Origin of the sequence: Photorhabdus aballayi, from assembly GCF_026153155.1 — a bacterium.
Taxonomy (GTDB): Bacteria; Pseudomonadota; Gammaproteobacteria; order Enterobacterales; family Enterobacteriaceae; genus Photorhabdus; species Photorhabdus luminescens.
In genome coordinates this window covers 1-57,671 of the sequence record NZ_JAPFCD010000002.1, presented here as the reverse complement: position 1 = coordinate 57,671, position 57,671 = coordinate 1, and the positions used below count along the sequence as shown (strand labels likewise).

The window sequence follows — 57,671 nt, the reverse complement described above, 5'->3', positions numbered from 1 at the left end:
GTGGCGGAAATACCCGGTAAAAGATCATTAATAGTATAAAGGCGTGTCTGGTCTTCATAACGCAGAGGGAAATGCAGCAGCAGATCCTGCAAATTAACCAGCCCTATTTTTGCTAATTTAGCGGCTTGACTTGCCCCGACGCCATGCAGGGAAGTTAGAGGGATGGCATCAAGCAGTTGGCCTCTCATAAGGTTTCTTTTATCTCCATAATTGCATGGCAGTCCATCAGGTTTCACAGGTCACGGCCTGATCCTGTTTACCATCCATAATAATACAGACGAGTTTAACGTAATCAATGGAATATTTTCCTCTGTAACTGATTGAAAATCATATCAATACCTTGAGAGTAAGCCGCTATAACAGAAAGGACGATTTGTAACAACAGGCTCTTTCACCCTGTTTTGCATAATCTGCCCTGTCAGCCAAATGTAAAATAACGTTGTTGTGAGGTGAAAAAATAATCAAAAAAGGTGTTTAAATTTTACCCCATATCTGTATAACCTCTTGTAGCCTCGGTGAACAATATGCCATCGTTTTGGGTAGCGGTGTCTATTTTATCCTAGCTTATGTCTGTTCTACGCGGGATATCGCCGGGTTGTACTATCAATATATTTTGGAGAAATAATCATGGGCCAAAGAAAATATCTGACTCAATCAGAAGTAGAAAGCATGTTGGAAATGGCAAAAGTCGGGCCTAATCCAGAACGAAATTATTGTCTGGTGTATATGAGCTATATTCACGGCTTTCGTGTTAGCGAAGCCAGGCATTTACGATTATCTGACATGGAATTAAAAGAAAAATGTTTATATATCAGGCGATTAAAAGGTGGGTTTTGTACTAACCACCCTCTTTTGCAGCGTGAGGTTAAGGCGATTAAGGCATGGCTTAAAGTGCGTAAAACTTTTCAGGGGGCTGATAGTGACTGGTTGTTTTTGTCGCGTTGCGGCAAACCGCTGACTCGCCAGCGTATCTATCAGATTATTAGCCAGCTAGGGCAATTGGCTAATATCTCGGTAGATCCGCATCCGCATATGTTGCGCCATGCCTGCGGTTTTGCTCTTGCAGATCGAGGGATAGATACCCGGCTGATACAGGATTATCTTGGACATAAAAACATTCGCCATACGGTACGTTATACCGCTAGTAATGTTGAACGTTTTCAAGGGGTTTGGGGTATAAAAGGCAGACGTTAGTGTATTACAATTAGGACCATTTTGACAATTGAGAAACAATTGCCTAGAAATTATACTAAAAGTTTTTTAATAAAAAAAGAGATAGATTTGTATACATTTGTAAACCTCAAAGATAATACCACAGAAATATTTCAATAATCCACTCTTTTTATCCCAATATGCAAAAACATTACACTTCTTTCGTTACTTTAACGAAATTTCTGTTCTTAATTTTAGGATTAAGAAAGAAAATATCCTTAAAATTTGCTAAATATCTATATATTATCTCTGTATCGTTCTGTTTTTGCACGGAAAATTTTTTGTTTCTCAATTGTCAAAATGGTCCTAATTGGCAAATATTTGTACAGCTAGATATCTCTGTTTATCAAAACGTGATGCACGAGTTTGAAGCAGACTTTAGTTAAGTAGTTAAAAAGAGATTAATGAAATGAAAAAGATATTAAAGATAAGCGTCGTGGCGGCGTTGGTTATGGGGGCAGCTTCGGCTGCTTTGGCAGCAGGTGAGGCGACTGAGGAGGGACATGTGGGGAAGAATACCATGGTAACGATTACAGGTAACGTTGTGGCTGCGACGTGTGATGTAACCAGTCCTAATGCAAACGGGAAAGTGGATTTGGGGAATGCTTCGGAAAACGCATTTTTAGCTAGCACCTTTACGGATCAAAAAGGCATCGTATCTTATGCTAAGGAGGCTTCTAGACCAATTACTATCGCTCTTAGTAACTGTGATGACAAGAATACCGTGGCAGACAAAGTTCAATTGCATGTGACAGGACCAGTGTTGAATGGATCGAATAACCTCATCTTTAATAACAGTGAAGATGGTAAGAATGTAGGCGCAATACTAACTTATAAGGATAAAGAAGCTAAAGAAACAGTCGTCTCAAACAATAGCAATGTCCTTCTGGGAGCTAAGGGGTCTACGGGCGCAGAGTTTAATGGTCAGTCCATAACATTTACTGCGTATATGGCATCAATAGTCCCTAAGCCGGGATCAAATCAGCACGTTAATGCCCCTATCACCTTCTCCTATGCATATAACTAACGTTTATGTGGTTTTAGCCTGAGGAGCACCTCCTCGGGCTTCTTTGGCGAAAAATTCTAGATGATTGATGATGCCTTTTATTAGGCAGTTACTGGCGGGCAGAGCCAAAATAGTGAGAAACAAAAGATGATCAATAAACTCCGACTTCCCAACATCATAGTAAAAAGCCTTATATTGGGCGCGTTTTTGTTCGCGTCGCAGAGTCAGGCCGAAGGCGGATTTGGCATCGATGTTACGCGCATTATTTTCTTACAGGATAAAGCCGAAGCGACGACGGTATCGGTGCGCAATACAACAACTAATATCCCTTACCTAGTGACGACTAAAATTACTCGCACTGTTGATGGCAACGGTAAAACGCCATTTTACGTCTCTCCTCCTTTGTTCCGTTTGGAGCCTAAAGGAACCAATGTTCTGCGCATCTTAGGTGATACCAGTAAGTTGCCGACTGATCGGGAGAGTGTCTTTTATTTTAATGCTTCTGCTATTCCTGGTAGTAGCTCTCCGTCTCCGAGTCGGCGTTTTGAAAGCGCCAAAATTGGCGGTGGGATAGCTTATGCCATCGGCAATACCATCAAACTATTTTATCGGCCAACGGGATTGGTGGGAACGCCGGAGCAGGCATACAAAGCCCTGCGCTTTACCCATGCTCCCGATGGCATTCAAGTTAGCAACAATTCGCCTTATCACATCAGCTTTACCCAGATCAAAGTTGATGGCGTACCGGTGAAATTTTCTGAAAGCCATCCACAAATGCTGGCGCCTTTCAGTAGCCATGTTTATCCCGCTCAAAATAATCAGAATAAAAAGAAAGTGGAATGGGAGGTGATTAGCGATCTCGGCGGTGGAGAGAACTTCAATGGTGAAATTCAGTAAAGCCGATATCTCAAGGATTCAGCGTCTACGCGGGTACCTGAATTACATCGGTATGGGAGGAATCCTGTGGCTCTCTTCGGGTCCCTTGTGGGCAGCGAATTCTGCCATCGCCACATTTAAGGCCGACATTGCCTACGGAACGTGTGATGTCACGGTGGATAACAATAATATCGATTTGGGCAAAGTGCAATTTGCCAGCTTGGTATCAGGGAACGCCTACGGGGAAACCAATCTCACTCTGAGAAATTGCTCAGATGTGATCGATGCAGACAGGGTTGCTCCTGCGATTACCATTACCGGAGAGCATTTTGGTACAAATGATAACACGCTGTTTCGTAGTCAAAAAAGCGAAGATTCGGTTTCAAAGGCCGTGGGCGTCACAGTGCGCTTGAAGAAGCTTAATGGAACGGAGTGGTCCTCAAATATAGCGGATAGTGAACCATTTTATCTGGCGGATAAAGGCACAGTCATAAACGATCAAACTCCTTCTGTGCCGGTGAGATTTTCACTGGTATGCGCCCCGGCAGCCGGGGAGACGGTAATGGTCTGTAAAAAGCCAGGAAAAATCTATGCCAACGTGAATTTTACATTTGATTATCGTTGAGTTTGCAGCGCGATTCATTAACAGCAGAGTTGTAAACGAGTGAGTTTAAGGTGAACACAAAGTGACAAAGCAAGAAAAAAACAGAGTGGGCGACCAACCAGCTTTTCTGAGTAATGGCGGCTGCTCGACGTTGCGTATCGTGGTACTCCGGTTTTGTTGGGGGGTTATGTTAGCTGCGCTGTTCTTGGCAGGCAGCGTTATGGCTGAATCTGAAGATTCTAAACCCCCTCCAATCCCATCGACGCAATCGAGTGGGATAAACGTAAATCTGTCTATAACTGTCGTGCCTGAACCTTGTGACGTAGGGATCAGTGGTAGTGATATCAATGGCTCGGAGCTGAATTTTGGTTCGCTGCCAGCGGCGGAGTTCAGTCAGGCAGGGCATATATCAAACCCCAGGAGATTTAATCTGGAATTAACCAATTGTGGTGATCCGGATGTTTCACCGAGTAGACCTGTTATCACTGTGTCAGGAAACACCATCGACGCTGAACAAGGTTCAATATTCCGTGGTTCTGTCTCTGGTTCCGATGATAACGCCTCTGAGGGGTTGGGGTTTATTGTTCATTTAGGAGGTGAAGGGAAAATAGATTGGGGTAACTTGGTAATAAATAATCATGAGAATCGCCTTGATTCGCTATTTTTTGATGATGGTCGTGCACAGCTTCCGGTAACAGTAGCGGTTGCGCGTGGAAAAGATAGTAAGGTTATTCGACCTGGCTCATTAATTGCGCGAGTCGCGTTTACCTATTCTTATCCCTGAGATGCGGTTGATCACAGATGATAAAAATGGGGACCAATGAGGGGAAGAGAGTTAGATGAAAGCGAAAAATAACACTCTTATAAACCGTGAGTTAATAACATGTCACAGCAGAGCGAAATATTCGTTACTCATCATGATACTGATTGGATGGAGTATCGGTTGCGTGGCTTTGTCGGTTCAGGCGGATGGTAAGAATATTGAGATCACAATTAAAGGCAATCTGTTGCGTCCGACTTGTGCGCTGAGTGTAAACGGCAAGTATGGCGGAGCTACTGGTACTGATAGTTATAACGATACTATGCCTCAGGTCTATGCGAATCAACTTAGAAATAGCAAATATGTGGAAAGTTCAGCCTTAGATTTGGAAGTTCAGCTCAGTCACTGTAGTCCAGGTAGTCCAGGCCAATCGCCAGCGTTGTACATATGGGGTAATAATTTTGTCACACAAGATCCGGAACTGTTCATGCCTATAAATGATAGTGGTACTACCAAGGGTGTGGGGATTAGGTTACAGGACCTTGGCAACCAGACGTTTGTAAAGGCGAAGCCTATCAATGATCCGTTTCAGGTGCCGTTACCGTCCGCAAAAGATGGAGTAACGAGGACGTTCCGGGCTTATGTGGGTGGTTTAGGTGACAAAAATAATCCAGCAACGTGTAAAACTGAGGGTAACGAGACCAATGTGTTATGCGGAGGAGAGACGCGAGTGACCATACATTTTGAGTTTTCCTATGAGCGTTTGAAGTAGATAACGTTATCAGTCGGGTGTAGTTGAGGAAGAGTATCTGAGATGAAGTGGGATATATGAAAAAGCTGATAGTTATGGGGATGCTGGGGATATGGGCGGTTATGGCGTCGTCATCAGCACACGCAGGTCTTATGTTGAGGAAGACGCGTATTATTTATCAGCAGGGCGACAAGGTGCAAAGCATCTCACTGCAAAATTCAGGCGAAGAGGTCTATCTGGTACAAGCTGCGGTGACGCCGTGGGATAACCCAAATACTCGTTCATCGGAGTTTACTGTGCTGCCCCCGTTGTTCCGTATGGAGGGCAATAGCTTGAATGTGATGCGGGTTATGCGTACCGGTGGTGATTTTCCTGATGATCGTGAGTCTCTGTTTCGTTTTCGGATTAATGCGATCCCGGCGAAGAAAACAACTGATGACAGCAAGGGAAATAGCAACGGGAAGCAAGATGAGATTGGCGCATCTCTATCTATCTCGTTGGGGATGAACATTAAACTTATCTACCGGCCGGATAAGCTGCCGATGACGCCGGAACAGGCCCGTAGTCGGCTGACGTTTACACGAGCAGGCGATAGTGTCGTAGTGACCAACCCAACACCGTATTACCAGACTTTTGCCCAACTGAAACTCGACGGCAAGGCGGTGAATTTTGACAAGGCTCCGTCAATATTGGTCCCTTTCGGCCAGACCACTTTTCCCCAGGCGGGCAAAGCTGGCAGTAAGGTGGAATGGTCGATGATCACCGATATCGGCGGGGTGAGTAAGTTACAGAGCGGTACGTTACAGGCTGGTTGAGTATATTTTGAGATTGGAAGAGCATCACATGGCGGAGCGTAAAGTTTCAATAAAGCAGAGAGTGACGTCTGTGTTATGCGCTCTGGCAATGATATCACCGGTTTTACCACTGAGGGCGGAAGAGAGTCTGATGGGGGCGTTATATATCAATGATGCCCGTGTGCTTTACCTTGAATCATTCAACAATGGCGTTCCTTCAACATTCATCAATAACAGCGACGGTAATTATCTGATTCAGTCAACGGTACGGGAATTGGACCCTGCGACCGGTTTACCGCTGGATATTAAGGCGCCATTTATCGTGATTCCGCCTATTGCCAAGGTGGATGCGCATGAACGGCAGGTGCTGAAAATCCTGCGTACCGGTGGGGATTTTCCTAAGGATCGGGAATCTCTGTTCTTTCTGAATGTGCGTATGTTGCCTTCTGAGAAACCATCATCGGTATCTAAGGGTTTCTCAGGCAAGGTGAAAATGACGACGGCTTTAGCGGTGAAGGTGTTCTATCGTCCTGAAGGATTGCCAAAAGAGGGCGTTGCCGGCGCAGTGAAACAATTAAGCGCGTCAGTAAAAGAGAGCGTTGTAACGCTGACTAATCCGTCACCGTTTTGGATCACATTGCAGGCTTTACATGTGAATTCGTTTGTCGTACCGGAGCAGGATTTATTTAGGATGGTGCCGCCATTTGGTCAGCAGAGCTGGTCACTGCCGGTGGGCAAAATGTCTCCTGGTAATAATGTCACGATATCGTGGCGTGCTATTGATGAATTCGGCTTAGGCACCGATGAAGAGAGTCGATCTATTACTGTATCTGGCAGTGGTTAATAACTGGTTAATAGCAAATATGGTTAATAACAAATGTGGCTAATAGCAATATTACAGATACCGACAGAGTAGATATGAGTTAAATATATTTAAATAAGAGATGGCGATTTTAATAATGAAAATGTTAATTCCGGTGATAAATTGCTGTTTAGAACGGCCGCCTATTTATCATCGTGTAAATCAAAATATTTCTATTTCTCTGGTTCTATTAAAGTGTCCGGTGAAATTGCGCCTTGCTCTGGTTTTCTGTCGGATGGTGCTGGCGTTTCTGACTGGGTGGAGTGTTCAGGCGATAGGGCGTGATTATTTCGACCCGGCTTTATTGGACTTTGGTTCGAATTCAGGGCAATCGGTGGATTTATCGCAGTTTGAAACTGCTGGAGGTCAAGCGCCTGGGACTTATCGGGTAGACATTTACGTGAATGGGACTTTTTTTGATTCACGGGATATTACGTTCCAGCGTAATGGCGACAGCGAGCTGGTTCCGGTACTTACCCCAGATTTGTTAGAGACCGCCGGTGTCAATATCAGCGGCACGCCGGCATTAAAAACTTTGCCGGCGGATAAGCCGATAGATAGCCCGTTAGATAAATTTATTCCCCAGGCTACGGCCCGCCTCAACTTTTCCCAGATGCGGTTAAATTTGAGTATCCCCCAAATAGCGATGAAGCCTTCAGCCAATGGTCAGGTTGATCCGAAGTTATGGCAAGAGGGCATCCCGGCTTTTATATTGAATTACAGTATTAATGGCAGTCAGAATCGACGTTCACAGTTTGGTAATAAACAGGCTAATCAGAGCTTATTCGGTAGCTTCAATTCTGGATTGAATCTGGGGGCTTGGCGTCTTCGTAACACGGCGACCTATTCTTATAGTACTCAAACTTATAACCGGTATGACTCACTTAATGACGCAATGAAAAAAACCACTCAATCCCAGCAAAGATGGAACTTCCTACAAACCTATTTGCAGCGGGATGTGGTGGCGTTACGCAGTGATCTGACGATAGGGGATACTTCGACCGGCAGTGTGGCGGGTCAGGTATTTGATGGTTTCCCCTATCGTGGGATTGGGTTGGCCACCAGTGATTCGATGATACCGGGTAGGCAGAGTGGTTTTGCTCCGATTATCAGCGGGATAGCTAAATCTAATGCTCAGGTGACGGTGACGCAAAATGGCAGTGTGGTTTATCAAACCAATGTCGCGCCAGGTCCATTTCGTATCACAGATTTGGTGGGTAGCAGTACCGGTGGGGATTTGCAGGTAACGATAACCGAGGCTGATGGTACCCATCATGGGTTCAGTCAGGCTTATTCTAGCCTGCCGATGATGTTGCGGCAGGGTCAATTCAAGTACGAAGCGGCAGCGGGGCGTTATCACAGTAGTGGGTATAGTAGTGGCGGGCATAAGCCAGTATTCGGCATGGTCTCAATGATTTATGGTCTGCCCGGCAATGTCACGGTATACGGTGGTGGTTTGGTCTCGCAATCGTACCAGTCCGCAGCGCTGGGGACCGGGCTTTCCCTTGGTATGATGGGGGCGTTATCTGCGGATATCACCACTTCTCGGGCCAGATTGAAAAATATGGCTGACATCCAGCGCGGAGAATCTTACCGCGCTAAATATTCGAAAAGTATGCTGACCTCTGGCACGACGGTGGATTTAACCGCGTACCGCTATTCCACACGTAATTACCTTAGTTTTTCCGATGTTAATACCCAAGGTTACACGGTTTGGGGGGAACTCCCTTCCTGGATGTCTCAACGACGTCGTAGCAGTTGGCAAATGAGATTGAGCCAGTCATTGCCGGGTAACTATTCCCTATGGCTCAGTGGCCAGCGGGATAACTACTGGGGCAGTTCTAAAACTAACACCACTCTGTCGATGGGATTGAATGGTTCTTTCTACCGTGTGGGCTGGGGGCTCAATTACAGCATTGATCGCATACGTGGCGACGGCGACTGGCCTGAGAACCGGCAAGTTTCGTTGAACGTCAACATTCCTCTCAGTCTGTTCGGCTCCTATGCGGCGCTGAACAATGCCTACGCCAATTATAGCTTGTTCCATGATAGTACCGGGCGCAGCAGTAACCAGTTAGGTTTGGGCGGATCGGTGCTGGATGACAATAGTCTGTCTTGGAGCGTATCGCAAAGTCAGGCGAATAAAGGGCAGGGAAACAGCGGGTCAGTGTCAATGGGATACCGTGGCTCCATTGGGCAGGCCAGCTTGGGATACAACTATGATTCATCGGGAGGACGAGGTGTGAACTACGGGGTTAGTGGCGGATTGATCGCCCATCAGCATGGCGTCACGTTGGCATCGCGGATTGGTGATGCTGCGGTATTGGTGCGGACCTCGGGGGTTGGCGGTATTCGTGTGATGAACTCCGACTCGATTTCGACTAATCGCTGGGGATATGCGGTGGTGCCTTATGCTCAGACGTACAGCCGTAATAGTATCAGTTTAGATCCGTCATCGTTGCCGGAGGGGGCCGATATGGCACAGGGTAGCAAGAACGTATTCCCGACTAAAGGGGCGGTTGTGATGGTGGATTACCCCGTGCGTATCGGGCAGCAATTGCTGATGAATTTGCTCTATCACGGTAAGCCGGTACCGTTTGGAGCAATGGCGAGGCTTAAAGGGGATACAGAAACAAACCTGGCGGCGATCGTTGGGGAGGGTGGACAAGTGTACCTGAGCGGCATGCCTCCCAACGGGGTACTCAAAGTGAAGTGGGGCAGCGCGTCGGATAGTCAATGTGAGGTGGTGTTTAACCTGGGGCCTCCTCCGGTAAATGCGAAAAAAGATAAGAGCTGGAGTCCCATGAGGCAATTGAACGAAACCTGCCGTTAAGATGAGGCGGAATGTTGTGGGTCTGCGCTGATAACCTGATGCAGAAAACCATAGTTATTAGAGGCATAGTTATTAGAGGGGAACCTCTGAAAGGTGAGTGTAATCTGGCCGGGATGGAGTGATATCAACGAATGAAAATTTCTAATATAGCAACCGGGAAGTTACTCCCGGTTGGGCAGCCGATGAATACGAAGAGTAAGACGTTTATTAACAAGTTAAAACAGGATATTGGTTGGATGGCGGTTTGTTGTCGTAAGTGGCCGATATGGGTGGCAATGATATGTTTATCCGTGGTGGCTATCTTCTCTTCTCCCTCAGTGTTTGCCGAGTCACTAAATTGGAACGCTGATACAACCTTGAAAGTCTTGGGGCCTGAGCGGATGGTAAAGCGCAGTGATGGAGTAATCACTTACCCGGCAGCGGGTAAAGCGACATTAGATGTGTTTCCGTTTTATAGGAAGAGGATAGCGAGTAAAACCACCTCGTATGATCAGAAATTTCTGGAGGATGTCCGGTTCCAGCTCAGAGCAGGGCGCGGTGAAATTTTTAAAGTCCCTAGAGTGGTGTCAGGCAGTTACGAATGTACAATTATAGCTAAATCTCATTATTACCATACTAAGCATCCTATTGAAGGAACAGCCATTCAACACTTTACGGTGAGTCTTGATAAGCCATACCCCAATGAAAATCTTTCTCAACCATTATATTTCCAGCCGGAAAATCCTAATAATCAGGATGATAAGAATATAGCAGAGGGAAGGATAAGTGACCTCGATTTTGATGTGTCCTGTCGTGGGGTAAATTTTTCATGGCAGCGGAATCCTGATGAAAAAGTCGCATTTGATAGTGACGATAACGCACCAATTTTAAGTATTTTGGCTGATGGAGAGGAGTTCATGTCGTGGTCCAAACCACGCTTTCCGCCTATCAAAGACCCGGTAACAGTACTGGACCCGCCGGTTTGCGGTTTAGATGCAGGTACCTCTGCCTCTCATGCGGGGCTAGTAGTGATGGGAGAGGTTCTCCGGTCGCCCGGGCCATATCCGGCACAGCTCCCAACAGGTGAATTCAGCAGGTCTGATGGATATTTTCCTATGAACATTACATGCACGGTGAGCGATAAGAACAAGGCCGGAGGAGTAGCCACTTTGCAGTTTTCCGCCCCACAGCTAGCTGATAATAATGAAAGTATCGTGGTGCCTGACTTCGATGATGCGCTGAGGATTAAAGTGGTGCCGAATGTGATAGGCGGGAATACTCAGTTGGCGGCGCCAAACGTGAAAGACAAGCCAGTAAAATTTGGTCCTCCAACTAACCCGGCGGATGTTCTGTATTTTACTGTGGGTAATACGCCAAACACCTATGTCTCTCAAAACCGATTTAATGTGCAACTTTGGCAAGTAAAGGCGTTAAACCCGGGTACTTATGGTGAATTTCAGACCACTATGAACGCAACGTTAGTCGTGCGATAACGCCTACGATGGCAGGGTATTTAAATATGGCATGGCGGCTTAGTCGCCCGAGTGTTTCATCTCAATAAATCACACTATTTCATTTCTCATGTGGTAACAGATTGACCAGTTAGTCACCAGGGGAGAGTAAAATGACAATCAATGTTAATGATTCAGTGCTGCTTCAGATGAGCGGCAACCAGACCGATTTGCCTGGAAGTCAGACGATTACCGGCAAGCAGAGTAATCATGGGGATTTTCGTCTGCCTGTCTGCTTGTCTCATTTGAATGATACACCGTTGTACCTGGCGGTCGCGTATTGGGGATTATTGAAGGGGCGCGGATTTACCAAAAATGAAATTAGTCAGGTGTTTCGGGTGTCAGAACGCCGGGCAAGGGATGTGATGAATTATATCTACAATGAGCGGAGTGATGTGATTTCCTGTGAAAAAGTCTTTTTTCGTGAAAAACACGGGAGTCGGCGTCTGATGTTGATTGTTACGGCAGTCGCTGAACCTATGCCCCAGAGGAACCCGATACTGGTGACAAAAACGGTGAAGTCGGCGAGCTCCCTGACATCAGCACGGATTCATCATATGCGCGCTTGGTTTTTGCAACGTGCTTGCGGTCCGTTTATTTCCTAAAGTGTATGACACATGTGGCTGTCTGGCGGGGCATGATGGAGGATGCGTTTTTATCGATTCTGTGGGTGAAGTCTTGTGGGATGCTGATAAGCCGAGTGGTACTGGTTATCGGCATCTTACTGCTCACTGTCTGTGGGGTGTTGTTAGGCAACAAAGTTCGCTACTCTCGGTATCCCCGTATGTTATTAGTGTATTGGTGCCGAGCGTGGATTTTACCGCTATTGTTTATTGCTATTGGGCTGGCGTTAATGTTTGGTGTGGGTGGAGACGGTTGGTTGGACCGCATATTGGGTGAGGTTGATTCAATATTGATTGGTTTATTCTTTGATAACCGAGGTGATGCGCCGCCAGCCCCGTATCCGGCGACGCCATCGCCGATGGTGCCTTATGGGGCTGCTGCGGATAGCGCTTTGGTTGTTCACCCCGCTGATTTGCACGGCTAGTCGGTGCAGTAAATAATAATCAGAAGCAGATTCCCTGAACAATAGGAGAATTTAGCGGGTTTAGTTTCTGTTACGGCTGACTCGCATCACATCCGGCATAATTCGGATTTTACGCATAATATTCGCTAACTGGATGCGGTCTTTGGTGGTCAGCCGAATAAAAGCGCAGTAAACCCGGCCATCTTTCTCTTCTGTATTCATGCTCTGAATATTGGAATTTACTGCGTTAATGGCGGCAGTCAGATTTGCCAGCGCCCCTTGATGGTTAAACATATCGACCTTGATTTCAGCAATAAAATCGCTGTTGATATCTTTATCCCACTCTACCGCCATAAATTTCTCAGGCTCTTTCTGATAGCCACGAATATTACGACAGGATTCATGGTGGATAACCAACCCTTTACCGGGGCTGATATGGGCGATAATCGGGTCGCCGGGGATGGGCCGACAGCATTTGGCAAAAGTAATGAGCACGCCGTCAGCGCCTTTGATGGGTAATTTACGTGCTCCTGTGTTATTACTACTATTGTTATTGCTACTACTGGTGTTGCTTTCTTGTGCGCCTAGCAGGTTGCGGGCGACGACGATGCTCATGGTATTGCCGAGTCCGATTTCAGCCAGCAGATCATCTATTGTCGCGAGTTTCATTCTCGTCAACTCTTTATTGACATTTTCCGGTGGAATATCAACCAGCTTTTTCCCATTACCTAACGCGTGATTTAGCAGACGGCGACCTAGCCCAATCGAATCTTCCCGCTTAAGGTTTTTTAGCAATTGGCGAATTTTGGCGCGCGCTTTTGAACTGACGACAAAGTTCAGCCAGGCGGCGTTTGGCCGAGCGCCCGGCGCGGTAATAATTTCCACTGTCTGGCCGTTGGTCAGCGATTGAGATAAGGGATAGGGTTGGCGGTCAACTCGCGAGCCGACACAGGCATGACCAATATCGGTGTGTACGGCGTAAGCAAAGTCAACCGGGGTAGCGCCCGCGGGTAATTCCACAATCCGCCCTTTCGGGGTGAAAACGTAAATCTCATCAGGAAACAGATCAGATTTAACGCTTTCGATAAATTCAAAAGAGTTGCCGGCGCTTTGCTGTAATTCCAGCAGACTCTGCATCCAGCGTTGTGCGCGAACTTGAGCGGCGGTACTCGATTCCTTCTGTTCTTTGTAAGCCCAGTGTGCCGCGACGCCCATTTCAGCCATTTGATCCATATCTTCGGTGCGAATCTGGACTTCAACGGGTACGCCGTGAGGGCCAATCAGGGAAGTATGCAAGGATTGATAACCGTTGGCCTTAGGAATAGCGATATAATCTTTTATTCTGCCGGGGCGGGGTTTATACAGGCTGTGCATCTGCCCCAAAACTCGATAGCAGATATCAACATTGTTAACGATGACCCGAAAGGCATAAATATCCATAATGGAATGGAAACGTTGCTCTTTGAGGTGCATTTTCCGGTAGATAGAATAGAGATGTTTTTCCCTGCCGCTGACTTTGCACTCAATATTGGCTTCGGCCAGCCTGCCGGCAATTTCCGACAGAATTTTCTGGATCATCTCTTTACGGTTGCCGCGGGCCGCTTTTACCACCTCTTTGATAACCCGATAGCGGTTAGGGTGGAGAGCTTCAAACCCTAGCTCTTCTAGCTCGGTTTTCAGGTGGTGAATACCCAGACGATGCGCTAAAGGGCTGTAAATCTCTAACGTTTCCCGGGCGATGCGACGGCGTTTATCTGGACGTAATGCCCCGAGAGTACGCATATTATGGGTACGGTCTGCCAGTTTGATCAAAATGACGCGGATATCCTGTACCATCGCCATGATCATTTTGCGGAAGTTTTCCGCCTGAGCCTCTTTTTTATCGCGGAAATTCAGCTTATCAAGCTTGGAAACCCCTTCAACTAACCCGGCGACCACCGGCCCGAAAGGCTGGGCGATATCTTGAAAGGTGGCGGGCGTATCTTCAATAACATCATGCAACAAAGCGGCCATCAGTGTTTCATGGTCGAGACGCATTTCGGCCAGAATACAGGCCACCGCGACCGGGTGCGTAATGTAGGGTTCGCCGCTGGTGCGGGTTTGCCCTTCATGGGCATCCCGCGCAACAGTGTAAGCCTGCTTGAGGAGTTCAATTTGACTCCCAGGCAGATATTTTTGGATAAGCAGATTCAGGCTTTCGAACAGATACAAGGCAGACCTACCGTAGATTAACGACGACTTTCCGCGATAGCTGAAACTGCCTGCATTTCTGCGGCTTCCTGCTCTTGTTGTTCCTGGCGCTCACGGACATCCAGGATCTTACCGTTAATCAGCCCCTCTTCCACTTCACGTAGAGCGATAACGGTCACTTTATCGTTCTCTTCCGCAACCAGCGGGTCTTTACCGCCTGTTTGCAGTTGACGTGCTCGACGAGCGGCGACCAATACCAGGTCAAAACGGTTACCAATTTTTTCTACAGCGTCTTGAACAGTTACGCGTGCCATATGTGTGCGACTCCACAGGTAAAGAAATGACTCGGCATGATACTGAAACTTGGTTCAGTCTGCCAATAATTTGCTGATTAAAGCATCATGCCGTTGTGCCTGGCGCTCCCGATGCAGGCGTTCTGAACGGATGATGGTATGCAGATCGGCCAGTGCCGTATTGAAATCATCATTAACGATTAAATAATCATACTCGTTATAGTGAACCATTTCTGCAACGGCCTGCGCCATACGTTTTTCAATAACGTCTTCACTGTCCTGCCCTCGGCCGCGCAAACGGCGACAAAGCTCCTCTTTTGACGGCGGCAGGATAAAAATGCTGCGGGCAGATGGCATTTGTTTGCGGATCTGCTGTGCTCCTTGCCAATCGATATCAAGAAAGACATCAACCCCACTAGCAAGAGTTTCTTCAATCACTTTCCGGGATGTACCGTAATAATTACCGAAAACACGGGCGTGTTCCAAAAATTCATTATTATCGATCATCTGGCGAAAGGCTTGTTCCGTGATAAAAAAATAGTGCTCACCATGATTCTCACCGGGGCGCATTGCACGCGTGGTATGAGAAACAGAAACCTGAGTATCATACAAAGGTTGAGTTTTTAACAAAGCCTGAATCAGACTTGATTTACCCGCTCCGCTTGGCGCAGAGACAATATATAACGTACCTTGGATCATGGTGGTATCTTGGTTGATTGGATAACAATTAAATAAAGCAGAATAAAATTCTTATAACAGTATACACATACCTGCTTATATGTGTCGCGTTGCCGATGCATTTCCGCCAAAATTTTGTTGGCGAAGGGCTGCTAATGGGTATTTTGTATCGTTAGGGGGAGTTCTTTGCTTAGAATTTTGCTCTATGAGTTATCACAACTGTTGTTAAATGAAACAAAAATGTTGTATTTGCTGTTTTATGTGTCATGATTGCTTGGTCGAAAAGGAGGTGTGGATGAAATACAGTGAGTTTCGCCGATGGCTAATTTCTCAAGGAGTTCTAATAGAGAAGGCTAGGGGGGGAGGAAGCCACCGAAAGGTATCCATAAACGGTAAATCGTCGGTTTTCCCCGATCATGGTTCCAAAGAGATTCCTGAACCATTGAGGAAGAAAATAATGAAGGATCTGGGGCTTTAAATTCCGGTTATCTATCTTAAAGAGAGGTACTATGTTTAATTATCCTATAAAACTAGAATATGACGAAGAGACAGGAAGTTATGTGGCAAGTTGTCGTGATCTTCCCTTATTCAACTCAGTAGGTGACTCAGTTGACGAAGCTCTTCTAGAATCTATTGATGGGTTGGTTACGGCTATTTCTATAGAAATTGACAAACGTCGGCCTATACCTGAAGCATCCATGTTGGAGGCAGGTGAATACATCGTCACTCTTCCTATTCTCGTCGTAATGAAAGCGGCATTGCATAATGCAATGGTAGAAACAGGAACACGCAAAGCCGATCTTGCTCGACGGCTGGGACAAAAGGGGCCGCAGATTGATCGGCTTCTTGATGTTGAACATTCATCAAAGGTTGAAGTTGTTGAATTGGCTTTGCATCAGTTAAATAGAAAGCTAGATATAATCGTTAATACTACATTACATCATTAAATAAAATATCACATAAGTTGAGATATTTTGCGAATGAAAGTAATTGAAAGAGTAACGTGAACAAGTAAGCGGATAATATGATTAAGTGTGAACGATATTGGTGTTGATTTCTCATTTGAAGTTTTGAGTTATCGTTTTTAATTTTTATTAGCAAATCAGTATAATAACTGGAATTAAATATTCTGATATTTCAGATTAATAGCAAATAAGATGAATGATAACTCGGTCTATTATCTGTATTGCTTGGATATTCAACCGGGGATTGCTCCCCGGCTGTGCTATTAATGATCTTTATTGATTATTGCTATCCGCTTTTCTCTTCCAGGGGTGATTATCTGGGTTATCATGGGGGACTGGCTTCTTCGAGTTAGCATTTTCCTCACTCGTCGGCCTCAGGACAGCCGGGTCTTTAAACTTATCATTTGGATTATCGTCTGGCGGCGTCCAGAAAGCGACATTATGAATCCAATGGCAGTTGTCTTGCATCTCAATTGACGGCACTCCGTTTTCCCACTTACTTTCCCATTCAAATTTCTCGTCGGGTTTACGTTCCCATGAAAATCCAGCCCCTTTGCAGGTTGCTGTGTAAACCAGGTCTGTCACGCTAGATTCCATGACGTTTTGGTCTCCCTTGAACCAGTAGATATCACGATTCGGAACGATAGCATCCGTATAAAGGTTTGCTGTGGCTTCGCCAGGCGCTCCATCTTTACGCTTGGCAACCATCTTACAGTGATACATACCTGTTACCACATGTGGAACCCTGAAGATTCTGTTTTGTGCTCTAACCCAAAACATGGCGTCTTTTAACATCAAATCGCCGGTCGGCGTTGGAAAATCATGATCGACTACTTGTGGAAAGGCAATTGTTAAGTTAGTGGACCCCCTTGCTGGGTAATGAACCGGCTTACCTTGGTTGTCTTTCCCATTGATGACTGGTTGCCCGAGAGTTTTGAATATGTATCTTGCATCCCAGGAGGGAGTAGCAGGGTACCCTAGGTCTGGTGTTGGTTTCTTGGGGCATTCAGTAGCGGCCAATACTGAGGTGGAAAACAGCGCCCCGATAGACGCGCACATCACCCATGCCGACCACCGGCGATTTCGACCAACATTCTGCTTCACTCTATTGATGAACGTTTTTTCAGTATTCATCGGATACTCTGACGGGGAGTGTTCCCCGATTGGCATATTAAAAATTTTCATTCTCTGTGATAACCCTGTCCCGGCCAGATTGCATTGGCCTTTTAAGGGTCCTCCTTCTTTAAATGATTATTTTCTGCATCGGATTACCCGTGCAGGCCGTTATTACAGATTGCATTCATATAAGGGTATTGCTGGCACTTATGTTTGAGGAGAAATCGTCTTGATTCATATTACCCTCCTAAATTTAAGGTGGTATTGGATTGACCTTTTTTACCCACAGAGGAGCTTATACCGTAGAACTGAATCCCTTGCGGATTACGCTGATTTTCTATTGCGACTAATTAAGACATAAATAAGTTTAGCAACTCTTTAAGAAAAAGATAATAGAAATATAAAAATATTAAAAAAATGTGATAACGAAAAGTTATCAGCCGATAACTATAGGTTAACGCTAAAGTTGATTGTTTTAAGAACATTTCCCATAGGTAGATGATAAGAGTGACAATAATGAGATTTAGGCGGGAGAATTTAGAGGGGATATACATATTTTTGGCTATTATTACTTGAATGAGTAACTTAATTAACTAACAATTAATTGTAAGAAAAGAAATAGGGGGTTGTTAAGTTGTTTTCGTAATATCCGCTCTATGTGGCTTATAAAAACTTAGTTATTTTGAGATTTTTAATATTTATTTTTCAAACTATTTCGTAAAGTTATTGTCTTTTGAGATTTATTTGGCAGTTGATTTTAGTAATAACAGCGGGCGGGTGAGTTGATATTTAAAACGGAATAAGCGATGGGTTGAACCGGGTATTATGGTTTAGCCTTGATTTTCGTGTTTTTTAGTCACTCCTAATAACAACTATTGCGCACTCAACCGGGGATTGTTCCCCGGCTGTTCTGTTAACGATTTTTATTTATTGCCGCTATCCGCTCTTTTCGTCCCGGATAGATTATCTGGGGTAGCATTGGCATCTGACTTCTTCAAGTCAGCACTTTCCGCACTCATCGGCCTCAGGACCGCCGGGTCTTTAAACCGATCATTTGGATTGTCGTCTGGTGGCGTCCAGAAAGCAACATCATGAACCCAATTGCAAAGGTCTTGCATTTTAATTGACAGTGCTGGGTTGTCCCACACACTTTCCCATTCAAATTTCTCTTCGGTTTTACGCTCCCATGAAAATCTGGTCCCTTTGCAGGTTGCTATGTAAACCAGATCTGTCACGCTAGATTCCAGAACATTTTTGTCTCCTTGAAACCTGTGGATTAGATGATTTGCAACGACAGCATCTGTCTCGAGGGTGGTTGTGGCTTTCCCTGCCGTTCCATTTTTAAGCTTGGCAGTCATCTTACAGGTATACTTACCTGTGACCACATGTGGAACCTTGAAGATTCCGTTTGGGGCGCTAACCCAAAACAGGCCGTCTTTTAACTTTAAATCGCCTGTCGGCGTTGGAAACTCATGATCGACTACTTGTAGAAAGGCAATTGTTAAGTTAGTGTACCCCCTTGCAGGGTAATGAACTGGCTTACCTTGGTTGTCTTTCCCATTGATTATTGGCTGCCCGAGAGATTTGAATATGGATACTGGGCTCCAGGGCGGGGAAGCAGGGTACCCTAGGTCTTGTATTGGTACTTTAGGGCATTTAGTAGCGGCCAATACCGAGGTGGAAAAGAACGCCCCGATAGACGCGCACATTACCCATGCCGGCCACCGGCGATAGCGAGCCGCTATTTGGGTAACATTCTGCTTTACTCTATTGATGAACTTTTTTGCAGTATTCATCGAATATTCTGACGGGGAGTGTTCCCCGGTTGGCAGGTTAGAAATTTTCATTCTTTGTGATAACCCTATTCCGGCCAGATTGCTTTGGCCTTTTAAGGGCGCTCCTTAATTTAGATGATTATTTTCTGCATCGGGTTACCCGTGCAGGCTGTTATTACAGGTTGCATTCATATAAGAGTATTGCTGGCACTTATGTTTGAGGAGAAATCGTCTGGATTCATATTATGCTCCTAAATTTAAGGTGGTATTGGATTGACCTTTTTTACCCACAAGGGAGCTTATACCGTAAAGCTTAATCCCTTGCGGATTACGCTGATTTTCTATTGCGGCTAATAAGACATAAATAAGTTTAGCAATTCTTTAAAAAAAAGATAATAGAAAAAGCAAAAAATTAACAGAATGTGATAATAAAAGATTATCAGTCGATAACTATTGGTTAACGCTAAAGTTGATTGTTGATGGTGGTTTTTAAGGTCATTTTTACAGATAAATGATAAGAGTAATAATAATGAGATTTAGGCAGAGGAATTTAGAGGAGATATACATCTTTATGGCTATTATTGCTTGAATGAGTAACTTGATTAACTAACAATTAATTGTCAGGCAGGAAATAAAAGATTGTTAAGTTGTTGTCGTAATTTTCGCTCTATATGGTTTATAAAGAATTAGTTATTTTGAGATTTTTAATATTTATTTTTCAAACTATTTCATAAAGTTATTGTCTTTTGAACGTGATTTGAAAGTTGATATTGGTAATAACAGGGGGTAGGTAAGTTGATATTTTAAATGGAATAAACGATAGGCTGAACCGAGGAATTATGGCTCAGCCTTGGTTTTCGTGTTTTTTAGTCATTCATAATAACAAGGGATCAATCATCATATTCGCTATGTACTATATTGTCTCCCATATCCAACAGATCCCAGGCTAATCTTTGACCATTTGCCCGTAAGACGGTGAATGCGCTGCTGGATGCACTTAGGCTGATGATATCTTGTAGTTGGGTTATTCCAGGTGGTATCTGGATATTAAGCTCTTTGAACCCCCAAGCGACCACGCTACGATTTGCTCGTAGAGCTGCGAAAGCATAATGACCTCGTGAGGAATCATCAAGATCAGTTGTACTCAGGCTGACGATATCCTTTAATTTGGCAATCTCAGGAGGGACACTGATAGTACCCCAGGAGACCACACTGCGGTCTGCCCGTAGGGCTATGAATGTGGTTCTTGATGAGTATAGGCTGACAATATCTTTTAATGCGGCAATTTCGGGTGGAATCTGACCACCAGAGCTTGGCTCCCCCCAGGCGACGACACTGCGATCTGTACGTAAAGCGGCGAAAGCGCCATTTGTCGCACTTAGACTGATAATATCCCGTAATGAGGCGATTTCTGGTGGGACTTGGCCGCCATAGTCTTGATGTCCCCAAGCGACTACGCTGCGGTTTGCCCGCAGGGCGGCTAAAGCATAAGTTGTTATACTTAGGTTGGTAATATCTTGCCATTTTGCAATTTCAGGAGGTATCGAATATCCGGGCCAGGTGACTACTGTGAGGTCTGCTCGCCGGGCGATGAAAGTATTATTTATTACACTCAGACTGATAATATCCTGTAATTTGGCAATATCGGGCGGAACTCGGACTTTTCCCCAAGAAACCACGCTGCCGTTTGCCCTAAGGGCGGTAAAGGTATCATTTGTGAAGCTATATAGTATATTCATTTTGTACTTGCCACGGTTGTCATCTCCGCAAGAGTATTGATTATGGTCTGGCCACCAGGCTGCACAGACATGATCCGAAAGGTTATGTATTGAATTTATGCTTATAATGTCCTTTAATTCAGCAATTTCTGCTGGTAATTTGCCGCCATATTTCTGATCTCCCCAAGCGACTACACTACCGTCTGCCCGTAGGGCAGAGAAAGCATAATTCGTTGAACTCAGGCTGACAATATCCTGTAATTTAGCAATTTCTTCTGGAAGAGTGCCGCCATACCTCTCATCTCCCCAAGCGACCACGCTACGGTCTGCCCGCAGGGCTGCGAATGCATAGCCTGTTGAACTCAGGCTGACGATATCCTGTAATTTGGCAATTTCTGGCGGTATAGAGCCGCCGCCGCCCTCATCTCCCCAGGCGACCATTCTGCCATTTGTTAATAACATGGCGGTTGCGGTGTAAGTAGAGGTGATGGAGACCTTGTTGTCTTTCCCATTGATGATTGGCTGCCCGAGAGATTTGAATATGTATTCTGCGTCCCAGGGGGGAGTCGCGGGGTACCCTAGGTCTGGTGTTGGTTTACTGGGGTATTCAGTAGCAGCTAATACCGAGGTGAAAAAAAGCGCCCCGATAGATACGCACATCACCCATGCCGGCCACCGGCGATAGCGAACCGCTATTCGGCCAACACCCTGCTTTATTCTATTGATGAACGTTTTTTCAGTATTCATCGGATATTCTGACGGGGATTGCTCCCCGGTTGGCATATTAAAAATTTTCATTCTTTGTGATAACCCTATTCCGGCCAGATTGCCTTGGCCTTTTAAGGGCGCTCCTTAATTTAGATGATTATTTTCTGCATCGGGTTATCCGTGCAGGCCATCATTACAGATTGCATTTATATAAGAGTATTGCTGGCACTTATGTTTGAGGAGAAATTGTCTTGATTCATATTACCCTCCTAAATTTAAGGTGGTATTGGATTGACCTTTTTTACCCACAAGGGAGATTATACCGTAAAGCTTAATCCCTTGCGGATTACGCTGATTTTCTATTGCGGCTAATAAGACATAAATAAGTTTAGCAATTCTTTAAAAAAAAGATAATAGAAAAAGCAAAAAGTTAACAGAATGTGATAATAAAAGATTATCAGTCTATAACTATTGGTTAACGCTAAGGTTGATTGTTGATGGTGGTTTTTAATGTCATTTTTACAGGTAAATGATAAGAGTAATAATAATGAGATTTAGGCAGAATAATTTAGAGGGGATATACATCTTTATGGCTATTATTGCTTGAATGAGTAACTTAATTAACTAACAATTAATTGTCAGGTAGGAAATAAAAGGTTGTTAGGTTGTTGTCGTAATTTTCGCTCTGTATGGTTTATAAAAACTTAGTTATTTTAAGGTTTTTAATATTTATTTTTTGAACTGTTTCGTAAAGTTATTGTTTTTTAATCTTTACTTGCAAGCTGATTTTGCTAATAACAGCGGGTAGGTGAGATGATATTTAAAGTGGGATAAGCGATAGGCTGAACCGAGGTATTGTGGCTCAGCCTTGGTCTTATTGTTTTTTAGTCATTCATAATACCAATCAGCTAATCATCATATTCGCTATGTACTATATTATCCCCCCTATCCAAAAGATCCCAGGCTAATCTTTGGCCATTCGCCCGTAAGACGGCGAATGCGCTGCTTGATGAACTTAGGCTGATGATATCTTGTAGTTGGGCTATTCCAGGTGGTATCTGGATATTAAGTTCTTTGGACCCCCAAGAGACCACGCTACCATTTGCCCGTAGAGCCGCGAAAGCATAATTACCTTGATTCGCGGAAGCATCAAGATCAGTAGTTTTCAAGCTGACGATATCTTTTAATTTGGCAATCTCGGGTGGGACTCTAATAAGACCCCAGGAGACCACACTGCGGTCTGCCCGTAGAGCTATAAATGTGTTCCTTGATGAATATAGGCTGACGATATCTTTTAATATGGCAATTGCGGGTGGAACCTGACCACCAGAGCCCGGGTCCCCCCAGGCGACGACACTGCGATCGGTACGCAAAGCGGCGCAAGCGCCATTTGTTGCACTTAAGCTGACAATATCCCGTAATGCGGCAATTTCTGGTGGGACTTGGCCGCCATAGTTTTGATGCCCCCAAGCGACCACGCTACCGTTTGCCCGCAGGGCGGCTACAGCATAGATTGTTACATCCAGGTGGATAATATCCTGCCAATTTGCAATTTCAGGAGGTATGGGATACCCGGGCCAGGTGACTACGCTGAGGTCTGCTCGCCGGGCGATAAAAATATTATTTATTGAACTGAGACTGATAATATCCTCTAGCTTGCTAATATCTGACGGAACAGGGACTTTTCCCCAAGAGACCACCTTGCCGTTTGCCCTAAGGGCGGTAAAGGTATCATTTGTAAAGTTATATATTGAATTCATTTTGCGCCCGCCACGGTTGCCATGGCTGTCGTAATCTCCGCAACCGAATTGATCACGGTCTGGCCACCAGGCTGCACAGACACTATCCGAAATGCTATGTATTGAACTTATGCTTATAATGTCCTTTAATTTAGCGATTTCTGCTGGTAATTTGCCGCCATATGCGCAACCTGTATGACCTCCCCAAGCGACTACACTACCGTTTGCCCGCAAGGCTGCGAATGCGCAATTTGTTGAACTCAGGCTGACAATATCATGTAATTTAGCAATTTCTGGTGGTAAATTGCCGCCATACTGATCATCTCCCCAAGCAACCACGCTACGGTCTGCCCGCAGGGCTGCAAATGCGTAACCTGTTGATCTCAGGCTGACGATATCCTGTAATTGGGCAATTTCTGGCGGTATAGCGCCTCCACAGCTCTCCTCTCCCCAAGCGACTATTCTGCCGTTTGTTAATAGCATGGCGCTCGCAGTGTAAGTTGAGGCGATGGAGGATTTGTTGTCAAAGTGACTACATATCCCACCTCCAGATTGCTGGTATAGTTTGTTTGGTGAGAACTCGTTATCTGGGTTCATATTATTCTCCTAATAAGGTTATATCGGATTGACCTTACCCGCAGGGAATCTGTACCGTAAAACCTCTGCTTAATGGATTAATTAATAGTCGTATTCGTAATGTAATTTATTATCATTAGCCGAACCCCAGCCAACTCTCTGACCATCGGCCCGCAGTACGGTAAATGAGTTTCTTGATGCATTTAGGCTAACGATATCTTGTAACCGAGCTATCCCGAGTGGGACTTGATTGCCTTGATAATTGCCATGTCCCCAGGCAACGACGCTGCCGTTTACCCGTAGGGCGGCAAATGCGGTTTCTGTTGTGCTGATACTGACAATATCTTGCAATGCGGCAATTTCGGGTGGGGTTTTGATGTCACTACCTCCCCAGACGACGACACTGCGATCTGCCCGTAGGGCCGCGAAAGCCTTCGATGTTGTGTACAGACTGACGATATCTTGTAATTGGGCAATTTCTGGCGGGAGTTGACCACCGTTACCTTCGTTGTTGTTTCCCCAAGCGACCACGCTCCAGTTTTTCCGTAGAGCCGCGAAAGCATCATCTGTTGCACTTAGGCTAACGATATCCCGTAATTGGGCAATGTCGGGTGGGATCTGACTACTGGGGTCATTTCCCCAAGCTATCACTCTGCCATTTGGCAATAACATGGCGGTTGCCCCTCTGGTAGAAGCGATAGGCATATTATCATCAGCGTGACTACTCCTGTTTGGTTGCCAATATTGTTTTGTAGGATTACCGCCAGTATCCATGTTTGGTGAGGGATCGTTATTTTGATTCATATTATTCTCCTAATGATGGTGATATCGGATTGACCTTTTTACCTGCATTACCCACAAGGGAATCTATGCCATAAAACCTATCCTTTGTGGGTTAAGCTGAATTTCTACTGCAATTTAATACAAACCGTTCTTTGATGAATAAGATAATAGGAAAATTTATCGGCTGATAACTATAGGTTAATACTAAATTGATTTTTTGGTAGTTGGTTTTGGATTATTTTTTATCGATAAGTGATGAAGGTTAAAATTATGAGGCTTGAACGACGTAATTTAGAGGAAATGTACATCTTTATGGCTATTGATTAATACATGAATATGTAACTTACTTTACTAAGTATTAATTGTAAAAAAAAGAGTAAAAATTACCAGAGTGGTTGCCGTAATATTCGTTCTACTTTGTTTATGAAATTGCCGGTTATTTTGAGGTTTTTGGTATTTGTTTTCTAAATTGTTTGGTAGAGTTATTTTATTTTTATATTTATTTGAAGGTTTATTTTGGTAATGACAGAGGGCGATGAAATTAAAAATTAATATGTGATAGGCTGAGTCATTATATTTGGTTAAATCATTGATTAATATTTCGTAATAACAAAATATTACTTAGTAAATTAACTAATCGTATCGTTATATGCTTTGGTATCGAGGCTTTTCCTACTAACTCTCCGTTGTTTACCCGCAAGGCTGCTACAAAAGAAAACAAATATGAAAAACCCCCGAAGATGTTTTTCATATCGTTTGGATTAAGTTGTTTTGAAGCCAAAATGCAGTTCACAATTGCAAGCTTTGGCGTAGTTCAATAGTGTCTTAAGTGTTGGGTTTCCATTTCCTTTTTCAAGCCTGGAAATATTCGCTTCTTTTGTTCCCATACGCTGTGCAACTTGATTTTGAGTTAAACCAGCAGCATGCCGCATGCGTAATAGAGTATTAATTAGTTCGAATTCTGGCTCTAGCGCATCATACTCAGCTTTTACATCTGGGTTAGCTAATGCTTTGGATTTTAGAGACTTTAAGCTACTCATTTTGTAACCTCTTTCATTCGTTCATAAGCGAGATTAAGATCCTTTTTAGATATCTTCTGGTTTTTCTTAATAAATGCATGAAGGACAATGATATTTGGACCTTGTAGATATACCCGTCATCTTTCAAGTTGCCTCTTTGTTGGCTGCACTCGCTTACCCCGGTCACATAGTTTGCTATGCTCCCGGGGATTCACTCCCTTGCCGTCGCGATGCATCTTGAAATCCATAGGGTATAGCAAAACAATCCGCGTCCAATACCTTCTTGCGCTTTGGCTCGAATCTCGAATAGGCCTTTTCCCATTGGCTTAGTGTGTGGCTCTCCAAGATTAGCGCCATATTCTTCAATGAGCTCAAGCAGTTTTAGCATACGTGCCTGAATTCCGGGTGGCATATCTAGGATCACACCCTCGACACCATCATAGAACTCAATGTTCCAGTTCATATTCAATATTGCCCTTAAGCTTATCTTATATGATAAGTTTGTAAGTTGTCAAACCTCTGTTTTCGATGAAAACCCGAGTGGCGGAGATTGTTGATAGCAGCTCTGAACCAAATATTAAATACATCAGGTTTTCACCATGATATCTACTCTATGCAGTATATAAAAAAGTCCATTACCTTGGGATTTCAGTTAGTTATTCTTCGAACCGCTTCGCAAAGTTATTATCTCTGCCTTGGATAGCATCTTTTTATCCTCTATTTTGCCGTTATGCATGGATAGCCCAAGGAGCAACGGATGCTTAATTTATTGATATTGATTCTGTTTATTGTTTTCAGTACACCGAGAGTTGCGGCTGAAACATTAGACACAGGGAAAAGTTACCCTGATTGAGCGGGTATTTTTTACATGGTGATATATTCAGGGGCTATGATCTTTCTATCACTAACCTGTAACTAGATGAATGTGTTAGAAATAGTGTAAGAAAAATAAAGTAATGAATAAAAAAGAGGTTGTCCGGGGTAAGAATGGAATTTACACTGCATTCTATGGTGTATAATTTATCAACAGTTATTGCCTTAATATCATTAAGTTAATTTTATTCTGTCATAAGTTTGTGGTGCAAATTACAGGGGGTACAGTGATGAGGCTTGAACTGCAAAATTTAGATGAAATGTCACCGGCGCAAGAGCAAACTTTTATGACCATTTTCGATGCTCAATTGGCAAATGACGATGGTTCAGAGGCGTGTGCTCACCTCAATTCTGGTGAACCAATTTATTATGCGGAGTTTGATACTCCAGCAGGGATGGTTATCGATGCATCTTGAAATCCATAGAGTATATACTCGTGAATAGTATAGTTAAGGCCATTGCTGGGCAGTATGTAACAGTCTGAGTACCTGCAAAAGGTTTCCCTGAACCCGGTAGATAATAACGTAATGGGGGTGAACGACAGCTTCCCGTGTCCCTTTTACCCTACCAGGCTTATACATATTGGGATGTTGGCAGGCCGTTTCTGCCGTTACTTCAAATTCATTATCGAGCTTAATTGCAGCAAACGGATTATCCAGCGCGATATATTCCATAATAGCCTCACGATCAGCCAAAGCCATTGGCTTCCATTCCAACTCCATTATATCTCCTTACGTAGGGCCGCTTTTTTGGCTGCAAACTGTGCCTTAGCTTCCTCATGAGGAATGCTGGGGTGGGGATCATCAATAGCTGCCTGAACTTGTTTACGGAACCATGCATCATAAGCAGCAGCCTTATGCGTCCGTTTCAGAGCTTCTGCACGGTCTGGACGGGCCGTTTTCGTTGGTGTATCCAGATTATAGTTGGCTGCATCTACATTGAATTGTGCAATGCCTACGTCTTTAAGATAGGTGACAAGGGTTTCCAGTCGTTTGAACAAGCGTACTTGACGGCTGCGCTGGGCAACCAGAGGACGCTCCACCGTGCCATATTTCACCATCAAAGCCCATCCATCGTTATGACCTACCACATGTACCGAGTTAACAGCGCCGGCTTCAACTAGGCGATTTAGTGTGGGATGATCAATTGTTTCTGTGACCATAAATGTTCTCCTGAGTTATTTATATGCAAGTATTCTGGGTAGCATATGCATTTAATTATTAATTGCAATGCAATAAATAGTTAAATGAGTCAGGTTCTCACTGTAATTATCTGTTTTGTGCAGTATATAAAAAAGTCTGTTGCTTCGGGATTTCAGGCAGTTATTCTTCGAACCGCTTCGCAAAGTTATTATCTCTGCCTTGGATAGCATCTCTTTATCCTCTATTTTGCCGTTATACATGGATAGCCAAGGAGCAACGGATGCTTAATTTATTGATATTGATTCTGTTTATTGTTTTCAGTACACCGATAGTTGCCAATGAGACATTGAATACAGAGAAAAATTGCCCGGATTGAGCGGGTATTTTTTACATTCTCCGCACGAAGGGGTCTGACGGTTCTAGTTATCTTTCTTCTCTTTGCGGGTTCAGGTGTTCGTTATGATAGCATCGAGGGCTGAGATAATTTCATTTCTGGATGAGGCTACGTTGCATACAAAATCTGATTTGTTGATTTTTTTTGCATCCAGAAACGTTATTGCCGGTGTAAATATATAATAACTATTATTATTAATGACCACCTGAGGGGTGATTCTTTTCTGGTTGAGGCTAATGTCATTTTTAGATACCAGAGGAACAATAATCCTTGTTGTTAAATCATCAAAATAATCATTCTGGATAATAAGGTAAAACGGCCAAAGCCTGTTTGTTTTGGCCGATGGATTACGATACACATCAAATTGCTGTGGCATTACAGACTCCCGAAAAATTCATCGTCTGTGAGCATTCCAGCTTTCGCCATGAATATGTTCATAGCCTGCATATCTTCTTTCTCTTTCTCTCTCTCATCCTGTTTAGCTTTTATAGCCTGCGCCAGAAGAATATCTAGTGTTGCTGAGAGATTCATGTCCATACTATGGGCTTTATCGACCAGTGAAGCCGTCAGGTACACGTTGGTGCTTCTTTTGGTGCTTCTTTTGGTGCTGTTACGGGGAGAGGTAACGGTATTCATGGTGTTTACTCCTATGCGCAAAGGTATGCGCATAAGTATGATGGGTAACGGAAAAACGATCAAGTATCCTGCTTCTTGAAAGACTTAGAATTTAATTATTAATTGCAATGCAATAAATAGTTAAATGGGTCAGGTTCTCACCATAATTATCTGTTTTGTGCAGTATATAAAAAAGTCTGTTACTTTGGGGGTTCAGGCAGTTATTCTTCGAACCGCTTCGCAAAGTTATTATCTCTGCCTTGGATAGCATCTCTTTATCCTCTATTTTGCTGTTATACATGGATAGCAAGGGAGCAACGGATGCTTAATTTATTGATATTGATTCTGTTTATTGTTTTCAGTACACCGATAGTTGCGGCTGAAACATTGAATACAGAGAAAGATTGTCCTGCATGGTCGCAGGACAAATTGCAACATGAAACAAAAAGTCTGATGCAACAGATGGCTCAATGGGATCAGCTTTATCGTCAGAAAGGGATCAGCGAGATCGATGATGAAGTTTATGATCAATTAATGGCGGAGCTAATTCATTGGCAACTTTGCTTGAAACAAGCACCTCATTCAGATTTTCCTGTGGAAGTTTTTCCCGATAATAAGCTGGTTCATCCAGTTGCTCATACCGGATTAAGCAAACTGAAAGACGAGCGGGAAATTAACCGATGGCTGCACGGCAGATTACCTGTCTGGTTACAGCCAAAGATTGATGGCGTGGCGGTAACACTGGTTTATCAGAATGGGAAATTAGTTTCATTAATTAGCCGAGGCAATGGTTCCGCAGGAGTAGACTGGACAGCGAAAAGCCGACATATTCCCGATATTCCCCAAAATATAGAAAATGCTCCACCTGATCTGGTGTTGCAAGGCGAGCTTTTTCTGCATAAAGAGGGGCATAGACAGCAATTGTCCGGCAGTGATGGCGCTCGTAATCGTGTTGCGGGTTTGATGATGCGTAAGGATCATTCGCCAGAATTAAAGCAAATCGGTGTGCTTATCTGGAGCTGGCCGGATGGCCCTGTGGATATGGAAAGTAAATTGCAGAAACTGGCGAGTATGGGTTTTCCATTAGCGCTTCGCTATAGCCATAAAATAGAGAGGCCAGAACAGGTACAGAAACTGCGGACGCATTATTTTGAACAACCTATGCCTTTCGCTACAGACGGTATCGTGCTGAAACAGGAAATTGAACCCAAAGGAAGACAGTGGCAGCCCGGCTCTAACAGTTGGGCTGTGGCATGGAAGCACCCTTTACGCCATCAGGTTACACAAGTCAGGGAAGTGAGTTTTACTATTGGCAGAACGGGCAAAATCTCAGTTGTACTTGGGCTAGATAAGGTAAAACTGGATGATCGGCAAGTTAGCCGAGTCAATATTGGTTCAGTCCGCCGTTGGCAACAGTTGGATGTGTTACCGGGGGATAGGGTGACTCTTACGCTTGCGGGTCATGGTATTCCGAAATTGGATCAGGTGGTGTGGCGGATCAAAGAGCGTCAGAATATTCAGCCGCCAGATAAGCAGCGTTATCATGCGTTGAGTTGCCTGACGTTAACGGCAGGTTGTGAACAACAGTTTAATGCCCGGCTGAAATGGCTTGGTGAACATTTGCATATGACAGGTGTCAGTAGCGGTAGTTGGGCAATGCTGACCGAACAGAAGTTAGTTACTGATTTAACCGGTTGGTTAACGCTTTCAGTTCAAGATATTGCCGCTTTACCGGGAATCGGAGATAAACGGGCACAGGCTATGTATTCACAATTCAGTAAGGCAAAGAATCAACCTTTTTCCTATTGGATGAAAGGCATTGGAGTGCCTTATATGGATAAATTATCCGGTGATGTTTATCACTGGCGGCAACTGGAACAGGAATTAGCTGGAACACAGTTAAAGCAGCAACTCACTAGCGGGCAATTGAAAAAGTTGTCTGATTTTGTCAATGACACGCAGATTAAAGCAATTGCAGAGAAACTGTCAGTGGCGGGGATCAAGGGATTTGACCAGAAAAACGGGGTTGGGCCGAACCCCGTGGGTATATACCCAATGGATTTCAAGATGCATCGCGACGGCAAGGGAGCGAATCCCCGGGAGCATAGATAACTATGTGACCGGGGTGAGTGAGTGCAGCCAACAAAGAGGCAACTTGAAAGATGACGGGTATAGTTCAATGATCGGAATGTTCATAATTAAAGACAGGTAATCCAAGGCGGTAGCGAATAGCAACCAATCTTGCTGTCAGGCCGACGATTAGGGTAATCAAAACAATGCCATCCAGCGGTAATGGCGTGTGTTGTAACCCGATGTATAGCCAAGCGGCGGCAAAAGAGACGCCGGCATAAATCTCTTTCTGGAAAACCAATGGAATGGTGTTACACAGCATATCGCGTAACACGCCACCGAAAACACCGGTGATAACCGCAGCAATGGAAGCAATAATGGGGCTATAGTTCATATCCAGCGCAATCTGCGCGCCAATAATGGAGAAGACAATCAGACCAATGGCATCAAGGATCAGAAACAGGCGGCGTAAATGCTTCATCATGGGAGCAACCCAAGTGGTGATTACGGCGGCACAGGCAACGGTGACGATATATTCAGGGTGTTCAACCCAACCGAGGGGATAGTGCCCGAGAACAATGTCTCGAACGGAGCCGCCGCCAATTGCCGTTACAGAAGCAATAATAATCACGCCGAACATATCCATTTTACGGCGGCCCGCAGCTAAAGCGCCGGTCATCGCTTCAGCGGTAATCCCAATGATATAAAGAACACTTAGTAACATAGATAATAAAATGTGCGCAGCATAAAAAAGTAAGAGTACTGTCGAAGTGGTAAAGTCTCGACTGAAATTTTTTAGTTCCATCTATTTCGGATTAATATTATTTATCCGAAAAAACCTGATGTAAGGATAATAAAATGGCCTTTCAGGAATGGCAAATCACGTTTGATAATCGTAGTCGCCAGCTTACCAATATTAATGTCTGGACACCAGACAGCCAGTGGTTAGCTTATGATGTTCGTCCTCATGGCGCTTCTTTTACCGGTTTAACGATAGAAAAAATTCATGTACACAGCGGCAAAACAGAAATTATCTATCAGGCCAGGGATGAAGCTCATGTTGGCGTGGTGACAGTCAGCCCAACCGAACCTGTCCGGTATGCGTTTATTCATGGGCCTGAATTTCCAGATGAGCAATGGCATTATGATTTTCATCATCGGCGGGGCGTGATTGTCAGTGAGGATGCGCCGGGAAAAGCGGTTACGTTGGATGCAATGGATATTACTGCTCCTTATACGCCGGGAGCGCTGCGTGGAGGCAGTCATGTTCATGTATTCAGCCCGGATGGTAGTCGTCTGAGTTTTACTTATAACGACCATGTTATGCATGAGCTTGATCCAGCGCTGGATTTACGCAACATCGCCGTTGCTGTGCCCCTCAAATCAGTTGAACCGCCTAAACAACATCCTCGTGAATATGATGGTAACTATTTCTCCGTTGTCGTCAGTACTACAACGCCTCAACCGGAGCCAGATAGTGATGAGATTAACCGTGCCTATGAGGAGTGCTGGATAGGTCAGGCAGGATATCGTAAAGCGGATGGAAATTGGCAGCGTTGGGCGTTGGCATTTATTGGCGATACTATCTCTGCAACAGGGGAAAAGGTACCGGAAGTCTATATTGTTGATTTACCCGAACAGGATGCTGATTATGCAATAGCAGGGGAAAAACCACTGCAAGGTACGGAAACAACGTTACCTGCACCACCAGCTAATATCATGCAGCGTCGTCTGACATTTACCAGTCATAAGCGTTGGCCTGGGATAGTGAATAATCCACGTCACTGGCTGCGGACCTCACCGGATGGTGAGCAGATTGGTTTTCTGATGAAAGATGACAATGGCATTGTCCAACTATGGACAATATCGCCAAATGGCGGAGAACCGCGTCAGATAACGTACAGTCATTGTGGCATTCAATCTGCTTTTAGTTGGGAAAGCCGTGGTCAGTATGTTGCTTTTATTTGTGATAACAGTGTGATGCTATGCGATGTACAAAATGGTCAGATGCAACGTTTGACGAAGCGTACAGAAAAAGCGCCTGCTGCTGAGGCGGTTGTGATTTCACCGGATAGCCGTTATGTTGCATTTACGCGTGAAGTCGATGGTTATATGCAAATTTTCCTGGTGGAAACCGGATTGAAATAAATATATTTGCCGCCAGTTCATTTTCTGCTGGTGGCAATAAATAAACCGGAACGGATTATCAATTAATTGTTTTTGGTTTGATGTTGTGCTTTTTCTATTTTTTCAATTCGCTCTTTTGGTGAACTTGCTGATTGATCTTCGTCAGATTTTATATAGTCATAAGGTAATAACAGAGTATCTAATATCGCGGAAAAAGGCAGATCAATCGCGAGTAATGGTTTCATTACCCAACCTGTCTCTTGGTCTTTTAACATTTCAATGTTAGCTTTAGCTCCGGGATAATAACCGCGACTTGGCCCTGAATGTGTCATGATGCTGGTACACCCGCTGATTAACAGCCATCCTAATATGACGCAAAATAGAATTAGTTTGTTACTCTTCATCGGTTCTATCGATCTCGTATGGCTAATCCGCTGAAATAGTTCGCCCGTTCTTGAGTTTGTTGGGTGATCTTTATTTCCCCAAATTTCTCCAAATCCCTTAACCAAGGGTTTTGACATCAATCACTATAATCACGTCACGCAACGTTGACCATAGCATTGACATCAAAAAGTCGTGAATTTTTTATGTAACAGGATTTTTTTCTGTTTTTTGATTAATAAAAAATAATGTAAGTCGTCATAATAATTTGAATAGCCTATAACTTAAGTAATTTTTGAGGCTAAAACAATTTGGCTTTTGTCTGCCAATAATAACGTTCTAAAGAGTGTTGTGCTCCTTTCTGGGGTGATAAGTCCTTATAGTTTGTGGTCTTAACCACATAACAGCTATTTAATATCAAAGGTAACGACTATCGCTTAATTGTTTCCATTTTTTACCCGATTGTCTGGTCGTATGTAAAATTTGTTGGAATACATCAGCAATATGATGCGATAGACGTCAACACAGTTGAGTCAAACTAAACTATGAATATTAAACCAATCAGAACAGAACAGGATTACAAGGCAGCTTTAAAATCCATTTCACCATCAGTAAACGCATAAAAACCCGTCTATTCAAGGCATTGGATTTAGAAATTTCTGATTGAATAGGGGCTGCTTAAGGAGAGTAGGTAAACAGGGAGTGTTTCTTTCACTCTTCTTAATGCACAAAGCATTCTACAAATTCTGAGAATAATTATGTAAAGTCCTCGTTGTCATTTAGCTCCTGCCTTTCCGAGCAGGAGCTTTTTTTGTCATCCTTAAACCAACTCCTAGGGAGATGGGCTTTTACTATTTATTTTAGTGATTTTAAGCTGCTTGCTGATGTGCTCGCTCAATCTCTTCTGCCAGAATCGCAATCCCTTTGGCAATACTTTCCGGATCAGGAACATAATTCATACGCATGCATTCATGGGTATGCGGCCAGTCTTGTTCCAGCCCGGGGAAGAAATAGTGACCTGGAACCATTAACACACCACGTTTTTTCAGTCTTTGATAAAGGGTTTCTGTGGTTATCGGCAGGTTTTTGAACCACAGCCACAGAAAAATAGCGCCTTCTGGTTTGTGGATAAGGCAAAGTTCTGCCGGCAGGTAACGACGGATAATCTGAATCACATCTTGAACCCGTTGTTGATAGAACGGGCGGATAATTTCCTGTGACAAACGAAGCAAGTCATTACGGCGGATCATTTCCAATGCCATTGCGGGACCCACACCACCCGGCGCAAGACTGATGATGCCATTCATATTACTGACGGCATTGATGATTTTATCGTTAGCGATAATGATTCCACAGCGTGAACCCGGCAACCCTAATTTGGATAAACTCATACACAGAATAATATTGGGATTCCACAACGGTGTAGCTTCGCTAAAAATAATACCTGGGAATGGCACGCCGTAAGCATTATCGATGAGCAATGGAATCTGGTGTTGTTGAGCCAGATAATCTAACCGTTGTAACTCTTCATCAGTGATAACGTTACCCGTTGGGTTGGTTGGGCGAGAAACACAGATCAGGCCAATATCTTCGGTAATATTGAGGTGGTCAAAATCAACATGATATTTGAATTGGCCTTCTGGCAATAATTCAATATTGGGTTTATTGGCGACAAATAAGCCCTCATCCAGCCCTGAGTCAGAATAACCAATATATTCCGGCGCTAGCGGAAACAGCACCTTGCGCACAGAGCCATCTTCGCTGCGTCCAGCCAGCAGGTTAAATAGATAGAAGAATGCACTTTGGCTGCCATTGGTCAGGGCAATATTTTGTGTACCAATCTCCCAACCCAATTTTTCGCGCAACATCTCTGCCAATGCTTGAATCAATGTGTCCTTTCCTTGAGGCCCATCATAGTTGCATAGCGTGTCAGTGAGTTGGCCGTTGGCGACCATCTCTGTCAGTAGTTGCTGAAAATAGTCATCCATTTCCGGGATATGTGCCGGGTTGCCGCCGCCTAACATAATTGCGCCGGGCGTCCTCAACCCTTGATTAAGGTCATTCATCAGGCGGGTTATGCCTGCATCTTGTGTGAATTTGTTACCAAATTGAGAAAAAATCATAGCCACGTTCGTTGTCGGTGTGTTGTTTGGATTAACAGACATAACACCATACTCCGCGCATTATTGGGGTGCAATCTGGAAAATTATGACTATTGGTTATTTAATATTGCGTTTAATTTAGCATTTAAAACAAAGAACTGAATGTTTGGTTAACATCCAGCTTTATTATGCATATTAATCTTAAGTGCGATAGTAATTCACTGAATTTATTTTCTACATAAACAGTTTATTGTATGGTCATTGACCAAACCAGTAGCTTGCATAAATGCATAGCAAGTGGTGCTGCCGATGAATTTGAACCCCCTCTTTTTCAGCGCTTGTGATAACGCTTCTGAAATCTCTGTTTTTACCGGTATCTCTGTGAACGTTTCCCATTGATTAATAATGGGTTTGTTATCGACGAAGCGCCAGATAAAAGTACTGAATTCTTCTCCTTGTTGCTGCATCTTAAGATAGGCGCGCGCATTGTTGATAATAGCGTTAATTTTGGCGCGGTTACGGATAATAGCGGGATCAAGCATCAGCCGTTCTACATCATTTTCATCCATGACGGCAATTTTTGCCGGATCAAATTGATGGAAACATTTACGATAGCCTTCACGTTTTTTCAGAATAGTCAGCCATGATAGCCCAGATTGTTGCCCTTCCAGACAAATCATTTCAAACAACTTTTGGCTATCTTTTAGCGGCTTCCCCCATTCATTGTCGTGGTAGGCCAGATATTCCGGGTCAGAGGTAACCCAATGGCAGCGTGTTAATTCCATAGTCGTTACTTTCAGTATGAGTGGTTAGGAATTGACAGTACCTTAACTGTATAGATATACAAGTAAAATAACCAAATTGAGATTTTTTTATTTCAAGGCGAAATTAAGAGCGAATTCAGGGCTGTATATCTTAAGGTCAAAGGGTATACTGACCAACTTCCTTTCAAATTCATATGTATCGCGTGCGGATCCAACATGCAAAAGTTTGATACCAAGACCTTTCAGGGGCTGATCCTGACATTGCAGGATTATTGGGCGCGCCAAGGCTGTACCATTGTCCAACCATTGGACATGGAAGTCGGTGCGGGTACTTCTCATCCAATAACTTGCCTGCGTGCACTTGGCCCGGAGCCAATTGCCGCGGCTTATGTGCAACCTTCCCGCCGTCCGACCGATGGCCGTTACGGTGAAAACCCTAACCGTTTACAACATTACTATCAGTTTCAAGTCATTATTAAACCATCTCCAGATAATATTCAGGAGTTATATCTGGGTTCTCTGAAGGAACTAGGATTAGACCCAACGGTTCATGACATCCGTTTTGTTGAAGATAACTGGGAAAACCCAACGTTAGGCGCTTGGGGATTGGGTTGGGAAGTGTGGCTTAATGGGATGGAAGTGACTCAGTTTACTTACTTCCAACAAGTAGGTGGCCTTGAGTGTAAACCGGTCACGGGTGAGATTACTTACGGTCTTGAGCGTCTGGCAATGTATATTCAAGGCGTAGACAGTGTTTATGATCTGGTTTGGTGCGATGGCCCGTTGGGTAGAACCACTTATGGCGATATTTATCACCAAAATGAAGTGGAACAATCCACCTATAATTTTGAACATGCGGATGTCGATTTCCTGTTTACCTGTTTCGAACAATATGAAAAAGAGGCTCAGGACCTGCTGGCGTTAGAAACGCCTCTGCCGCTGCCGGCTTATGAACGTATTCTCAAGGCGGGCCATACATTCAATTTGCTGGATGCTCGTAAAGCTATCTCGGTGACTGAACGTCAGCGTTATATCCTGCGTATTCGCACCCTGACCAAAGCGGTTGCAGAAGCTTATTATGCCTCCCGTGAGGCGTTAGGCTTCCCTATGTGTAACAAGAATCAGAACTAAGAGGCTGTCATGACTCAACAGACTTTCCTGGTGGAAATCGGCACCGAAGAGTTGCCGCCGAAGGCTCTTCGTTCATTGGCTGAAGCATTTGCTGCTAATTTTGCGGCGGAGTTGGATAACGCGAACTTAGCGTATGGCGAAGTAAGCTGGTTTGCAACGCCACGCCGTCTGGCATTGAAAGTTGCTAATCTGGATGAGGCGCAAGCTGATCGTGAAGTAGAAAAGCGCGGTCCGGCGATTGCTCAAGCATTTGATGCTGAGGGTAAACCGACAAAAGCGGCTGAGGGTTGGGCTCGCGGTTGTGGTATCACGGCGGCTCAGGCTGAACGCTTAGTGACAGATAAAGGCGAATGGTTATTGTATCGCGCGCTGGTTAAAGGGCGCAGTGTCAAAGAGTTGCTGGCGGCGATGGTCAACAGTGCGCTAAATAAGTTGCCAATTCCTAAACTGATGCGCTGGAGCGATAAAGAGACTCAGTTTGTTCGCCCAGTTCATACCGTTACCATGTTATTTGGTAATGAACTAATTGAAGGCGAGGTTCTGGGTATTAAATCTGCGCGTGTCATTCGTGGTCACCGTTTTATGGGTGAACCTGAGTTTACGATTGATGATGCAGAACAGTATCCGGCGATTTTGCAACAACGTGGTAAAGTGCTTGCAGATTATACAATCCGCAAGACACTGATTAAGCAGGATGTAGAGCAAGCGGCGGTTAAGCTAGGCGGCGTTGCTGATATCAGTGACAGTCTGCTGGAAGAAGTGACTTCATTGGTTGAATGGCCGGTTGTGCTGACGGCGAAATTTGAAGAGAAATTCCTTGCAGTGCCATCAGAAGCGTTGGTTTACACCATGAAAGGCGACCAGAAATATTTTCCGGTTTACGACAATGCTGGCAAGTTAATGGCGAATTTTATTTTTGTCGCCAACATTGACTCTTCTGATCCACAGCAAATCATTACTGGTAATGAAAAGGTAGTCCGTCCACGCTTGGCTGATGCAGAATTTTTCTTTAAGACGGATCGTAAGCAGCGTCTGGAAGATAACCTACCTCGTCTGGAGACGGTTTTGTTCCAGAAACAACTTGGTACTTTGCGTGATAAAACCGATCGTATTCAGGCGTTGGCCGGTTGGATTGCAGAGAAAATCGGCGCTGATGTGAATCATGCTATCCGTGCTGGTTTGTTGTCCAAATGTGATTTGATGACCAACATGGTATTTGAGTTCACCGATACCCAAGGTGTGATGGGAATGCATTACGCTCGTCATGACGGTGAAGCAGAGGATGTTGCTCTGGCATTGAATGAGCAGTATCAACCGCGTTTTGCTGGTGATGAACTGCCTTCTACTGGCGTTTCTTGTGCGTTAGCGATTGCTGACAAAATGGATACTCTGGCGGGTATTTTTGGCATTGGTCAGCATCCGAAAGGTGATAAAGATCCGTTTGCGTTGCGTCGTGCGGCATTAGGTGCTCTGCGTATTATCGTCGAGAAAAAATTGCCGCTGGATTTGCAAGCATTGACGGAAGAAGCGGTTCGTTTGTATGGCGATAAGCTGACAAATGCCAAGGTTACAGATGACGTAGTTGAGTTTATGCTTGGCCGTTTCCGTGCCTGGTATCAGGAGCAAGGCTACAGCATTGATACCATTCAGGCGGTATTGGCGCGTCGTCCAACCCAACCAGCTGATTTTGATGCCCGCGTTAAAGCGGTGACACACTTCCGTACATTGGATGAAGCCACTGCGTTGGCAGCCGCGAATAAGCGAGTTTCTAATATTCTGGCAAAGTCTGAAGAGACGTTGAACGAGAAAGCAGATGTTTCTGCGCTGAAAGCGCCGGAAGAGGTGAAACTGGCAACACATCTGGTGGCTTTACAGGATAAATTGGCGCCTTTATTTGCTCAAGGGCGCTATCAGGAAGCGTTGGTTGAATTGGCATCTTTGCGAGAAATTGTCGATGCTTTCTTTGACAATGTGATGGTAATGGATGAAGACCAACAGGTACGGGTGAATCGCTTAACTCTGTTAAGTGAATTGCGTGCTCTGTTCCTGAGAGTTGCTGATATTTCGTTATTGCAATAGTGATTTGAAATAATCGGTTCTGACGGTTGTGAAATATAATCGTCGGAACCGTAGTTTTTGTTTCTACGGATTGAGAACGCGCGACATAGCTGAGTTTCAGTTGTTTTTATCAGCAACTAACTCATGATTATTAAAAAGGTATTGACGGCCTATAGCGAGCGCAGTAAGATTCGCCTCGTTTTCGGCGAGTAGCGCAGCTTGGTAGCGCAACTGGTTTGGGACCAGTGGGTCGGAGGTTCGAATCCTCTCTCGCCGACCAATTTAGAGTTTGTGGACGTCAAATAAGCCACAGACTTAAAGAAAATAGAAAAGCCTTACAGTGATTGCTGTAAGGCTTTTTGTCATCTGGCGTTTACTCTAACAGTTACAGCCGCTTGGCGCATAGATTTGCATAACATTGATATCAGTATCAAAATTGTTCGGCTTTCCACAATTGAAAAGACCATAGTGTTTTTTCCCATCGCCAATTAAATCAAAGAGTGTATGGTAACGACTTTTGGTGATCATATCGGCAGTATTGCGGCATACGGGGACAGCTCTGCCGGTTTCAAAAATATGTTCTCGATCAAGCACAAATTGATCAGGCGCATCTGGTAAATTGCCTTTATAAATTGCAACTTGGCCATAGTCCTCGCAGCGATCTTCCAAGTCTAATTTGAACAGCCTTAACGTCATTGAATACAGTTTTGCCCCGCCTAGCTTCGTTTCGATCTCCTTATTATTTATAGATTTCAAATTGCTATTAATGACACGAACATCATGAAAACCGGCTGTTCTTGCCAGCCGTATGAAATCTTCAAAGTACATCGCGTCACCGATACATTCACAAACAATTTGTGAGTCATTTTTCAGTGATTGCTCTAGCCTTCTATCTAAAAAAATGTCAGAAAAATAGATTTCACCGCCAGGTTTGAGTAAACGAGCCATACCTGCCAATACGCTTGCTTTGGATATAGATAGGTTGATGACACAGTTTGAGACGATAACGTCTATACTTTCAGGTGGTAAATCAAGTTCCTCTAGTGACTCGATATAGCCTTGTTGAAAATGCACATTGGTGGATGGATAGTTAAAGGTTCGACGATGATAATCCACAAAACTCTGGGCAAACTCGATTTGTTCTGTCGTTGCATCAATACCAATAACTTTACCTTCAGTACCTACGAGGTGAGATAGAATAAAACAGTCCCGCCCGCTCCCACATCCCAAGTCTAATACTGTCGTTCCTTCTAGCAAGGGAGGAAAAGGCGTACCACAACCATAAAAACGGCTCTGTACATCAGGATGGATAAGTTTAAGAACTTCTTTGATTCTGTCTGAAGTGGTGTTGTCTACCGTGCATACATTTATAGCAAGATCCTCTCTACTAGACAGGGTTTTGCCATAATAATGTTGTACCTCTTCAATCCTCTGTTTAAATGATTGTTCATTCATATTTATCTCCTTTGAATTAAATCATCAGCAGGCTGATATGATGTTTCGGTAATTTTGGCGCCAGATTTACAATAGATTCCTCATATTCCTGATCAATGCATAGATGGTCAATGTATTGAGTTAAAAAAAACCGTCATTGCTGACGATTGATGTGTGTAGCAACTTCCATCCAAGCTTCTACAGCGACAGCAAAAGCTTTGCGCCCTTTGTCGGTTAATGTGTATACCTTGCGTCCACGGCCTGCAACGGTTTCATTGTGTACCGTGACATATTCTCCCTGCTCAAATTCACGCAGCACCGGATAAATTGTACCTTCAGTAGGTGAACAACACCCTTGGGTAGAACGTTCAACCTCACGGGCAATTTCGTAACCGTGCATAGGCCGTTGTTGTAGGGCGCTGAGAATGAAAAACTTGGATAAGCTCATCTTAATGATGCCATTCCAATACATTCGATCAGTGTAGTCCACTGTTGTTCGCCCAACAGTGTTAAGTGTTTTCTTCGATTTGTTCATAACGGCATCATATACATTGAGCATCAAGGCGTCAATGTATAAGGTAGTCAGTTTTAACTCTTTTCTATAATAAGTGCAGGTATCTCCTGACTATTTCAAGGGATGCCCACTTCCGGCATCCCTTTATCAGTATTTAGATGGATCTTCTGAACTTTATGTTCCTATTCCATCATCCCCATAGTGATTTTCAAATCAGAGCTACCATTCTCTGAAATAGACGATATTATTGGATCAAAACTTAAAAGGAGTTTAGCTGGTCCTCGTGTATATACTCCCGTTTCTTGATAATGATGGTTATCAGCAAAACGTAAATTGTGCAGGCGATCCAAAATAATATTGGATGAAACTTCCAACTGACTAAATGAAAATGCGGCCGCAATACAAGCATGAGTCCCTGCACCAAAAGCTAAATGTCTCTTTCGATTTGCTTGCTGTTGCGAAGTTGCATTCTTTCTTCGGTGTAGATCAAATTTATTTGGTTTGTGAAAAATCGATGGATCACGATTAGCTGCGCCAATCATACAAAATATCGAAGTACCTTTCGGAATATCAATACCAGAAATAGTGATATCTTCATTCGCTTCTCTTGGAATTAACTGTACTGGTGGCGTCAGACGCAAGGTTTCTTCAAATGCGTCTCGAATTAGACTGCGATCTTTAATCACTGCCTCAAGCATATCTGGATTAGATATTAAGTGATTAAACATCATTGCTAATATTTTGTCAGCAGGTTCTATCGCCGCTAATAGAATATTTAAACTCAATGCTGTAATTTCACTTTTGGACATCTCTGTATCTTGACAAAATATAGATATAATATCCTTACCGGGATTACATCGTCTCTGATCTACTATAGGATTTAGTAAGCGAATCAATTTCTGGCCACATTCGAGACTGTATATTCTTTCTGGCTCTGTTTGGTCAAAATGGGTAACAAAATTGGTGATACCCCTGTGCCATTCAGCTATGTCAAGATAGTTATCATTTGGCAATCCAAGAATACCTAATGTAACTAATACGGCGTAATCTCTGCCAAAGTCATTAACAAGATCTATATTTCCTTTTTCTATATGAGGTCGTAAGAGATCTTCTGTAATATTTCGAATCATGGGTTCGTAGTGACTATTAAAATAATCTTTTAAAAGCCCTTGAATCATGAGTTTTCGTTTACACGCATGTTCTCTACCTTCCATTTGAATAAGAACGCGATCCCCCATAACAGATTCCGGTTCAGTTAATGGCTTTGTATTGAAAAGTGAGGATTTTAAAATAGCTTCAACATCCTCATATTTTCCAATAAAATAGCCGTCTCGGGATTGATCAAAATAAACTAAATCTTGTTTATGTAAGATGTCGTAAAAATCGTAAGGATTTTTTATAAATTTTGGATCTTGGATGTTGAAAGAACTTAATTTAGCCATTATTTTTCTTCCTTTCTAAATGATATTTAGTACTAAGAGCCTATTAGCCTTAATACAGCTACTATCTCATAAAATTCTGTGTATTTTATAATTGAGTGACGATTCCGTAACTTTGTTTATCTCCTACTTGGATAGGATAACTACCACTAAATAATCCTTTTCCGATTGGCCAAGGGCGGTGATAGAGCAATGTAGAAGACTTTACTCCAAGTAATCGAGATGTATCGAGGTAAAAGGGAATTTCAGAGAAAATATATGGTAATGCTTTATATACTAATTGTAGGTCAATTTGACCAAAGTATTGTCCAGTACCTTTTAGTCGACCTTTTACGGCTTGGAAGGACATATCAAGGCAGATTTTTTTAAAAGATTCTGATTCATTGAAAGCGTTTTCAACTTGTGTTTTAAGAGATTGATAGTCATGGTTTAGTGCAAAGTCACTAAATTGGATAATTCTGATTTGCTTACTTTTTAACTTTGTCATGGAAATAGCATCATCAAGGTTACGTAAATGACGTTTAATTTCGCGATGTGTTTTCTTGATAGCCTTAGCCTTCTCAGTTCCACTAGCGACTAAGAGGCGTGAAGCTTCACATTCACAAGGTAACAATATATCGACTTGTCGGAAGTAATGATTTGACCACCGAATAAGGTCCATAACATAGTCTTTTGAGAAACGCGAGTTAAAGGGGCTGATCCCTACTAATGCATGATCACCTCTCTGAATAATTTGGTTACAACGAAAGGTTTCACCTTGAACGGTAAATAATGCTGAATTTTCGTGTAAAAATGCTGAATTGACTGATAATATTTGATTATTCGTTTCTTTTACGTATTTTCTTTCAGTAGATAACGTTTCCATTGACTTTCCATTTTTTTAATGTAATCCGATATAATCCTGTATAAATTTTTTAATTTTTATAGAAATTCATTACATCCCTATTAAAATATTTATACATAAATTTGATCTAAGTGAATCTCGTAAAAATGTCAAAAACTATCGAAAATTGGATGTAAAAACATACTGTCGCTCTTGAGAGCAGATAGCATTTTTCGATTAAGGGGTTGCTCAGATAGTAATATCTGGTGCTGTATTTTTAGCTCCATCTCAACATGATTTACCTTATTGATTATGTGGTATTTATTTGAGTACATTGGCAGATATTCTGTTCATATTGGCTAGGTCAATGGAAAGAGCCAGTAACTATTTTTTGCCCGTGAGTTTACCGACGTTGGCAGTAAATTAAGTATTTAGAAAAACCTATATACCTGTCATCTTTCAAGTTGCCTCTTTGTTGGCTGCGCTCGCTCACCCCAGTCACATAGTTATCTATGCTCCCGGGGATTCGTTCCCTTGCCGTCGCGATGCATCTTGAAATCCATAGGGTATATATAATTTCCGCTATTTAACTTGAAATTTTTTAATCGTGTGTGATAGTAATTTCTGTATAAAAGTTACGCATATACTAATAATAACATGGTAGAAAATGACATTTAATTATTATCAATTGTATTTAATGTTATCCTTATAATATTCATTCTATGATAAATAAGACTTGGTTTGTTTATCTGAGAAATATATCTCATTCATTAAATGACTTGTTTGAAAAAGCACAAGAATAGTGTATGAATATTACCTTCTATAAATATTATATGGAATATGACTATGAACTTAAGTGATATAGGCAGCACGCTTTTACTCGAAATTGATAAATTTAAAATAAACGATAATCGAGTATTTTCTAAGTGTGAATATCACGATCCTATCGGTAGCTATAAAGATAGGACATTCTCACATATAGTTAATATCCTAGAAAAAGAAGCTAAGATTCGACCGGGCATGAAAGGTGAGCGTAAAGAGAAAAATAAGATATTCTGTATGAAACACCAAAGTAATTATTTCTGAATGGAGTAGTTTAGGCGGCAAAACATTATACTAAAAGTGGAGGTGATAGTGATTAAAGATTAATTTTCAATAATAAAACCAATCCAATGTCGGAATTTTGATTTTTGGAGCAAGAGGATAATAGGTGATATATGTCTACATATAGTGGTGTAGTATACGGGATTATTTTTTGTCTCATCAGTGCAGCATCTGATGTGTTTGTTGCATATTTAACGCAGTCGATAAATTCAGCTATTGTTATCTTTTATTGTTTTATATCGTCTACTTTATTATTTATGATGATAAGTATTTTCAAAGGAATTGATCAATTAATTATGAAGGTCCGCAAGAACACCTTATTGGTGTTAATTATTAATGTTTCAATTCTATTAAATTGGGGAGGATTAATCATTTCGTTGCGTTTTCTTGAACCTGCAATTGTGGGTGTGGCTTCAGTGGCTTGCGGCCCTGCGATAACTATCCTCCTCTCATCTTTTATCGATAAAGGCGAAGCAAAAACGGAAAAATTGGAAGTTGTCATATCCTGGTTAGTTCTCATTGGGGTAGGTGTGATGCTGGTAAATGCATTTTTAGGAAATAGTGGATTACCATCAAGCTCAATTCAGGATAGGATTATTGGCATTGTTAGTGTGATAATCGGTGCTGTAGGAACGGTATTATACACTATTTTTTCTAAGAAATTATTCAAGGAAAAATGGCAAACATATGAGATATTGTCTGTTAGAAGTATTTTAATGGTAATACTTTCATTTTGTTATGTTTCAATATCCGATGTTTCTCTTAGTTTAGATAGCGAGATAATTTTTCCGATGTCGCTTCTTGTTATAATTGGACATTTACTTCCAATCTATCTTGTATTGAAGGCAATTAATGCCATTACCCCTCTTCATGTTTCTTTACTATTTCTACTAATACCGGTATTTACCATTCTTTTTCAATATTTTGATTCACGTATAGCTTTTTCTGTTGAAAGTCTTATCGCAGCTTCGGTTATAGTTTCTTTATTAGTTATTCTTGGTGTGAGTAAGATAAAAAAAGATAAGAAGATATAATGAGGTATAAATAGATGGAATATTACGACCGATAATAGATAAATTAGCAATAGGTTTAGGGAAAATTAGTGCTGCTATTATGTCTATTATTGAGTAGGGGGATTTTCACAAGGCTATAAAGAGATAAGTTTATACACTCATTAATCACTCCTATAATGTACGTCTGATTAATCACCGTTTTGGTTTATTTACTGCTAATAATTTCATATCGTAATTAAAGAAATCCCCCTTTTTCTATGAAGTTGTTTTTTGTGCTGATAAAAGTGATGAAGTCGAAATAACTAAAGATGTCTTTAGCCAGCTTGGTATTAATGGTGGACTGATAATGGTAATGATCACTAATTTACTAATCAACCATTAATGAAACCAAAAGTGATGAAAACTTAGATAAACTAGTAACAGGTTTTTGTATTTATTTATATTATTAGTGTTATACTTATTTGATTCACTTTTCAGGTGCTGACTTTATTCGGCACACAGCATTTTATGCCAGTTATCATCTTTTCTACCGAAATAATCGTTTACTAATTAATCAAACAACCACAAATTTTGCTCACAAGTTAATGGTGATTAATCCTGTCGCTATGTGCTTTTTATGGTCTTTTTGTCTGCAAAATGTGCGCATTGTCATGTTTTTGTGCTAACTATGTTAATTATTAGTTTCCTTTGTGTTTTTCTATTGTTGATGGCATCTGTTGAGATCTTATTGACGCAAGAGACAACAGTTGTTTAATTGATAAGCTGAAAATAATAAACAAAATCTAAACAGCGCAGTTTCTGACAGGAAGTGCAGATTCTGGCTGTACACAACAACATCACAAATGGAGTGTAAGAAAAGGATTTAATCCACAACAATTCACCTCTAGCACAACAAAAGCAGGTGCGACTGAAATCATACATGGACTGGCAGAGTTATGATATGCCGGTGATAATGCTATTTCAATACATTCGAGCAGTGTAATTCACCGTTGTTCTCCCAACAGCGCTAAGTGTTTTCTTCGGCTTGTTCATGACGGCGTTATATGCATTGAACATCAAGGTGCCAATGTATCAGGTAGTCCATCTAAAAATCGGGCACAGAATTATGTGCCCGTACTATACTGAGATTAACGTCGTAGTTTAAGTGCTGGAATTGTACAACAGAAAGTAATAAATAGTAGCCCAAGTAAAATAAGGGAAAAGTTCTCACGACTTGGACTAATGCTGTAAAGTACAGCGACAGTTGCTGTACCTAGCGATGCGCCAAATAAGGTTCCGATTCTGGTGATGACGCTCGCATCCGGAACTTGAGTGGCAGGTAACTCATTATAAGCATGGGACATAGCTAATAATGTAAGTAAACCTATACCAGCTCCTCTAAGCAACATTGTCACCATGATGATTTCTGGATGAGATGGGATATTGTGCAAGAATAGCGGCACTGTGCCGAATATAGTCATTATTGTTCCAATTAGAGCTAAATTACTTACACTAAAACGTTCGCTTAATGATTTAAGGTAAGAGCGTGAAAGAAGTGCGCCTACTCCGTGGGCACCTATCCAAATACTGGCAAGTAATTCACTTTGTTGAAAGCCATGTATAAACATAATTGGTAAAGCAAAAAGGCCGCCATAAAAACTAATACTTGAAAGAAGTAATAACCAAATGGATGCGGTAAAAGAGCTTACTTTAAATGGTGTGAGTTGAATTAAAGCATCAGAGGTTTTATTTCGTGTATGGCGGACAAAAAGCAAAATGAGTATTAGGCTTGCAAGTAAGATCCCAACCATAATTAGCCAATGGAGAGGGCTCATTGTATCTGCTTTTGTCAGCAATGACAGACTGTAAATCATGAACAATAGCGATGGTGTCAGCAATAAAAATCCCATTAGATCAAAGCGTATAGATTCCGCCTTATCATTTCTGGTGATACACATAGCGCTTAGCACAATGGCTGCTATCCCAATAGGTACATTGATAAAGAAGATTAAACGCCAATCACCGATGTGCAATAAATAGCCTGCGACAATAGGCCCAGCAATAGGAGCAATAACTGTAGGTACAGCAATAGTTGCCATAGCTCCTTTCAAATTTTGCTTGCCAACTGCGTTAACCAATACTGTTTGCATTACAGGCATCAGAATACCGGCACCTATGCCCTGTATGACTCTACTGGCTAAAAGAAAATCAATGTGAGAGGAAAAACCGCAAAGTAATGAACCTAACGTAAAAACGACCAGACCGGTTAGCCAAAGGTTTTTGGCTCCCACTCGGCGTGTTGCCCAAGCACAAATCGTGACTGTGACTGTTGCACTCAAGGTATACAGTGTTGAAACCCACTGTAGCTGTGCAACTGAAGCCGAAAGACTGACTGTCAGAGATGGAATGGCAACGCCAATGATTGTTGCATCTAATAGAGGTAAACAAATCCCGATGACAAGACATGTGATAACCCAGTGTTGGTATCGGTTTAAAGGTGCTGACTGCCCAGAATCACTATTTTTGCTCATGATATATCTCCGTCACCAATAAAGTTTTCTTACCTGAACGAAAGTTGACCAAGTTGTCACCTAAGATAATTTTAAAACTGCTTATTTTGATAGTATTTTCTCTAGTTTGGGATTGAGTATCATTGTTTCAAGGGATGCCTACCTTTGGCATCCCTTTAATCAGTACTTCAGATGGATCTTCTGAGCTATTTCATACAAGTCTGATGTTTTTCTAGAACTGTCTCATACTCACCATTATGTCGCTGTATTAGATAGGTGACAGCGTTCCTCATTACACCATAGCATGAACTTTATGTTCCTATTCCATCTTTTCCACAGTGATTTTCAGATCAGGACAACCATTTGCCGAAGTAGAAGATATTATTGGATCAAAACTCAAAAGGAGTTTAGAAGGCCCTCGTGTATACACACCTGTTTCTTGATAATGATAGTTATCAGCAAAACGTAAATTGCACAGGCGATCCAAAATAATATTGGATGAAATCTCCAACTGACGGAGTGAAAATGCAGCACCAACACAGGCATGCATACCTGTACCGAAGGCTAACTGTCTCCTTCGATTTGCTTTCTGCTGAGAAATTGCATTCTTTCGTCGATATAGATCAAATTCATTTGGTTTATGAAAAACTGATGGATCGCGATTAGCTGCACCAATCATACAAAATACTAGGGCACCTTTGGGGATATCAATATTAGAGATAGTGACATCTTCACCCGCTTTTCTTGGAATTAGCTGTACGGGTGATGTCAGACGTAAAGTTTCTTCAAGTGCGTCTCGAACTAGACTACGATCTTTAGCAACTGCATCAAACATACCTGGATTAGATATTAAGTGATTAAACATCATTGCTAGTGTCTTGTCGGCAGGCTCTGTGGCAGCTAATAGAATGTTTAGACACAATGCCGTAATTTCACTTGTAGACATCCCTGTATTTTGTCCGTTACCACCACAAAGTATAGATATAAAGTCTCCACCAGGATTACACCGCCGCTGGTCCACTATAGGATTTAGTAAGCGGATCAATTTCTGACTACATTCAAGGCTGTGCATTTTCTCTGGCTCTGTTTGATCAAATTGGGTAATAAAATTGGCGATACCCTTGTGCCATTCAGCTATGTCACGATAGTTATCACTTGGTAGCCCAAGAATACCTAATGTCACTAATACAGCGTAATCTCGGCCAAAGTCATTAACAAGATCTATATTTCCTTTTTCAATATGAGGTTGTAGGAGATTTTCTGTGAGCTTTCGAATCATGGGTTCGTAGTGGTTATCAAAATAATCTTTTGAAAGTCCTTGCATCACGAGTTTTCGTTTATGCGCGTGTTCTTCACCTTCCATTTGAGCAAGAACACGATCTCCCATAACGGGTTCCGCTCGCTCAATCAATGGCTGTGTATTGAAAATTGAGGATTTTAAAATAGCGTCAACATCCTCATATTTGCCGATAAAATAGCTATTTTGAGATTGATCAAAATAAATTAAATCTTGCTCATGCAAGGTATTGTAAAAGTCATAAGGATTTTCTATAAATTTTGGGTTGTGAATGCTGAAAGAATTTAATTTAGCCATTATTTTACTTCTTCTTTAAATGGTGTTGAATAATAAGAGCCTGTCTAATTTGATTCTTTATTTTCTATAATTGAGTGACAATTCCATAACTCTGTTTATCTCCTACTTGTATAGGATAACTACCGTTAAATAAGCCTTTTCCTATAGGCCAAGGGCGATGATAGAGCAATGTAGAATGTTTTACTCCAAGTAGTCGAGGGGTATCGAGGTAAAAGGGAATTTCAGCGAAAATGTATGGCAACGCTTTATATACAAATTGTAGGTCAATTTGACCAAAGTATTGTCCAGTACCTTTTAGTCGCCCTTTTATGGCTTGAAAAGACATATCAAGGCAGATTTTCTTAAAAGACTCTGATGCATTGAAAGCGTTTTCAACCTGTGTTCTAAGAGATTGGTAATCATAGTTTAGTGCAAAGTCGCTAAATTGAATGACTCTGATTGGCTTACTTTTTAATATTGCCATTGAAATAACAGAATCAAGAATACGTAAATGACGTTTAATTTCGCGTTGTGTTTTCTTGATAGCCTTAGTGTCCTCAATTCCACTAGCAACTAAAAGGCGTGAAGCTTCATGTTCACAAGGTAACAGTACGTCGACTTGCCGGAAGTGATTACTTGACCACTGAATAAGATCCACAACATAATTTTTTGAAAAACGTGAATTAAAAGGGCTTATCCCTACTAGTGCATGATCACCCCTTTGAATAATTTGGTCACAATGGGGAGTTTCACCTTGGATAGTAAATGATGATGAATTTTCGTGTAACAACTCTGAATGGACAGATAATGTTTGATTGTTCGTTTCTTTAGAACATTTTCTTTCAGCGGATAACATTCTCATTGGCTCTCCATTTTTTAATATAATATCGTCTAATTCTGATATTAAATTCTTTAGTTTTCATATAGCATTAATTACGTATTCATAAATCATTATTTTAGTTTTTGTCGTGCTATTCTGTTATTGCACTATTTATCTTGTCATTTGATTGATAGAAAAATGTACCGCTAACACTAAGTCAATTCACGAGCTACCGCTGAAGCAATGTAACGTCTATTATTATCGGATGATGATTTTTCATCTATTTCGTGCAGAAAATAATTAAATTTTTTCATATTTCTTTACTATAATTACTAATACTAGTATTTACGATTATGAAAAAATTCCCCTTTTTCTGTGAAACTTTTTTTTATGTTGATGAAGGTGATGAAATTACAATAAATAAAGATGTCTTTAGCCAGTCTGGAACGGTTTATTTCGTACATCATGATAAGGATGTTATCCAACAAGACTACGAAAAAATTAGGAGAATTGAAGGGTTGGGCGGGTATTTGAAATCTGCCTAGCATTATAGAGACCGGATAATGGCAACGGCCATTAATTTATTAGTTAATCATTAATGAAACCAAAAGTGATGAAAACTTAGATAAACTAGTAACAGGTTTTTGTATTTATTTATATTATTAGTGTTATACTTATTTGATTCACTTTTCAGATGCCGACTTTATTCGGCACACAGCATTTTATGCCAGTTATCATCTTTTCTACCGAAATAATCGTTTACTAATTAATCAAACAACCACAAATTTTGCTCACAAGTTAATGGTGATTAATCCTGTAGCTATGTGCCTTTTATGGTCTTTTTGCCTATAAAACGTGCGCATTGTCATGTTTTTGTGCTAACTATGTTAATTATTAGTTTCCTTTGTGTTTTTCTATTGTTGATGGCATCTGTTGAGATCTTATTGACGCAAGAGACAACAGTTGTTTAATTGATAAGCTGAAAATAATAAACAAAATCTAAACAGCGCAGTTTCTGACAGGAAGTGCAGATTCTGGCTGTATACAACAACATCACAAATGGAGTGCAAGAAAATGACAACTTTCTCTAAAGGGGCGAAGTTATTGAAGCTAGGGGTCAGCTTAGTTGCATTGGCAGTAACCGCCAGCGTTCAGGCAAAAACATTGGTTTACTGTTCCGAAGGTTCACCGGAAGGCTTTAATCCTCAATTGTTCACTGCTGGCACAACTTATGATGCCAGCTCCAGACCACTGTATAACCGTTTGGTTGAGTTCAAAACAGGTACAACTGAAATTATTCCGAGCTTGGCTGAAAAATGGGATATTAGCGATGACGGTAAAGTTTACACTTTTCATCTGCGCAAAGGTGTTAAGTGGCACGATAGTAAAGACTTCAAACCAAGCCGAGAATTTAATGCTGATGATGTGATCTACACTTTCATGCGGCAAAAAGATACAAACCACCCATACCACAAGGTGTCAGGCGGCAGCTATGAATATTTCATTGGCATGGGTATGAGTGAGATAATCAATAAGGTTGAAAAAGTAGACGATTATACTGTCAGGATTGAACTGAGCCGCCCAGAAGCCCCATTCCTAGCTGACTTAGGCATGGATTTCGCCTCTATTATGTCAGCAGAATATGCAGATAAGATGATGGAAGCCGGTACGCCGGAGAAAGTCGATCTGAATCCAATTGGTACAGGCCCGTTCCAGTTGGTGCAATATCAGAAAGATTCTCGCATTCTGTATAAAGCCTTCAAAGAATACTGGGGAGATAAAGCCAAAGTTGACCGGTTGGTCTTCTCTATTACCCCTGATGCTTCTGTGCGTTATGCAAAACTACAAAAAAATGAATGTCAGATTATGCCATATCCAAATCCGGCAGATATTGCTCGCATGAAACAGGATAAAGATATTGTTTTGTTGGAGCAGCCTGGTCTGAATGTCGGTTATGTCGCTTTCAACGTCACTAAAAAGCCATTGGATAACGTCAAAGTTCGTCAGGCGTTGACGATGGCAGTCAATAAAGACGCTATCGTTGAAGCGGTTTATCAGGGCGCTGGTCAGAAAGCCAAAAATCTGATCCCACCAACCATGTGGGGTTACGACAATGATCTTAAAGATTATCAGTACGATCCGGAAAAAGCGAAACAGCTTCTAAAAGAAGCAGGGATGGGAAGTGGTTTTACCATTGATCTGTGGGCAATGCCGGTACAACGGGCGTATAACCCAAATGCCCGTCGTATGGCTGAAATGGTCCAGGCTGACTGGGCAAAAATTGGGGTGAAAGCCAAAATTGTTAGCTATGAATGGGGGGAATATTTGAAGCGAGCTAAAGACGGCGAGCACCAAATTGTGATGATGGGCTGGACGGGAGACAATGGTGATCCAGATAACTTCTTCGCAACCTTATTTAGCTGTGCAGCCAAAGAACGGGGTTCTAACTACTCTAAATGGTGTTACAAACCGTTTGAAGATGCCATTCAGCCAGCCCGAATCGTTGCTGATCACGCCAAACGTGTCGAGCTTTACAAACAGGCGCAGGTTGTGATGCACGAACAGGTCCCGGCACTGATTGTGGCTCATTCCACGGTTTATGAACCGATCCGTAAAGAGGTCAAAGGTTATGTCGTTGATCCTCTGGGTAGACATCTTTTCGATACCGTGTCTCTCGAATAATCCTGTTCTTACTTTGTTGTGATATGCCATCTTCCTGATCTTTAACCGAAGATGGCGGTTTTCTCCAGGCAGTTATAACCGGCGGAAAACTAACAAGAAAAGTAGAGACAAGGCGTTTATTGAATTGTGAGCCAAAGGGGGAAAGTCCTCCCCCTTATCAAGCCAAACGGCCTGAGAGCTGTAACCGGCATTTAAAAAAAGAGAGTTTGGGATATGTTGCAGTTCATACTCCGACGTCTGGGGTTGGTAATCCCAACGTTTATTGGCATTACTTTACTGACTTTTGCTTTTGTCCATATGATCCCCGGCGATCCGGTGACCATTATGGCCGGGGAACGTGGAATATCTGCTGAGCGCTATGCTCAGGTAATGGCTGAAATGGGGCTGGATAAGCCACTCTGGCAGCAATATTTTCATTATGTAGGCAATGTGTTACATGGCGATCTTGGTATCTCCATGAAAAGCCATATCTCTGTGTGGGAAGAGTTTGTTCCCCGTTTCAAGGCAACTCTTGAACTGGGGATGTGCGCCATGCTGTTCGCGATTGCTGTCGGTATTCCCGTTGGCGTTTTGGCGGCGGTAAAACGCGGTTCTGTTTTTGATCATACTGCGATAGGTATTTCCCTAACGGGATACTCCATGCCGATCTTCTGGTGGGGGATCATGTTGATCATGCTGGTTTCTGTCCAGTTGGATCTAACGCCGGTATCCGGGCGAATAAGCGACAGTGTTTTCCTTGACGACAGTTACCCGCTGACGGGTTTTATGCTAATCGACACACTATTCTGGGGTGAAGCCGGTGATTTTAAAGATGCGGTGATGCATATCGTTTTGCCTGCCATTGTCTTGGGAACGATTCCACTGGCGGTGATTGTCCGTATGACCCGCTCTTCTATGTTGGAAGTACTTGGTGAGGATTATATCCGTACTGCACGCGCTAAAGGCTTGAGCCGTATTCGTGTGATTGTGGTCCATGCGCTTCGCAACGCATTGCTGCCAGTTGTAACCGTTATCGGCTTGCAGGTGGGCATGATGCTGGCGGGAGCAATCCTGACTGAAACTATCTTCTCTTGGCCGGGGCTTGGACGTTGGCTGATCGATGCCCTTCAACGCCGGGATTATCCGGTGGTGCAAGGCGGCGTATTACTGGTAGCGATCATGATCATCTTGGTTAACCTGATAGTTGACTTGCTATACGGCATCGTTAACCCGCGTATCCGGCATAAGAAATAGGGAGTGTATTATGTCTCAAGTGACTGAGCCTGCAAGCGGTGTGCCTAAAATTATGACGCCGATGCAGGAGTTTTGGTATTACTTTAAGCGCAATAAAGGGGCTGTTGTTGGTCTGGTTTATATTGTGCTGATGTTATTGGTTGCTCTGTTGGCGGGGGTACTGGCTCCACACAGTGCGGCTGAACAATTCCGCGATTCTTTGCTGACGCCGCCGGTATGGCAGGATGGAGGAAGTTGGCAGTTTATTTTGGGTACTGATGATGTTGGACGTGATTTACTTTCACGTCTGATGTATGGCGCCCGGCTTTCACTACTGGTAGGTTGTCTGGTGGTGGTGCTATCCCTGTTGATGGGGGTTGTACTGGGTGTGCTGGCGGGTTATTTCGGTGGTGTGGTGGATATTATCATCATGCGTATCGTTGATATTATGCTGGCATTGCCAAGTCTGTTGCTGGCTTTGGTGCTGGTAGCGATATTTGGGCCATCCATTGTCAATGCTTCATTGGCGTTGACCTTTGTGTCTCTGCCGCATTACATCCGCTTAACTCGCGCTGCGGTATTAGTCGAAGTTAACCGTGATTATGTCACGGCTTCACAGGTGGCGGGTGCGGGTTCCATGCGTCAGATGTTTATCAATATTCTGCCTAACTGTCTGGCGCCGCTGATTGTGCAGGCTTCTCTGGGTTTTTCTAATGCCATTCTTGATATGGCTGCTTTGGGTTTTCTGGGGATGGGGGCGCAGCCGCCCACGCCGGAATGGGGGACAATGCTGTCTGATGTATTGCAGTTTGCGCAAAGCGCCTGGTGGGTGGTGACATTCCCAGGGGTAGCGATTCTGCTGACAGTATTGGCGTTTAACCTGATGGGTGACGGTTTGCGTGATGCGCTTGATCCTAAACTCAAGCAGTAGTGAGGTGGCGAAATGGCACTGTTAAATGTAGAAAAATTATCGGTTCACTTCGGTGACGAAGAAGCACCATTCCGCGCCGTTGACCGCATCAGTTACCGGGTTGAGCAAGGGCAGGTTGTTGGGATTGTCGGAGAGTCTGGTTCAGGTAAATCGGTCAGTTCATTGGCTGTGATGGGATTGATTGATTATCCGGGTAGAGTGATGGCTGACAAGTTGGAATTTAACCAGCGTGATCTGACCAAAATTTCCGAACAAGAACGCCGACAATTAGTTGGTGCGGAAGTGGCAATGATCTTCCAAGATCCGATGACCAGCTTGAATCCCTGTTACACCGTTGGGTTTCAGATTATGGAAGCACTAAAAGTGCATCAAGGCGGTAATCGTCGTACTCGCCGCCAGCGGGCGATTGATCTGTTGACCTTGGTGGGTATCCCTGATCCTGCATCACGTCTGGATGTGTATCCGCATCAATTATCAGGTGGTATGAGTCAACGGGTGATGATCGCAATGGCGATTGCTTGTCGGCCAAAATTACTGATTGCTGATGAACCGACAACGGCGCTGGATGTGACCATTCAGGCGCAGGTTATTGAGCTGTTGTTGGAGTTGCAGCAACGGGAAAATATGGCGCTGATATTAATCACCCATGACTTAGCATTAGTGGCAGAAGCTGCTCATCACATTATCGTGATGTATGCCGGGCAGGTGGTGGAATCTGGTAAAGCGTCGGAGATCTTCCGTGCGCCGCGCCATCCCTATACTCAGGCCCTGCTTAGAGCATTACCTGAATTTGCCGCGGATAAATCCCGTCTTGCTTCTTTGCCGGGCGTTGTACCGGGGAAATATGACCGGCCCGTTGGCTGCTTGCTGAATCCGCGTTGTCCCTATGCCGAAAAGCATTGTCGTCAGGTGGAACCGGAATTAAGGACAGTGGGGGAACGTCAGGTGAAATGCCATATGCCGTTGGATGATGCAGGGAGACCGACAGTATGAGTGAACCTACTTATCAGGCGCAGGAGACATCAACGGCGCCGTTATTGAAAGCAACAGAGCTGAAAAAATATTACCCAATCAAAGGGGGGCTATTTTCACCTGCCAGTACGGTAAAAGCATTGGATGGCATCTCTTTCGAACTGGAGAGAGGAAAAACGCTGGCAGTTGTGGGTGAGTCGGGGTGTGGTAAATCTACCCTGGGGCGGTTGCTGACGATGATTGAAAAGCCAACCGATGGTGAGCTCTATTATCAGGGGCAAGATCTGCTGGTACCCAATAAAGCAGCCGAAAAACTGCGCCGTCAGAAAATCCAGATTGTGTTCCAGAACCCTTATGGTTCACTTAATCCGCGTAAGAAAGTTGGTCAGATCCTGGAAGAACCTCTGCGGATCAATACCAAGTTGAGCGCACAGGAACGTAAAGAAAAAGTGTTGCAGATGATGGAAAAAGTGGGGCTGAAAACTGAACACTACAGCCGTTATCCGCACATGTTCTCTGGTGGTCAACGGCAAAGGATTGCGATTGCCCGTGGTCTAATGTTGGACCCGGATGTGGTGATTGCGGATGAGCCAGTTTCCGCATTGGATGTCTCGGTACGGGCGCAGGTGCTGAACCTGATGATGGATTTGCAGCAAGAGTTGGGGCTCTCTTATGTCTTTATCTCCCATGATTTGTCTGTGGTTGAACATATCGCTGATGAAGTGATGGTGATGTACCTTGGTCGTTGTGTGGAAAAAGGCAGTAGGGAGATGATTTTCAGTAACCCTCGTCATCCCTATACACAGGCGTTATTATCAGCAACGCCAAGGCTGAACCCTGAATTACGCCGTGAACGGATAAAGTTGACCGGCGAATTGCCAAGCCCGATGAATCCACCACCCGGTTGCGCATTTGCAGCGCGTTGCCGTCGGGCGCTTAGCGTTTGTACTCAGCTTCAACCAAAACTGAATCAATATAGTAATCAACTAATCGCTTGTTTTGCGGTTGATCAGGATGAAAATGTTGCGGTGGAATAATGAGTTAAGCTATACCTAATAGATTTCGAGTTGCAGCGAGGCGGCAAGTGAACGAATCCCCAGGAGCATAGATAACGATGTGACTGGGGTGAGTGAAAGCAGCCAACAAAGCAGCAGCTTGAAAGATGAAGGGTGTAATAACTTTTAAGGATGGTGGGTAGTTGAACCATCCTTAATTTCCCATAATAGCGTTGGT

The 57,671-nt window shown here is 43.0% G+C and carries 56 protein-coding genes, 1 tRNA gene and 1 pseudogene (1 of these 58 running past the window's edge); 31 read left to right on the top strand and 27 right to left on the bottom strand.

Translation table 11 applies throughout. From position 1 onward, the window contains the following. Positions 1 to 188, bottom strand: the 5' portion of a protein-coding gene (gene recG / locus OO184_RS01595; protein WP_265377699.1) for an ATP-dependent DNA helicase RecG. It extends 1,894 nt beyond the left edge of the window; only the first 188 of its 2,082 coding nucleotides appear in the window; the start codon lies at positions 186 to 188; its stop codon lies off the left edge, out of view. A 439-nt stretch (positions 189 to 627) separates the two neighbouring features. Between recG and OO184_RS01590 the strand changes: the two genes are divergently transcribed. The 12 genes from OO184_RS01590 (at position 628) to OO184_RS01535 (ending at position 12,236) form a co-directional block, all read left to right on the top strand. Beyond that, positions 628 to 1,194: a tyrosine-type DNA invertase gene (locus tag OO184_RS01590; RefSeq protein WP_088374929.1), complete on the top strand. Its 567-nt coding sequence runs from the start codon at positions 628 to 630 to the stop codon at positions 1,192 to 1,194. 427 nt (positions 1,195 to 1,621) lie between these two features. After that, positions 1,622 to 2,239, top strand: a complete 618-nt coding sequence (locus tag OO184_RS01585) for a fimbrial protein (protein ID WP_265377698.1) — start codon at positions 1,622 to 1,624, stop codon at positions 2,237 to 2,239. Between the two features lie 126 nt (positions 2,240 to 2,365). Beyond that, positions 2,366 to 3,115, top strand: a complete 750-nt coding sequence (locus tag OO184_RS01580; RefSeq protein WP_265377697.1) for a fimbrial biogenesis chaperone — start codon at positions 2,366 to 2,368, stop codon at positions 3,113 to 3,115. Next, complete coding sequence (locus tag OO184_RS01575) at positions 3,099 to 3,719, top strand: fimbrial protein (protein WP_254921224.1); 621 nt, start codon at positions 3,099 to 3,101, stop codon at positions 3,717 to 3,719. Before OO184_RS01580 ends, OO184_RS01575 begins: the two co-directional genes overlap by 17 nt. A 61-nt stretch (positions 3,720 to 3,780) precedes the next feature. Next, positions 3,781 to 4,482 (top strand): fimbrial protein, encoded by a 702-nt coding sequence (locus OO184_RS01570; RefSeq protein ID WP_265377696.1) that lies wholly within the window; start codon positions 3,781 to 3,783, stop codon positions 4,480 to 4,482. Between the two features lie 163 nt (positions 4,483 to 4,645). Next, the gene (locus OO184_RS01565; protein WP_265377695.1) at positions 4,646 to 5,230 is read left to right on the top strand and encodes a fimbrial protein; all 585 of its coding nucleotides are present in this window, start codon (positions 4,646 to 4,648) and stop codon (positions 5,228 to 5,230) included. A gap of 56 nt (positions 5,231 to 5,286) precedes the next feature. Then, entirely contained in the window at positions 5,287 to 6,024 is a 738-nt protein-coding gene (locus tag OO184_RS01560) for a fimbrial biogenesis chaperone (protein ID WP_265377694.1), read from the top strand. Between the two features lie 28 nt (positions 6,025 to 6,052). Continuing rightward, positions 6,053 to 6,847: a fimbrial biogenesis chaperone gene (locus OO184_RS01555; protein WP_265377693.1), complete on the top strand. Its 795-nt coding sequence runs from the start codon at positions 6,053 to 6,055 to the stop codon at positions 6,845 to 6,847. A 115-nt stretch (positions 6,848 to 6,962) separates the two neighbouring features. After that, on the top strand, positions 6,963 to 9,698 hold the full coding sequence (locus OO184_RS01550) for a fimbria/pilus outer membrane usher protein (protein ID WP_265377692.1): 2,736 nt from the start codon (positions 6,963 to 6,965) through the stop codon (positions 9,696 to 9,698). Positions 9,699 to 9,829: 131 nt separating this feature from the next. Then, on the top strand, positions 9,830 to 11,170 hold the full coding sequence (locus OO184_RS01545; protein WP_265377691.1) for a hypothetical protein: 1,341 nt from the start codon (positions 9,830 to 9,832) through the stop codon (positions 11,168 to 11,170). Between the two features lie 131 nt (positions 11,171 to 11,301). Then, positions 11,302 to 11,793 (top strand): CaiF/GrlA family transcriptional regulator, encoded by a 492-nt coding sequence (locus OO184_RS01540; RefSeq protein WP_265377690.1) that lies wholly within the window; start codon positions 11,302 to 11,304, stop codon positions 11,791 to 11,793. A gap of 14 nt (positions 11,794 to 11,807) precedes the next feature. Beyond that, the gene (locus OO184_RS01535; protein ID WP_265377689.1) at positions 11,808 to 12,236 is read left to right on the top strand and encodes a hypothetical protein; all 429 of its coding nucleotides are present in this window, start codon (positions 11,808 to 11,810) and stop codon (positions 12,234 to 12,236) included. Between the two features lie 60 nt (positions 12,237 to 12,296). Here the strand turns inward: OO184_RS01535 and spoT are convergent, their stop codons facing one another. The 3 genes from spoT to gmk are packed head-to-tail and all read right to left on the bottom strand — an operon-like array spanning position 12,297 to position 15,397. Further along, on the bottom strand, positions 12,297 to 14,426 hold the full coding sequence (gene spoT, locus OO184_RS01530) for a bifunctional GTP diphosphokinase/guanosine-3',5'-bis pyrophosphate 3'-pyrophosphohydrolase (RefSeq protein ID WP_132346376.1): 2,130 nt from the start codon (positions 14,424 to 14,426) through the stop codon (positions 12,297 to 12,299). Positions 14,427 to 14,443: 17 nt separating this feature from the next. Next, on the bottom strand, positions 14,444 to 14,719 hold the full coding sequence (gene rpoZ / locus OO184_RS01525; protein WP_011144672.1) for a DNA-directed RNA polymerase subunit omega: 276 nt from the start codon (positions 14,717 to 14,719) through the stop codon (positions 14,444 to 14,446). 54 nt (positions 14,720 to 14,773) lie between these two features. Further along, positions 14,774 to 15,397 carry a guanylate kinase gene (gene gmk / locus OO184_RS01520; RefSeq protein ID WP_049584043.1) on the bottom strand — a complete coding sequence of 208 codons (624 nt, stop codon included), beginning with the start codon at positions 15,395 to 15,397 and terminating at the stop codon, positions 14,774 to 14,776. 208 nt (positions 15,398 to 15,605) lie between these two features. Here gmk and OO184_RS01515 point away from each other — a divergent pair, with 208 nt between their 5' ends. Next, on the top strand, positions 15,606 to 15,854 hold the full coding sequence (locus OO184_RS01515; protein ID WP_376712533.1) for a type II toxin-antitoxin system HicA family toxin: 249 nt from the start codon (positions 15,606 to 15,608) through the stop codon (positions 15,852 to 15,854). A gap of 31 nt (positions 15,855 to 15,885) precedes the next feature. Then, positions 15,886 to 16,323: a type II toxin-antitoxin system HicB family antitoxin gene (locus OO184_RS01510; protein WP_265377688.1), complete on the top strand. Its 438-nt coding sequence runs from the start codon at positions 15,886 to 15,888 to the stop codon at positions 16,321 to 16,323. A gap of 291 nt (positions 16,324 to 16,614) precedes the next feature. Here OO184_RS01510 and OO184_RS01505 read toward each other — a convergent pair whose 3' ends face one another. Next, positions 16,615 to 17,064, bottom strand: a complete 450-nt coding sequence (locus OO184_RS01505; protein ID WP_265377687.1) for a hypothetical protein — start codon at positions 17,062 to 17,064, stop codon at positions 16,615 to 16,617. Positions 17,065 to 17,281: 217 nt separating this feature from the next. Between OO184_RS01505 and OO184_RS01500 the strand changes: the two genes are divergently transcribed. Then, positions 17,282 to 17,674 carry a hypothetical protein gene (locus OO184_RS01500; protein WP_265377686.1) on the top strand — a complete coding sequence of 131 codons (393 nt, stop codon included), beginning with the start codon at positions 17,282 to 17,284 and terminating at the stop codon, positions 17,672 to 17,674. Between the two features lie 706 nt (positions 17,675 to 18,380). Here the strand turns inward: OO184_RS01500 and OO184_RS01495 are convergent. Continuing rightward, positions 18,381 to 18,842, bottom strand: coding sequence for a hypothetical protein (locus OO184_RS01495; RefSeq protein WP_265377685.1), 462 nt, complete (start codon positions 18,840 to 18,842; stop codon positions 18,381 to 18,383). A 205-nt stretch (positions 18,843 to 19,047) separates the two neighbouring features. Here OO184_RS01495 and OO184_RS01490 point away from each other — a divergent pair, with 205 nt between their 5' ends. Then, a complete protein-coding gene (locus OO184_RS01490; protein ID WP_265377684.1) occupies positions 19,048 to 19,191 on the top strand; it encodes a hypothetical protein in 144 nt (47 codons plus the stop codon). A 931-nt stretch (positions 19,192 to 20,122) separates the two neighbouring features. Here the strand turns inward: OO184_RS01490 and OO184_RS01485 are convergent. The 6 genes and pseudogenes from OO184_RS01485 to OO184_RS01460 all read right to left on the bottom strand — a co-directional run bounded on the left by OO184_RS01485 (position 20,123) and on the right by OO184_RS01460 (position 26,187). Next, positions 20,123 to 21,748 carry an RCC1 domain-containing protein gene (locus OO184_RS01485; protein ID WP_265377683.1) on the bottom strand — a complete coding sequence of 542 codons (1,626 nt, stop codon included), beginning with the start codon at positions 21,746 to 21,748 and terminating at the stop codon, positions 20,123 to 20,125. A gap of 818 nt (positions 21,749 to 22,566) precedes the next feature. Then, positions 22,567 to 23,994 carry an RCC1 domain-containing protein gene (locus OO184_RS01480; RefSeq protein ID WP_265377682.1) on the bottom strand — a complete coding sequence of 476 codons (1,428 nt, stop codon included), beginning with the start codon at positions 23,992 to 23,994 and terminating at the stop codon, positions 22,567 to 22,569. Between the two features lie 81 nt (positions 23,995 to 24,075). Then, the gene (locus OO184_RS01475; protein WP_051560783.1) at positions 24,076 to 24,777 is read right to left on the bottom strand and encodes an RCC1 domain-containing protein; all 702 of its coding nucleotides are present in this window, start codon (positions 24,775 to 24,777) and stop codon (positions 24,076 to 24,078) included. A gap of 740 nt (positions 24,778 to 25,517) precedes the next feature. Continuing rightward, positions 25,518 to 25,796 carry a helix-turn-helix domain-containing protein gene (locus OO184_RS01470; protein WP_049584046.1) on the bottom strand — a complete coding sequence of 93 codons (279 nt, stop codon included), beginning with the start codon at positions 25,794 to 25,796 and terminating at the stop codon, positions 25,518 to 25,520. Next, positions 25,793 to 25,891 (bottom strand): annotated as a pseudogene (locus OO184_RS01465) (type II toxin-antitoxin system RelE/ParE family toxin); the annotation flags it as partial. The gene OO184_RS01470 and the pseudogene OO184_RS01465, both read right to left, overlap by 4 nt. 95 nt (positions 25,892 to 25,986) lie before the next feature. After that, positions 25,987 to 26,187 (bottom strand): type II toxin-antitoxin system RelE/ParE family toxin, encoded by a 201-nt coding sequence (locus OO184_RS01460; protein ID WP_265377681.1) that lies wholly within the window; start codon positions 26,185 to 26,187, stop codon positions 25,987 to 25,989. A gap of 691 nt (positions 26,188 to 26,878) precedes the next feature. Between OO184_RS01460 and OO184_RS01455 the strand changes: the two genes are divergently transcribed. Beyond that, complete coding sequence (locus tag OO184_RS01455; RefSeq protein WP_132346368.1) at positions 26,879 to 27,064, top strand: hypothetical protein; 186 nt, start codon at positions 26,879 to 26,881, stop codon at positions 27,062 to 27,064. A 33-nt stretch (positions 27,065 to 27,097) separates the two neighbouring features. Here the strand turns inward: OO184_RS01455 and OO184_RS01450 are convergent, their stop codons facing one another. From OO184_RS01450 to OO184_RS01435, 4 genes are all read right to left on the bottom strand, one after another. Then, the gene (locus tag OO184_RS01450) at positions 27,098 to 27,370 is read right to left on the bottom strand and encodes a type II toxin-antitoxin system RelE/ParE family toxin (RefSeq protein WP_265377680.1); all 273 of its coding nucleotides are present in this window, start codon (positions 27,368 to 27,370) and stop codon (positions 27,098 to 27,100) included. Beyond that, a complete protein-coding gene (locus tag OO184_RS01445) occupies positions 27,370 to 27,810 on the bottom strand; it encodes an antitoxin PaaA2 family protein (RefSeq protein WP_265377679.1) in 441 nt (146 codons plus the stop codon). The genes OO184_RS01450 and OO184_RS01445 overlap by 1 nt, the downstream gene beginning before the upstream one ends. 426 nt (positions 27,811 to 28,236) lie before the next feature. Further along, positions 28,237 to 28,560, bottom strand: coding sequence for a CcdB family protein (locus tag OO184_RS01440; RefSeq protein WP_012776412.1), 324 nt, complete (start codon positions 28,558 to 28,560; stop codon positions 28,237 to 28,239). Beyond that, on the bottom strand, positions 28,560 to 28,820 hold the full coding sequence (locus OO184_RS01435) for a type II toxin-antitoxin system CcdA family antitoxin (protein WP_265377678.1): 261 nt from the start codon (positions 28,818 to 28,820) through the stop codon (positions 28,560 to 28,562). The genes OO184_RS01440 and OO184_RS01435 overlap by 1 nt, the downstream gene beginning before the upstream one ends. 300 nt (positions 28,821 to 29,120) lie before the next feature. Here OO184_RS01435 and ligB point away from each other — a divergent pair, with 300 nt between their 5' ends. Then, a complete protein-coding gene (gene ligB / locus OO184_RS01430) occupies positions 29,121 to 30,911 on the top strand; it encodes an NAD-dependent DNA ligase LigB (RefSeq protein WP_265377677.1) in 1,791 nt (596 codons plus the stop codon). A gap of 64 nt (positions 30,912 to 30,975) precedes the next feature. Here the strand turns inward: ligB and OO184_RS01425 are convergent, their stop codons facing one another. Then, positions 30,976 to 31,593 (bottom strand): trimeric intracellular cation channel family protein, encoded by a 618-nt coding sequence (locus OO184_RS01425; protein ID WP_049584163.1) that lies wholly within the window; start codon positions 31,591 to 31,593, stop codon positions 30,976 to 30,978. Positions 31,594 to 31,727: 134 nt separating this feature from the next. On the opposite strand from OO184_RS01425, the gene OO184_RS01420 reads away from it, so the two are divergent. Next, on the top strand, positions 31,728 to 33,017 hold the full coding sequence (locus OO184_RS01420) for a YidR family protein (RefSeq protein ID WP_265377676.1): 1,290 nt from the start codon (positions 31,728 to 31,730) through the stop codon (positions 33,015 to 33,017). 62 nt (positions 33,018 to 33,079) lie between these two features. On the opposite strand, the gene OO184_RS01415 is transcribed toward OO184_RS01420, so the two are convergent. Then, positions 33,080 to 33,400, bottom strand: coding sequence for a YceK/YidQ family lipoprotein (locus OO184_RS01415; protein WP_265377824.1), 321 nt, complete (start codon positions 33,398 to 33,400; stop codon positions 33,080 to 33,082). A 393-nt stretch (positions 33,401 to 33,793) separates the two neighbouring features. On the opposite strand from OO184_RS01415, the gene OO184_RS01410 reads away from it, so the two are divergent. Next, the gene (locus OO184_RS01410) at positions 33,794 to 33,919 is read left to right on the top strand and encodes a type II toxin-antitoxin system HigB family toxin (protein ID WP_312023675.1); all 126 of its coding nucleotides are present in this window, start codon (positions 33,794 to 33,796) and stop codon (positions 33,917 to 33,919) included. Between the two features lie 327 nt (positions 33,920 to 34,246). Here OO184_RS01410 and OO184_RS01405 read toward each other — a convergent pair whose 3' ends face one another. Next, complete coding sequence (locus OO184_RS01405; protein ID WP_088374987.1) at positions 34,247 to 35,500, bottom strand: valine--pyruvate transaminase; 1,254 nt, start codon at positions 35,498 to 35,500, stop codon at positions 34,247 to 34,249. Positions 35,501 to 35,706: 206 nt separating this feature from the next. Beyond that, entirely contained in the window at positions 35,707 to 36,264 is a 558-nt protein-coding gene (locus OO184_RS01400) for a DNA-3-methyladenine glycosylase I (RefSeq protein WP_265377675.1), read from the bottom strand. Between the two features lie 195 nt (positions 36,265 to 36,459). Here OO184_RS01400 and glyQ point away from each other — a divergent pair, with 195 nt between their 5' ends. The 3 genes from glyQ (at position 36,460) to OO184_RS01385 (ending at position 39,712) form a co-directional block, all read left to right on the top strand. Next, on the top strand, positions 36,460 to 37,374 hold the full coding sequence (gene glyQ / locus OO184_RS01395) for a glycine--tRNA ligase subunit alpha (RefSeq protein ID WP_049584050.1): 915 nt from the start codon (positions 36,460 to 36,462) through the stop codon (positions 37,372 to 37,374). Positions 37,375 to 37,383: 9 nt separating this feature from the next. Beyond that, positions 37,384 to 39,453 (top strand): glycine--tRNA ligase subunit beta, encoded by a 2,070-nt coding sequence (gene glyS, locus OO184_RS01390; protein WP_265377674.1) that lies wholly within the window; start codon positions 37,384 to 37,386, stop codon positions 39,451 to 39,453. 182 nt (positions 39,454 to 39,635) lie between these two features. Further along, positions 39,636 to 39,712, top strand: a tRNA-Pro gene (locus tag OO184_RS01385). Positions 39,713 to 39,810: 98 nt separating this feature from the next. On the opposite strand, the gene OO184_RS01380 is transcribed toward OO184_RS01385, so the two are convergent. From OO184_RS01380 to OO184_RS01365, 4 genes are all read right to left on the bottom strand, one after another. Further along, positions 39,811 to 40,887, bottom strand: a complete 1,077-nt coding sequence (locus OO184_RS01380) for a methyltransferase domain-containing protein (protein WP_265377673.1) — start codon at positions 40,885 to 40,887, stop codon at positions 39,811 to 39,813. A gap of 133 nt (positions 40,888 to 41,020) precedes the next feature. Continuing rightward, positions 41,021 to 41,401, bottom strand: coding sequence for a PadR family transcriptional regulator (locus OO184_RS01375; protein ID WP_265377672.1), 381 nt, complete (start codon positions 41,399 to 41,401; stop codon positions 41,021 to 41,023). 161 nt (positions 41,402 to 41,562) lie between these two features. Continuing rightward, positions 41,563 to 42,822 (bottom strand): cytochrome P450, cyclodipeptide synthase-associated, encoded by a 1,260-nt coding sequence (locus OO184_RS01370; protein WP_265377671.1) that lies wholly within the window; start codon positions 42,820 to 42,822, stop codon positions 41,563 to 41,565. Positions 42,823 to 42,907: 85 nt separating this feature from the next. Beyond that, positions 42,908 to 43,684 (bottom strand): tRNA-dependent cyclodipeptide synthase, encoded by a 777-nt coding sequence (locus OO184_RS01365; protein ID WP_265377670.1) that lies wholly within the window; start codon positions 43,682 to 43,684, stop codon positions 42,908 to 42,910. A gap of 804 nt (positions 43,685 to 44,488) precedes the next feature. Between OO184_RS01365 and OO184_RS01360 the strand changes: the two genes are divergently transcribed. Together OO184_RS01360 and OO184_RS01355 are read left to right on the top strand one after the other, a co-directional pair. Then, complete coding sequence (locus tag OO184_RS01360) at positions 44,489 to 44,728, top strand: hypothetical protein (protein WP_265377669.1); 240 nt, start codon at positions 44,489 to 44,491, stop codon at positions 44,726 to 44,728. A 131-nt stretch (positions 44,729 to 44,859) separates the two neighbouring features. Continuing rightward, on the top strand, positions 44,860 to 45,780 hold the full coding sequence (locus tag OO184_RS01355) for an EamA family transporter (RefSeq protein WP_265377668.1): 921 nt from the start codon (positions 44,860 to 44,862) through the stop codon (positions 45,778 to 45,780). Positions 45,781 to 46,886: 1,106 nt separating this feature from the next. Here the strand turns inward: OO184_RS01355 and OO184_RS01350 are convergent. The 3 genes from OO184_RS01350 to OO184_RS01340 form a co-directional block, all read right to left on the bottom strand. Beyond that, positions 46,887 to 48,269 (bottom strand): DHA2 family efflux MFS transporter permease subunit, encoded by a 1,383-nt coding sequence (locus tag OO184_RS01350; protein WP_265377667.1) that lies wholly within the window; start codon positions 48,267 to 48,269, stop codon positions 46,887 to 46,889. A gap of 298 nt (positions 48,270 to 48,567) precedes the next feature. Further along, positions 48,568 to 49,842: a cytochrome P450, cyclodipeptide synthase-associated gene (locus OO184_RS01345; protein WP_265377666.1), complete on the bottom strand. Its 1,275-nt coding sequence runs from the start codon at positions 49,840 to 49,842 to the stop codon at positions 48,568 to 48,570. Positions 49,843 to 49,906: 64 nt separating this feature from the next. Next, positions 49,907 to 50,683: a tRNA-dependent cyclodipeptide synthase gene (locus tag OO184_RS01340; RefSeq protein ID WP_265377665.1), complete on the bottom strand. Its 777-nt coding sequence runs from the start codon at positions 50,681 to 50,683 to the stop codon at positions 49,907 to 49,909. A 311-nt stretch (positions 50,684 to 50,994) separates the two neighbouring features. Between OO184_RS01340 and OO184_RS01335 the strand changes: the two genes are divergently transcribed. The 6 genes from OO184_RS01335 (at position 50,995) to dppF (ending at position 57,475) form a co-directional block, all read left to right on the top strand. Further along, positions 50,995 to 51,186, top strand: coding sequence for a hypothetical protein (locus OO184_RS01335; protein ID WP_265377664.1), 192 nt, complete (start codon positions 50,995 to 50,997; stop codon positions 51,184 to 51,186). Between the two features lie 529 nt (positions 51,187 to 51,715). Next, complete coding sequence (gene dppA, locus OO184_RS01330; RefSeq protein WP_265377663.1) at positions 51,716 to 53,323, top strand: dipeptide ABC transporter periplasmic-binding protein DppA; 1,608 nt, start codon at positions 51,716 to 51,718, stop codon at positions 53,321 to 53,323. Positions 53,324 to 53,536: 213 nt separating this feature from the next. Further along, positions 53,537 to 54,556, top strand: coding sequence for a dipeptide ABC transporter permease DppB (gene dppB, locus OO184_RS01325; RefSeq protein WP_265377662.1), 1,020 nt, complete (start codon positions 53,537 to 53,539; stop codon positions 54,554 to 54,556). A gap of 10 nt (positions 54,557 to 54,566) precedes the next feature. Then, on the top strand, positions 54,567 to 55,466 hold the full coding sequence (gene dppC, locus OO184_RS01320) for a dipeptide ABC transporter permease DppC (protein ID WP_265377661.1): 900 nt from the start codon (positions 54,567 to 54,569) through the stop codon (positions 55,464 to 55,466). 12 nt (positions 55,467 to 55,478) lie between these two features. Beyond that, positions 55,479 to 56,459, top strand: coding sequence for a dipeptide ABC transporter ATP-binding protein (gene dppD / locus OO184_RS01315; RefSeq protein ID WP_265377660.1), 981 nt, complete (start codon positions 55,479 to 55,481; stop codon positions 56,457 to 56,459). Next, entirely contained in the window at positions 56,456 to 57,475 is a 1,020-nt protein-coding gene (gene dppF / locus OO184_RS01310) for a dipeptide ABC transporter ATP-binding subunit DppF (protein WP_265377659.1), read from the top strand. Before dppD ends, dppF begins: the two co-directional genes overlap by 4 nt. Positions 57,476 to 57,671: the final 196 nt, after the last annotated feature.

Excerpts from the sequence above, each read along its gene's own strand:
- OO184_RS01590 (WP_088374929.1), top strand. The coding sequence starts at position 628 with ATGGGCCAAAGAAAATATCTGACTCAATCAGAAGTAGAAAGCATGTTG.
- OO184_RS01585 (WP_265377698.1), top strand. The coding sequence starts at position 1,622 with ATGAAAAAGATATTAAAGATAAGCGTCGTGGCGGCGTTGGTTATGGGG.
- OO184_RS01580 (WP_265377697.1), top strand. The coding sequence starts at position 2,366 with ATGATCAATAAACTCCGACTTCCCAACATCATAGTAAAAAGCCTTATA.
- OO184_RS01575 (WP_254921224.1), top strand. The coding sequence starts at position 3,099 with ATGGTGAAATTCAGTAAAGCCGATATCTCAAGGATTCAGCGTCTACGC.
- OO184_RS01560 (WP_265377694.1), top strand. The coding sequence starts at position 5,287 with ATGAAAAAGCTGATAGTTATGGGGATGCTGGGGATATGGGCGGTTATG.
- OO184_RS01555 (WP_265377693.1), top strand. The coding sequence starts at position 6,053 with ATGGCGGAGCGTAAAGTTTCAATAAAGCAGAGAGTGACGTCTGTGTTA.
- OO184_RS01550 (WP_265377692.1), top strand. The coding sequence starts at position 6,963 with ATGAAAATGTTAATTCCGGTGATAAATTGCTGTTTAGAACGGCCGCCT.
- OO184_RS01545 (WP_265377691.1), top strand. The coding sequence starts at position 9,830 with ATGAAAATTTCTAATATAGCAACCGGGAAGTTACTCCCGGTTGGGCAG.
- OO184_RS01540 (WP_265377690.1), top strand. The coding sequence starts at position 11,302 with ATGACAATCAATGTTAATGATTCAGTGCTGCTTCAGATGAGCGGCAAC.
- rpoZ (WP_011144672.1), bottom strand. The coding sequence starts at position 14,719 with ATGGCACGCGTAACTGTTCAAGACGCTGTAGAAAAAATTGGTAACCGT.
- gmk (WP_049584043.1), bottom strand. The coding sequence starts at position 15,397 with ATGATCCAAGGTACGTTATATATTGTCTCTGCGCCAAGCGGAGCGGGT.
- OO184_RS01515 (WP_376712533.1), top strand. The coding sequence starts at position 15,606 with ATGAAACAAAAATGTTGTATTTGCTGTTTTATGTGTCATGATTGCTTG.
- OO184_RS01510 (WP_265377688.1), top strand. The coding sequence starts at position 15,886 with ATGTTTAATTATCCTATAAAACTAGAATATGACGAAGAGACAGGAAGT.
- OO184_RS01505 (WP_265377687.1), bottom strand. The coding sequence starts at position 17,064 with ATGTATCACTGTAAGATGGTTGCCAAGCGTAAAGATGGAGCGCCTGGC.
- OO184_RS01500 (WP_265377686.1), top strand. The coding sequence starts at position 17,282 with ATGTATCTTGCATCCCAGGAGGGAGTAGCAGGGTACCCTAGGTCTGGT.
- OO184_RS01490 (WP_265377684.1), top strand. The coding sequence starts at position 19,048 with ATGGATACTGGGCTCCAGGGCGGGGAAGCAGGGTACCCTAGGTCTTGT.
- OO184_RS01485 (WP_265377683.1), bottom strand. The coding sequence starts at position 21,748 with ATGAAAATTTTTAATATGCCAACCGGGGAGCAATCCCCGTCAGAATAT.
- OO184_RS01480 (WP_265377682.1), bottom strand. The coding sequence starts at position 23,994 with ATGAACCCAGATAACGAGTTCTCACCAAACAAACTATACCAGCAATCT.
- OO184_RS01475 (WP_051560783.1), bottom strand. The coding sequence starts at position 24,777 with ATGAATCAAAATAACGATCCCTCACCAAACATGGATACTGGCGGTAAT.
- OO184_RS01470 (WP_049584046.1), bottom strand. The coding sequence starts at position 25,796 with ATGAGTAGCTTAAAGTCTCTAAAATCCAAAGCATTAGCTAACCCAGAT.
- OO184_RS01460 (WP_265377681.1), bottom strand. The coding sequence starts at position 26,187 with ATGCCACCCGGAATTCAGGCACGTATGCTAAAACTGCTTGAGCTCATT.
- OO184_RS01455 (WP_132346368.1), top strand. The coding sequence starts at position 26,879 with ATGAGGCTTGAACTGCAAAATTTAGATGAAATGTCACCGGCGCAAGAG.
- OO184_RS01450 (WP_265377680.1), bottom strand. The coding sequence starts at position 27,370 with ATGGAGTTGGAATGGAAGCCAATGGCTTTGGCTGATCGTGAGGCTATT.
- OO184_RS01445 (WP_265377679.1), bottom strand. The coding sequence starts at position 27,810 with ATGGTCACAGAAACAATTGATCATCCCACACTAAATCGCCTAGTTGAA.
- OO184_RS01440 (WP_012776412.1), bottom strand. The coding sequence starts at position 28,560 with ATGCCACAGCAATTTGATGTGTATCGTAATCCATCGGCCAAAACAAAC.
- OO184_RS01435 (WP_265377678.1), bottom strand. The coding sequence starts at position 28,820 with ATGAATACCGTTACCTCTCCCCGTAACAGCACCAAAAGAAGCACCAAA.
- ligB (WP_265377677.1), top strand. The coding sequence starts at position 29,121 with ATGCTTAATTTATTGATATTGATTCTGTTTATTGTTTTCAGTACACCG.
- OO184_RS01425 (WP_049584163.1), bottom strand. The coding sequence starts at position 31,593 with ATGTTACTAAGTGTTCTTTATATCATTGGGATTACCGCTGAAGCGATG.
- OO184_RS01420 (WP_265377676.1), top strand. The coding sequence starts at position 31,728 with ATGGCCTTTCAGGAATGGCAAATCACGTTTGATAATCGTAGTCGCCAG.
- OO184_RS01415 (WP_265377824.1), bottom strand. The coding sequence starts at position 33,400 with ATGAAGAGTAACAAACTAATTCTATTTTGCGTCATATTAGGATGGCTG.
- OO184_RS01405 (WP_088374987.1), bottom strand. The coding sequence starts at position 35,500 with ATGATTTTTTCTCAATTTGGTAACAAATTCACACAAGATGCAGGCATA.
- OO184_RS01400 (WP_265377675.1), bottom strand. The coding sequence starts at position 36,264 with ATGGAATTAACACGCTGCCATTGGGTTACCTCTGACCCGGAATATCTG.
- glyQ (WP_049584050.1), top strand. The coding sequence starts at position 36,460 with ATGCAAAAGTTTGATACCAAGACCTTTCAGGGGCTGATCCTGACATTG.
- glyS (WP_265377674.1), top strand. The coding sequence starts at position 37,384 with ATGACTCAACAGACTTTCCTGGTGGAAATCGGCACCGAAGAGTTGCCG.
- OO184_RS01380 (WP_265377673.1), bottom strand. The coding sequence starts at position 40,887 with ATGAATGAACAATCATTTAAACAGAGGATTGAAGAGGTACAACATTAT.
- OO184_RS01375 (WP_265377672.1), bottom strand. The coding sequence starts at position 41,401 with ATGAACAAATCGAAGAAAACACTTAACACTGTTGGGCGAACAACAGTG.
- OO184_RS01370 (WP_265377671.1), bottom strand. The coding sequence starts at position 42,822 with ATGGCTAAATTAAGTTCTTTCAACATCCAAGATCCAAAATTTATAAAA.
- OO184_RS01365 (WP_265377670.1), bottom strand. The coding sequence starts at position 43,684 with ATGGAAACGTTATCTACTGAAAGAAAATACGTAAAAGAAACGAATAAT.
- OO184_RS01360 (WP_265377669.1), top strand. The coding sequence starts at position 44,489 with ATGAACTTAAGTGATATAGGCAGCACGCTTTTACTCGAAATTGATAAA.
- OO184_RS01355 (WP_265377668.1), top strand. The coding sequence starts at position 44,860 with ATGTCTACATATAGTGGTGTAGTATACGGGATTATTTTTTGTCTCATC.
- OO184_RS01350 (WP_265377667.1), bottom strand. The coding sequence starts at position 48,269 with ATGAGCAAAAATAGTGATTCTGGGCAGTCAGCACCTTTAAACCGATAC.
- OO184_RS01345 (WP_265377666.1), bottom strand. The coding sequence starts at position 49,842 with ATGGCTAAATTAAATTCTTTCAGCATTCACAACCCAAAATTTATAGAA.
- OO184_RS01340 (WP_265377665.1), bottom strand. The coding sequence starts at position 50,683 with ATGAGAATGTTATCCGCTGAAAGAAAATGTTCTAAAGAAACGAACAAT.
- OO184_RS01335 (WP_265377664.1), top strand. The coding sequence starts at position 50,995 with ATGAAAAAATTCCCCTTTTTCTGTGAAACTTTTTTTTATGTTGATGAA.
- dppA (WP_265377663.1), top strand. The coding sequence starts at position 51,716 with ATGACAACTTTCTCTAAAGGGGCGAAGTTATTGAAGCTAGGGGTCAGC.
- dppB (WP_265377662.1), top strand. The coding sequence starts at position 53,537 with ATGTTGCAGTTCATACTCCGACGTCTGGGGTTGGTAATCCCAACGTTT.
- dppC (WP_265377661.1), top strand. The coding sequence starts at position 54,567 with ATGTCTCAAGTGACTGAGCCTGCAAGCGGTGTGCCTAAAATTATGACG.
- dppD (WP_265377660.1), top strand. The coding sequence starts at position 55,479 with ATGGCACTGTTAAATGTAGAAAAATTATCGGTTCACTTCGGTGACGAA.
- dppF (WP_265377659.1), top strand. The coding sequence starts at position 56,456 with ATGAGTGAACCTACTTATCAGGCGCAGGAGACATCAACGGCGCCGTTA.